This is a genomic window from Agrobacterium pusense (assembly GCF_900102105.1).
Taxonomy (GTDB): domain Bacteria; phylum Pseudomonadota; class Alphaproteobacteria; order Rhizobiales; family Rhizobiaceae; genus Agrobacterium; species Agrobacterium pusense.
On record NZ_FNBB01000013.1, the window covers coordinates 1 to 57,391 of the forward strand.

The 57,391-nt window shown below is 57.0% G+C and carries 50 protein-coding genes and 6 pseudogenes (1 of these 56 cut by a window edge); 16 read left to right on the top strand and 40 right to left on the bottom strand.

The window, feature by feature from the left end; genetic code table 11:
- The first annotated feature begins 332 nt into the window (after positions 1-332).
- A complete protein-coding gene (locus tag BLU28_RS22050) occupies positions 333-725 on the top strand; it encodes a hypothetical protein (RefSeq protein ID WP_034499187.1) in 393 nt (130 codons plus the stop codon).
- Positions 726-751: 26 nt separating this feature from the next.
- Here the strand turns inward: BLU28_RS22050 and BLU28_RS22055 are convergent, their stop codons facing one another.
- From BLU28_RS22055 to BLU28_RS22065, 3 genes are all read right to left on the bottom strand, one after another.
- Positions 752-2,125, bottom strand: coding sequence for an ISNCY family transposase (locus tag BLU28_RS22055; protein ID WP_077987660.1), 1,374 nt, complete (start codon positions 2,123-2,125; stop codon positions 752-754).
- A gap of 121 nt (positions 2,126-2,246) precedes the next feature.
- The gene (locus tag BLU28_RS22060; protein ID WP_077987661.1) at positions 2,247-3,257 is read right to left on the bottom strand and encodes an IS30 family transposase; all 1,011 of its coding nucleotides are present in this window, start codon (positions 3,255-3,257) and stop codon (positions 2,247-2,249) included.
- A 98-nt stretch (positions 3,258-3,355) separates the two neighbouring features.
- Complete coding sequence (locus tag BLU28_RS22065; protein ID WP_077987662.1) at positions 3,356-3,970, bottom strand: hypothetical protein; 615 nt, start codon at positions 3,968-3,970, stop codon at positions 3,356-3,358.
- Positions 3,971-4,900: 930 nt separating this feature from the next.
- Between BLU28_RS22065 and BLU28_RS22070 the strand changes: the two are divergent.
- The 3 genes and pseudogenes from BLU28_RS22070 (at position 4,901) to BLU28_RS22080 (ending at position 8,307) form a co-directional block, all read left to right on the top strand.
- Positions 4,901-7,437: pseudogene (locus tag BLU28_RS22070) on the top strand (PAS domain-containing sensor histidine kinase).
- 18 nt (positions 7,438-7,455) lie between these two features.
- A complete protein-coding gene (locus BLU28_RS22075; protein ID WP_077987663.1) occupies positions 7,456-7,821 on the top strand; it encodes a response regulator in 366 nt (121 codons plus the stop codon).
- A 189-nt stretch (positions 7,822-8,010) separates the two neighbouring features.
- Positions 8,011-8,307, top strand: a complete 297-nt coding sequence (locus BLU28_RS22080; RefSeq protein ID WP_077987664.1) for a hypothetical protein — start codon at positions 8,011-8,013, stop codon at positions 8,305-8,307.
- Between the two features lie 531 nt (positions 8,308-8,838).
- On the opposite strand, the gene BLU28_RS22090 is transcribed toward BLU28_RS22080, so the two are convergent.
- Both BLU28_RS22090 and BLU28_RS22095 read right to left on the bottom strand, forming a co-directional pair.
- Positions 8,839-9,057 (bottom strand): hypothetical protein, encoded by a 219-nt coding sequence (locus BLU28_RS22090; RefSeq protein ID WP_077987665.1) that lies wholly within the window; start codon positions 9,055-9,057, stop codon positions 8,839-8,841.
- A gap of 61 nt (positions 9,058-9,118) precedes the next feature.
- A complete protein-coding gene (locus BLU28_RS22095) occupies positions 9,119-9,943 on the bottom strand; it encodes a manganese catalase family protein (RefSeq protein ID WP_077987666.1) in 825 nt (274 codons plus the stop codon).
- Positions 9,944-10,112: 169 nt separating this feature from the next.
- Between BLU28_RS22095 and BLU28_RS22100 the strand changes: the two genes are divergently transcribed.
- From BLU28_RS22100 to BLU28_RS22110, 3 genes are all read left to right on the top strand, one after another.
- Positions 10,113-10,622, top strand: a complete 510-nt coding sequence (locus BLU28_RS22100) for a ferritin-like domain-containing protein (RefSeq protein WP_006699016.1) — start codon at positions 10,113-10,115, stop codon at positions 10,620-10,622.
- Between the two features lie 20 nt (positions 10,623-10,642).
- Positions 10,643-11,011, top strand: a complete 369-nt coding sequence (locus tag BLU28_RS22105; protein ID WP_234794425.1) for a hypothetical protein — start codon at positions 10,643-10,645, stop codon at positions 11,009-11,011.
- Positions 11,012-11,505: 494 nt separating this feature from the next.
- On the top strand, positions 11,506-12,552 hold the full coding sequence (locus BLU28_RS22110; RefSeq protein ID WP_077987668.1) for an alpha/beta hydrolase family protein: 1,047 nt from the start codon (positions 11,506-11,508) through the stop codon (positions 12,550-12,552).
- Positions 12,553-12,574: 22 nt separating this feature from the next.
- Here BLU28_RS22110 and BLU28_RS22115 read toward each other — a convergent pair whose 3' ends face one another.
- The 8 genes and pseudogenes from BLU28_RS22115 to BLU28_RS22145 form a co-directional block, all read right to left on the bottom strand.
- Positions 12,575-15,742, bottom strand: a complete 3,168-nt coding sequence (locus tag BLU28_RS22115) for a Mur ligase family protein (protein ID WP_234794426.1) — start codon at positions 15,740-15,742, stop codon at positions 12,575-12,577.
- A complete protein-coding gene (locus tag BLU28_RS22120) occupies positions 15,732-16,934 on the bottom strand; it encodes a beta-barrel domain-containing protein (RefSeq protein WP_077987669.1) in 1,203 nt (400 codons plus the stop codon). Before BLU28_RS22120 ends, BLU28_RS22115 begins: the two co-directional genes overlap by 11 nt.
- On the bottom strand, positions 16,935-19,187 hold the full coding sequence (locus BLU28_RS22125; protein ID WP_077987670.1) for a type I secretion system permease/ATPase: 2,253 nt from the start codon (positions 19,185-19,187) through the stop codon (positions 16,935-16,937).
- A 58-nt stretch (positions 19,188-19,245) separates the two neighbouring features.
- A complete protein-coding gene (locus tag BLU28_RS26400; protein ID WP_175477722.1) occupies positions 19,246-21,072 on the bottom strand; it encodes a BapA/Bap/LapF family large adhesin in 1,827 nt (608 codons plus the stop codon).
- Positions 21,069-22,343 carry a hypothetical protein gene (locus BLU28_RS26635; RefSeq protein ID WP_234794435.1) on the bottom strand — a complete coding sequence of 425 codons (1,275 nt, stop codon included), beginning with the start codon at positions 22,341-22,343 and terminating at the stop codon, positions 21,069-21,071. Before BLU28_RS26635 ends, BLU28_RS26400 begins: the two co-directional genes overlap by 4 nt.
- A gap of 142 nt (positions 22,344-22,485) precedes the next feature.
- A pseudogene (locus tag BLU28_RS26895) lies at positions 22,486-22,767 on the bottom strand (BapA/Bap/LapF family prefix-like domain-containing protein); the annotation flags it as partial.
- A 509-nt stretch (positions 22,768-23,276) separates the two neighbouring features.
- On the bottom strand, positions 23,277-24,695 hold the full coding sequence (locus BLU28_RS22140) for a TolC family outer membrane protein (protein WP_234794427.1): 1,419 nt from the start codon (positions 24,693-24,695) through the stop codon (positions 23,277-23,279).
- Positions 24,696-25,384: 689 nt separating this feature from the next.
- The gene (locus BLU28_RS22145) at positions 25,385-25,789 is read right to left on the bottom strand and encodes a VOC family protein (protein WP_077987672.1); all 405 of its coding nucleotides are present in this window, start codon (positions 25,787-25,789) and stop codon (positions 25,385-25,387) included.
- A gap of 1,006 nt (positions 25,790-26,795) precedes the next feature.
- On the opposite strand from BLU28_RS22145, the gene BLU28_RS22150 reads away from it, so the two are divergent.
- Both BLU28_RS22150 and BLU28_RS22155 read left to right on the top strand, forming a co-directional pair.
- Positions 26,796-27,086: a hypothetical protein gene (locus BLU28_RS22150; protein ID WP_077987673.1), complete on the top strand. Its 291-nt coding sequence runs from the start codon at positions 26,796-26,798 to the stop codon at positions 27,084-27,086.
- Between the two features lie 820 nt (positions 27,087-27,906).
- Positions 27,907-28,473, top strand: coding sequence for a DUF1003 domain-containing protein (locus BLU28_RS22155; protein ID WP_077987674.1), 567 nt, complete (start codon positions 27,907-27,909; stop codon positions 28,471-28,473).
- Positions 28,474-29,013: 540 nt separating this feature from the next.
- Here BLU28_RS22155 and BLU28_RS22160 read toward each other — a convergent pair.
- A complete protein-coding gene (locus tag BLU28_RS22160; RefSeq protein WP_234794428.1) occupies positions 29,014-29,808 on the bottom strand; it encodes a DMT family transporter in 795 nt (264 codons plus the stop codon).
- A 619-nt stretch (positions 29,809-30,427) separates the two neighbouring features.
- On the opposite strand from BLU28_RS22160, the gene rnk reads away from it, so the two are divergent.
- Positions 30,428-30,841, top strand: coding sequence for a nucleoside diphosphate kinase regulator (gene rnk, locus BLU28_RS22170; RefSeq protein WP_077987676.1), 414 nt, complete (start codon positions 30,428-30,430; stop codon positions 30,839-30,841).
- Positions 30,842-31,260: 419 nt separating this feature from the next.
- Positions 31,261-31,626, top strand: a complete 366-nt coding sequence (locus BLU28_RS22175) for a hypothetical protein (protein ID WP_234794429.1) — start codon at positions 31,261-31,263, stop codon at positions 31,624-31,626.
- Here BLU28_RS22175 and BLU28_RS22180 read toward each other — a convergent pair.
- The 3 genes from BLU28_RS22180 to BLU28_RS22190 all read right to left on the bottom strand — a co-directional run bounded on the left by BLU28_RS22180 (position 31,620) and on the right by BLU28_RS22190 (position 35,011).
- Complete coding sequence (locus BLU28_RS22180; RefSeq protein ID WP_210184479.1) at positions 31,620-31,892, bottom strand: hypothetical protein; 273 nt, start codon at positions 31,890-31,892, stop codon at positions 31,620-31,622. The genes BLU28_RS22175 and BLU28_RS22180 overlap by 7 nt on opposite strands.
- 573 nt (positions 31,893-32,465) lie before the next feature.
- Positions 32,466-33,572, bottom strand: coding sequence for a sensor histidine kinase (locus tag BLU28_RS22185; RefSeq protein ID WP_077987678.1), 1,107 nt, complete (start codon positions 33,570-33,572; stop codon positions 32,466-32,468).
- Positions 33,569-35,011 carry a DUF7125 family protein gene (locus BLU28_RS22190; protein ID WP_077987679.1) on the bottom strand — a complete coding sequence of 481 codons (1,443 nt, stop codon included), beginning with the start codon at positions 35,009-35,011 and terminating at the stop codon, positions 33,569-33,571. Before BLU28_RS22190 ends, BLU28_RS22185 begins: the two co-directional genes overlap by 4 nt.
- A 371-nt stretch (positions 35,012-35,382) precedes the next feature.
- Here BLU28_RS22190 and BLU28_RS22195 point away from each other — a divergent pair, with 371 nt between their 5' ends.
- Positions 35,383-35,640, top strand: coding sequence for a hypothetical protein (locus tag BLU28_RS22195; RefSeq protein ID WP_139190413.1), 258 nt, complete (start codon positions 35,383-35,385; stop codon positions 35,638-35,640).
- A 632-nt stretch (positions 35,641-36,272) separates the two neighbouring features.
- On the opposite strand, the gene BLU28_RS22200 is transcribed toward BLU28_RS22195, so the two are convergent.
- The 3 genes from BLU28_RS22200 to BLU28_RS22210 form a co-directional block, all read right to left on the bottom strand.
- The gene (locus BLU28_RS22200; protein WP_077987681.1) at positions 36,273-36,548 is read right to left on the bottom strand and encodes a hypothetical protein; all 276 of its coding nucleotides are present in this window, start codon (positions 36,546-36,548) and stop codon (positions 36,273-36,275) included.
- 96 nt (positions 36,549-36,644) lie between these two features.
- The gene (locus BLU28_RS22205) at positions 36,645-36,890 is read right to left on the bottom strand and encodes a hypothetical protein (protein ID WP_077987682.1); all 246 of its coding nucleotides are present in this window, start codon (positions 36,888-36,890) and stop codon (positions 36,645-36,647) included.
- Positions 36,891-37,009: 119 nt separating this feature from the next.
- Positions 37,010-37,219 carry a cold-shock protein gene (locus BLU28_RS22210; RefSeq protein ID WP_034806062.1) on the bottom strand — a complete coding sequence of 70 codons (210 nt, stop codon included), beginning with the start codon at positions 37,217-37,219 and terminating at the stop codon, positions 37,010-37,012.
- Positions 37,220-37,506: 287 nt separating this feature from the next.
- On the opposite strand from BLU28_RS22210, the pseudogene BLU28_RS22215 reads away from it, so the two are divergent.
- Positions 37,507-37,650, top strand: a pseudogene (locus BLU28_RS22215) (type 1 glutamine amidotransferase domain-containing protein); the annotation flags it as partial.
- A gap of 403 nt (positions 37,651-38,053) precedes the next feature.
- On the opposite strand, the gene BLU28_RS22220 reads toward BLU28_RS22215, so the two are convergent.
- Both BLU28_RS22220 and BLU28_RS22225 read right to left on the bottom strand, forming a co-directional pair.
- Positions 38,054-38,320, bottom strand: coding sequence for a DUF6894 family protein (locus tag BLU28_RS22220; RefSeq protein WP_411462989.1), 267 nt, complete (start codon positions 38,318-38,320; stop codon positions 38,054-38,056).
- A 500-nt stretch (positions 38,321-38,820) separates the two neighbouring features.
- Positions 38,821-39,432 (bottom strand): glutathione S-transferase family protein, encoded by a 612-nt coding sequence (locus BLU28_RS22225; RefSeq protein ID WP_077987684.1) that lies wholly within the window; start codon positions 39,430-39,432, stop codon positions 38,821-38,823.
- A 94-nt stretch (positions 39,433-39,526) separates the two neighbouring features.
- Between BLU28_RS22225 and BLU28_RS22230 the strand changes: the two genes are divergently transcribed.
- Positions 39,527-40,246: a helix-turn-helix transcriptional regulator gene (locus BLU28_RS22230; RefSeq protein WP_077987685.1), complete on the top strand. Its 720-nt coding sequence runs from the start codon at positions 39,527-39,529 to the stop codon at positions 40,244-40,246.
- A 184-nt stretch (positions 40,247-40,430) separates the two neighbouring features.
- On the opposite strand, the gene BLU28_RS22235 is transcribed toward BLU28_RS22230, so the two are convergent.
- The 12 genes and pseudogenes from BLU28_RS22235 to BLU28_RS22300 form a co-directional block, all read right to left on the bottom strand.
- Positions 40,431-41,681, bottom strand: a complete 1,251-nt coding sequence (locus BLU28_RS22235; protein WP_077987686.1) for an ATP-binding protein — start codon at positions 41,679-41,681, stop codon at positions 40,431-40,433.
- Positions 41,682-42,207: 526 nt separating this feature from the next.
- Positions 42,208-42,969 (bottom strand): glucose 1-dehydrogenase, encoded by a 762-nt coding sequence (locus BLU28_RS22245; protein ID WP_077987688.1) that lies wholly within the window; start codon positions 42,967-42,969, stop codon positions 42,208-42,210.
- 40 nt (positions 42,970-43,009) lie between these two features.
- Positions 43,010-44,083 carry a PQQ-dependent sugar dehydrogenase gene (locus BLU28_RS22250; protein ID WP_077987746.1) on the bottom strand — a complete coding sequence of 358 codons (1,074 nt, stop codon included), beginning with the start codon at positions 44,081-44,083 and terminating at the stop codon, positions 43,010-43,012.
- Between the two features lie 121 nt (positions 44,084-44,204).
- Entirely contained in the window at positions 44,205-45,287 is a 1,083-nt protein-coding gene (locus tag BLU28_RS22255; RefSeq protein WP_077987689.1) for an alpha/beta hydrolase, read from the bottom strand.
- 582 nt (positions 45,288-45,869) lie between these two features.
- A pseudogene (locus tag BLU28_RS26935) lies at positions 45,870-46,004 on the bottom strand (IS110 family transposase); the annotation flags it as partial.
- Positions 46,005-46,249: 245 nt separating this feature from the next.
- The gene (locus BLU28_RS22260) at positions 46,250-46,615 is read right to left on the bottom strand and encodes a response regulator (RefSeq protein WP_077987690.1); all 366 of its coding nucleotides are present in this window, start codon (positions 46,613-46,615) and stop codon (positions 46,250-46,252) included.
- A 152-nt stretch (positions 46,616-46,767) separates the two neighbouring features.
- Entirely contained in the window at positions 46,768-47,049 is a 282-nt protein-coding gene (locus tag BLU28_RS22265) for a hypothetical protein (RefSeq protein WP_022557154.1), read from the bottom strand.
- Between the two features lie 147 nt (positions 47,050-47,196).
- Positions 47,197-47,538, bottom strand: coding sequence for a hypothetical protein (locus tag BLU28_RS22270; RefSeq protein WP_003519959.1), 342 nt, complete (start codon positions 47,536-47,538; stop codon positions 47,197-47,199).
- A gap of 1,228 nt (positions 47,539-48,766) precedes the next feature.
- Positions 48,767-49,199: pseudogene (locus BLU28_RS22285) on the bottom strand (oxidoreductase); the annotation flags it as partial.
- A 127-nt stretch (positions 49,200-49,326) separates the two neighbouring features.
- Complete coding sequence (locus BLU28_RS22290) at positions 49,327-49,602, bottom strand: hypothetical protein (RefSeq protein WP_022557147.1); 276 nt, start codon at positions 49,600-49,602, stop codon at positions 49,327-49,329.
- A 192-nt stretch (positions 49,603-49,794) separates the two neighbouring features.
- Entirely contained in the window at positions 49,795-50,022 is a 228-nt protein-coding gene (locus tag BLU28_RS22295; RefSeq protein ID WP_034499643.1) for a hypothetical protein, read from the bottom strand.
- 127 nt (positions 50,023-50,149) lie between these two features.
- Complete coding sequence (locus tag BLU28_RS22300; protein ID WP_003519970.1) at positions 50,150-50,359, bottom strand: cold-shock protein; 210 nt, start codon at positions 50,357-50,359, stop codon at positions 50,150-50,152.
- 478 nt (positions 50,360-50,837) lie between these two features.
- On the opposite strand from BLU28_RS22300, the gene BLU28_RS26515 reads away from it, so the two are divergent.
- Positions 50,838-51,095, top strand: a complete 258-nt coding sequence (locus BLU28_RS26515) for a hypothetical protein (RefSeq protein ID WP_034499641.1) — start codon at positions 50,838-50,840, stop codon at positions 51,093-51,095.
- A 398-nt stretch (positions 51,096-51,493) separates the two neighbouring features.
- On the opposite strand, the pseudogene BLU28_RS22315 reads toward BLU28_RS26515, so the two are convergent.
- Positions 51,494-52,424 (bottom strand): annotated as a pseudogene (locus tag BLU28_RS22315) (Fic family protein); the annotation flags it as partial.
- Between the two features lie 160 nt (positions 52,425-52,584).
- Entirely contained in the window at positions 52,585-52,896 is a 312-nt protein-coding gene (locus BLU28_RS22320; RefSeq protein WP_234794430.1) for a hypothetical protein, read from the bottom strand.
- Positions 52,897-53,212: 316 nt separating this feature from the next.
- On the opposite strand from BLU28_RS22320, the gene ligD (BLU28_RS22325) reads away from it, so the two are divergent.
- A complete protein-coding gene (gene ligD / locus BLU28_RS22325; RefSeq protein WP_077987748.1) occupies positions 53,213-55,864 on the top strand; it encodes a DNA ligase D in 2,652 nt (883 codons plus the stop codon).
- 12 nt (positions 55,865-55,876) lie between these two features.
- Here the strand turns inward: ligD (BLU28_RS22325) and BLU28_RS22330 are convergent, their stop codons facing one another.
- The 4 genes from BLU28_RS22330 to ligD (BLU28_RS22345) all read right to left on the bottom strand — a co-directional run.
- A complete protein-coding gene (locus tag BLU28_RS22330) occupies positions 55,877-56,152 on the bottom strand; it encodes a hypothetical protein (RefSeq protein WP_037093005.1) in 276 nt (91 codons plus the stop codon).
- Positions 56,153-56,162: 10 nt separating this feature from the next.
- Positions 56,163-56,462: a DUF982 domain-containing protein gene (locus tag BLU28_RS22335; protein WP_077987693.1), complete on the bottom strand. Its 300-nt coding sequence runs from the start codon at positions 56,460-56,462 to the stop codon at positions 56,163-56,165.
- A gap of 68 nt (positions 56,463-56,530) precedes the next feature.
- On the bottom strand, positions 56,531-57,007 hold the full coding sequence (locus BLU28_RS22340) for an Hsp20 family protein (protein WP_037093008.1): 477 nt from the start codon (positions 57,005-57,007) through the stop codon (positions 56,531-56,533).
- Between the two features lie 169 nt (positions 57,008-57,176).
- Positions 57,177-57,391: the 3' portion of a non-homologous end-joining DNA ligase gene (gene ligD / locus BLU28_RS22345; RefSeq protein WP_077987694.1), read on the bottom strand. Its footprint extends 817 nt past the window's final position; the window shows 215 of its 1,032 coding nt (coding positions 818-1,032); its start codon lies beyond the right edge, outside the window — the gene reads right to left on this strand; its stop codon occupies positions 57,177-57,179.

Genomic DNA, 57,391 nt, shown 5'->3' on the forward strand with positions numbered 1-57,391 from the left:
CATGGTGATCAAAAAGGACATGACGACTCCGACCGCTCATGGTCTCGACCAGGCTGAAGATCGTCATCCTTGCTCCCAACGTTGGCTTTGACCAGCGTCGTCGTGCGAGGAGAGTGTCGCATTTCTATCCGGCCCAACTGTCGCATTACTAAATGGGCGCTACACATTTTGTGGCGGCAAGGTTGGAATGTCGCGCATTGCGCAAAGTTAAAATGTCGTCTGCTGCTCTCGCAGCCCGTTAGAAATGCGACACTGACCGCCTCCTTGCTCTGACGGTCAGCCCCCGACCGGACCGGCTGGGCCGGGTTGCAAGGTCAGGGAGGGGGCGGGTGATGATACTCCCCTTCGGCTTTAGCTTTCTCAGCATCACGGCTGCTTCGCGCCAACAGGAGACATTGACCAATTCGCGGAAATTTCTTTATTTTCCAGACGCCGTGACGTCCAGAACAGGAAGAAGGATGTTGGGCATGACACAATCGGTCCTGAGCGTCGAACTGTTCGAGATTCACGGTTTCGGAAGTCCAAGTGAGTATGAACGTTTCAGTAGCTGGCTGGATGCCGTCATCGCCAGCGGCGGCTGTATTGAGAAGCGGCAGAGCCTGACTGTCGATCAGTTGAAATACGGTTGCCGCGAAATTCAGTTTCAGAACGGCGAAACTTGGCGACTTGACCCACCCGATTTTCCGTTTCGAGGATCATGGCAGCCGATGCCATTTGAGGTCTAAAGTCCGCTTGGGGCCAATAGCGGCCCTTATTCAGCCGCGTCCATTCTGGCGAGAGCGTTTTGCCGTCTCGCTATGACTTCGGGATCGTTCATGAAATCCGTCCGTGGACCTGGCTTGCGACCTCTCGGCTTGTAGCCGATCTTCTCGCTGTTGGTCTTTGGCGCAGCTGCGTGGCATTGATCTTGCTGCTCTTTGATGTAGGCCAGTACCTCGCCGAGACGCTTGTTCTCGACCACAGCCGCATGGCTCACGCGCTGGTCCTTGTCGAAGATCTTGTAAGGCAACGAGTGACCTTTCCATCGAATATCCAGTCGACCATCAGCGTAAGCGTATGTCTCGACATACTTTCCGACTAAGCCGCGCGTGACGTCGTTATCTTCGAGTATGATGCGTTTACGTTCGTAAGAGAATGTCAGCTGCGCGCCGACATATCTCTCCTCACGCTTGCAGAGAACATCCTTCAACCTGCTTGCTGTCATGTCGACAGGTCGATGAAGGTTGTCGGAACGGGCAGGGGCCACCGCAAAACGATCATTATATTGGGAGATGAATGTCGGCAGGAAGGCATTCCCAGCTTCCATGCCGCTGATCTTGGCCAGCCGTAATTCTTTGACGAGTCGATCTTGAAGCGTTCGGTTCATGCGCTCGACACGGCCCTTGGCCTGGCTGGAATTGGCGCAGAGGATCTCGATGTGCAGCTCTGATAACGCTCGGCCGAACTGCGTCATGCCTTGGCCGCCCTTGGGGTCTTTCTTTGCCACCCGAAAGACCGAATGCTTGTCGGAATAGAAGGCAATCGGTGCGCCATGCTCTTTGAGGTAAAGCGCCAATGCCTCGAAATAGGTAAAGGCGCTCTCAGATCGAACAAACCGGAGCTGCATCAGCTTACCGGTAGCGTCGTCAACGAATACCAATAGAGAGCATGCCGGACCACGATCCTCGAACCAGCGATGCTCCGACCCGTCGATCTGCACCAACTCGCCATAGGCCTCACGCCGCAACCGCGGCTGATGAAACGTTCGCCGCTGCTTTCTCGAAAGCCATATGCCGGCATCCTGCATCCATTTACGCAGCGTCTCACGCGAGACTGTGACGCCATGCTCTTCCTGAAGCTTCTCGGCCGCGAACGTAGGTCCGAAATCAAGGTAGCGTTCACGCACCAGCATCAAAACGTAATCACGGACGCCGCTGGCTATTTTATTGTTGGACGGTCGACCGATCGCTTTATGTCTGATCGAGCCAGCGCCGGTATGCTCAATTCGATCGACCAACCTTTGGACGTGGCGCGTGCTGATCGCCAGTACATGGGCTGCTGCAACAATGCTCATGCGGCCATCCACGACTTTGGACAGCACCTCGATTCTTTGCAGGTCGCGCTCGCTCATCGTAATCAATCCCATCCGCAATCTCCCAGATGCTAATCAGACCCGGGGAGTGTGACATTCCAACTTTGCAGAAACAGGACACTTTAACTTTGCGGTGTGAGTTCACGCTGAACCGCGACTTCTGTTGCGTATCAAGCTAGCTGGCATGCCTGATCTGCGCGAGCAGTTTCTTGCGAAAGACTTCGGCCGGTGTCCTATAGCCGAGGCATTTTCTGGGTGTTGCGTTGAGGCGGTTGCAGATCTCGATTAGATCGGCATCTGTGACCGACAATGGATCGACCTCTCTCGAAAGCCATTTCCGGACGCGGCCGTTGGTATTCTCGACGGTGCCTTTCTGCCATGGCGATTGCGGGTCGCAGAACCAGGTTTGGGTGCCGATGCTCGCTTGCAGATACGGCCAGTCCGTGAACTCGGTGCCACGATCGAAGGTGATCGAGCGACGGGCGGGATGGGGTAGGGCCTTGAGGGCCTGTATCAGTCCGTCCATAACCGGACGTGACTGACGGTCGTTGTTACGCAGGAAGATCGCAAATCGACTCACGCGCTCGACGAGCGATGTGACATTGGCCTTCCCAAACTTCTTGCGGAACTGGATGAGATCACATTCCCAGTGCCCAAACTGTTTGCGTTCGCCGACAGTGTCGGGACGTCGCAGAATGTTCAGATCCGAGCTAAAGCGTTGACCGTGCTTGCGTCTGGCGTGTCTCGGCCTGCGCCTGGCACGACGTTCCGGCAGGTGTCGCCACAGCTTGATCGCCTGACCGTCGGCTGAGTATGCGAATTTATAGATCGTCTCGTGGCTCACCGAGATCGGATGATGCTCAAGTCGCATCCTTCCGGCAATCTGCTGCGGTGACCAGCCGTGTACGATCCGCTCGATAACCGATTGTCGGACATGCGAGAAGCGCGCGAGCTTGCGCAGCTTCAAGCGGCGATCACAGGCCATCTGATGCGCGGTCACGCAGTAGTAACCGCTAAGATCAGGGACTTCTTTGTCGATGAATATGTTGCGCCGGACTTCGCGAAAGATCGTCGAACGGTGCCTTCCGAGTTTTTCTGCGATGGCGTCGATACTGAGCCCAGCCAACCTCCAGCGGGCAATCTTACGGCGTTCGTCCAATGCAATCTGAGAGTAGGTGCGCTTCATTGCATCATCCTTGCGATTAATAACCCTTTGGGATCATTAGCAAGTCGCACTTCATTCTAGAACCCACCCGGCTACACATTTAGATCGCATAACATATATTATGGAACTAACTGCTGTTTCATTCCAGGTGAGACGCCGGCTTGCCGATATTTAGGCGGAAGTTCTGCGGTGGGCAGATCGTCGGCCTTGAACTGCTTACCAGTGGACCAGGGAAGCATGTTAAGTACCACACCAAGCCCCGCGATGATTGCAGCAACTACGGGCCTGGTTCCGAATTTGTTCAACCCAAAAAATTTGAAGCCAGAAACGAGAGCACCGAGCGGTTTAATGATCAAGAACGGTATGAACAAGAATGGCAGAGAGACAAGAAAGAGTACGCCAGGGATCGCCGCCTCCAGCATAGGGTCGCCGCCGTATCGGAGCCGAATATGCGGGTTACGAGCGATCGCAAAAAGAATAAGTTCTTCCATGAAGCGAACGTAATCGGCTGATTGATCAGTTCGTGTCTCTCCCTGCCAGTGCAGTGAGGATATCTCCCTCGATGAGAAGAGCATTCGCAAACGCGCGCTGTAGACGGGAAATCCAGTGGAGCCGACCCCGCTCGTTACGTGAACGTGTAGGAACCGAATAGCGGTCCACGGGATGAGACGGGAGGATCCTGCCCGCGTCACCAAAAGGCCTTTGGCGTCGATGACGTAAGCGGTTGTGATCATTGTGGATCCCACGCGAGGCATCACGACTTGCGTGGTAAAGCTGTAGGAAGGAGGTTCGTTCGCCTGCAATGGGGAGCTCTCGTGCGTTCTAGATTTCTTTGATCGTCAGAACGGCAATGAGCCGCGATGACCAATTAGCAAGATTGCCGATGGACCCGTGCGATTCAAGACTGACTGGATCATCTCCATCTACTCTGGAGAGATGGCTGCAAGGCTTGGATGGAAGACATATTGTCGTCCTCTCGTTGGGCTAGAGTAACCGATCCTCACCGAGCAGTGCCCTTGACACCGCTACTGACACTTTACAGTGCGCCGAATAGTCTAGACGCAAGCGATTACAGTTCTGGAAGAGCCCCAAGCGAAGCTCACCCCCCGGTCACTCTCCATCATTGAGCAGTGGCTGCATTCCAGGGCATGGAATTCCCTTGCTGATGAATCTCAAAACGCGCAGGCTAATTTCTTCGGTAGATTTCTAAAGGGCGTTATCGCTTCAAGGTGAAATTCCTCGGCCCCAACGAAAGGAGGACACGATGTCTTCCGCACAAGAACAAGGCCTGATTTCGTCTCGCGGTCTCAATATGCTGCAGTCCCTGTTGGCAGATGCCTTGAAAATCGGCGCGTGCCCGGATGACGACCGGTCATTCAACAGGACCTTTTGCAGAGTGATCGATCATTTCGGGCACTACACCTTGCTATCTCGGCGATGAGCAATGCCGAGGGCGGAAAACCCACAATTCTCCCGACGCAAGGGGAGCTTCGCGCCACGACACCGCACCATATCTTGGCGCCATCAAAAAAGGCACAGTAGCCACCGATACGGCTAACGAAAAAAATTGGGCGACGCTGGAACAACGCGACGCGTCGCGCGTTAGCGGACAGCCTTTTCGTCCGGGGGGATGCACAGACGCGAAACGGCGAATGGGAATCTCAATGTCGAATGCCGAAAATGATACAGATCTACAGCTGAGTGAATACGAGGCTATTACCGCGGTGGCGGAGCTCTTCTGGATGCAGTTCCCGTGGCGGCGTACGTGTGCGACAGGAACGGGCTCCTAATCTCATACAACGCTGAGGCCGCACGCCTTTGGGGTAGATATCCTCGAATACGAGATCCACGAGACCGCTTCTGCGGATCGCTCCACCTTTATCTGCTTGACGGGTCAAGCCTTCCCCATGACAGCTGCCCGGTTGCCGTAGCTGTCCGTTCAGGCAAGGAAACGCGTAACGGCGAAGTCGTCATGGAGCGGCCCGATGGCTCGCGTTTTGAAGCATCGGTAAATGTACGCGCACTGCGGGACCGGGATGGACGCATCGAAGGTGCAATAAACTGCTTTCAGGACATCTCTTCACAGAGGGCTCTTGAACGGCAAGCAAATCGACACGCCGCCGACCTTGAGGACTTTTTTGAAAACGCTGCCGTCGGGCTCCATATCGTCAGCAACGAAGGAATCATTCTGCGGGCAAACAAGGCCGAGCTTGAGTTGCTGGGTTACACTGCGGAGGAATATGTCGGCAAACATATCGCCTCCTTTCATGCGGACGCCCGGGCAATCGCCGATATACTGGACAAGCTGAGCTGCGGCAGAGACCTCGATAGGTACCCAGCCAGACTTCGCGCCAAGAACGGGCAGATCAAGCATGTGTTGATCACTTCGAACAGTCGCTTCGAGGACGGACGTTTTATAAATACGCGCTGCTTTACCACTGATGTCACTGATGTGCATCAGGCAGAACTCGCACGTCTCGAAAGCGAAGAACGTCTTGCGGCAACCTATCAGGCTGCGACGATCGGTATCGCAGAGGCAGATTCAGCTGGACGCCTTCTGCGGGTAAACGACGCGCTTTGTCGGATGCTCGGACGCTCTGAGGACGAACTCCTCGCGATGACATTTCTTGATTACACGCATGCCGAAGACAAAAAGCAAGACGCAGAGCGCTATGCGCAGCAAGTCGAGGGTAAAATCGACAGCTACGTATTGCGCAAGCAGGCGATCAAACCGGATGGCACGTCCGTGTATCTCGACGTTCATAGCTCGTCGGTACCCGACGCCAAAGGAGAGTTTCGTTATGGCGTGCGCGTCCTCATCGACGTCACCAAAGCCAAACGGATGGAAGACCGAATACGAGAGAACGAGAAGAACCTGCGTGACCTTCTCGAGGCGTTGCCGGCCGCGGTCTACACTACCGATGCAGACGGTCGCATCACGTTCTTCAACCGTGCGGCGGTAGAGATGGCCGGCCGCGTTCCGGCGTTGGGCGATGAGTGGTGCGTCCTGGCGGCTCTTCCGGACGGACGGGACCTTTCTGCCGCACGACCAGTGTCCGATGGCGGTCGCCATTAAAGAGGACCGGCCAATTCGCGGAGAAGAGGCGGTTGCTGAAAGGCCGGATGGGACGCGCGTTCCTTTTATCCCCTACCCCACCCCATTGCACGACAGCGAGGGTAGGCTGACGGGCGCCACAAACATGCTGGTCGACATTTCGGACCGCAAGAAAGCCGAAGAGTTTGCGGAGCGGTTGGCCGCGATCGTTACCTTCTCGGACGACGCGATCGTCAGCAAGAACACCCAAGGCATAATCCAGACGTGGAACAAGGGTGCCGAACGACTTTTCGGGTATGCGGCCGCGGACGTCGTCGGAAAACCAATTACGATCCTCATCCCCCCGAACGACAGGACGAGGAGCCGGAAATCCTTGCACGCATCTGCAGGGGCGAACATATCGAGCATTACGAAACCATGCGCATGAAAAAAGACGGAAGCCTGATCGACGTCTCGCTCACGGTTTCTCCATTGAAAGATGGCAAAGGGCAGATCATCGGAGCGTCGAAAATCGCACGCGATATAACAGAGAAGCGCCGGGAGGAGCGGCGCCACCTGCTGCTCATTAACGAGCTGAATCACAGGGTAAAAAACACCCTGGCCACGGTACAGTCCCTCGCCTCCCAGACGTTCCGCGGTGAACGTGACAGTCACGTTTTCCGGCAATTTGAAAATCGCCTCGTTGCGCTTGCCCGAGCCCATGACCTTCTCACGCAAGAAAGCTGGCAGGGTGCCGATTTGGCCGAAATTCTGAACAGGTCGTTTCAGGCCGTATGCCCCGATCCCGGAGCCCGGCTCAAGGTGTCGGGACCGCGCTGCCGGTTGAACCCAAAGCTCGCGCTCTCCCTGTCAATGGCCTTTCACGAACTTGCCACCAACACGACGAAACATGGTGCTCTGTCGGTCGATACCGGCAAAGTCGCAGTTGACTGGAATATTGAGGGGAGCGAGGAAGACAAAAGGCTCCATCTCACATGGAGAGAGCTAGATGGTCCAGGCGTTACGGCACCCGAAAAAAGAGGGTTTGGCAGCCGGCTACTCGAACGGTCCCTGGCTCGTGAACTGGACGCACAGGTTCTCCTGTCGTTTCCCGTGTCTGGCGTAATCTTCACTTTAAATGCGCCCCTGCTCGCCACACATCCCTGATGAATGGAATGACCACTGATGATGACTGTCCCTGGAAGGAAGCTCCGCATTTTCATTGTCGAGGATGAGGCACTTGTGGCGATGCTCATGGAAGATATCGTAACGGATCTTGGCCACGAGGTGAGTACTATTGCGTCACGCGTGCAGCAGGGTTGTGAAATCGCGCGTGGCGGAGACTTTGATGTCGCTATTCTTGATGTCAACCTCGATGGACAAACGAGTTATCCGATAGCGGAAATTTTGCGGGAACAACGCATTCCGTTCGCGTTCGCGTCGGGCTATGGTGCCAAGGGACTGGATCGTTCATATGCCGACGTGCCGACACTTTCAAAGCCGTACCTGACAGAGGACGTGGAGCGTCTGATAGCTGGGCTAATTCGTTAGCAATCTGTAAGACGACGAGCAGGTGTGGCGCCACCGGCTTCCTACAATTCCAATGCAAGTGGCACAGTGCGGTCGCCGCGATGTTGGTCGGGAGTGCCCCGCGCGTGGAAACAAACCTATAGTTCCTGCGTTTCGGCGAGGGACCATTGAATGACGGCGACGTTAAGGCCATTCAACCGGAGCGACCAAATGCCTTATCTTGTTGAGATCCTGCTTCCTGTCACTCCCGCTGTGTCTGACCGCGCGCTTGAAACGGTCCGTTTCGAACTGACAAACCGTTTCGGCGGTGTGACGGTTCATGATCCCGTCCCGGCCGACGGCTTATGGAAGGATGGCAGGAAGGTTGAACAGGACCGTATCCTTCTGCTCGAGGTCATGACCGACGAACTCGATCGGCACTGGTGGGCGCAGTATCGCCAAAGTCTTGAGATGCTGTTTTCCCAAGATGAAATCATCGTACGCGCATTGTCCATTGAAAGACTGTAGCAGACAGGAGCCAGGACATGATCATTGGATACCACGCATCTCACGAGCAATTCGCACCCGCCGAGTCGCCGTCAGACGTCAAACAAGCCGAGCGAGCGGGTTTCGATGCTGTCATGACCTCTGACCAAATTACTCCGTGGAGTGAGCGCCAACGCAACTCCGGCAACAACTGGACCTGGCTGGAGCTGCCATGGCGGTCACAACGCTAACCTTTGGCAGCCTCGCCATTCCCGGAGGCTTGCGCTATCACCCGGTTACGCTTGCGCACCTGATTGCTACTCTGTCGGAAATGTTTCCGCCTAGCTGCGCGGGATCCCAGTCGGAGGGGCGAAGCCGTAAACGAACAGGGCTGTTGGGACAAACACGAATGCGATTAGTGTCTGCAGGCGGGGCCGACTCTATGCGAGGTCTTTGAAAGGCAGTATCCCACGAATAGCCGCGGTTTTCAGTCGTCAAGGCGAAGCTCTTGTCGCTTCCTAAGTGGTGCTACACCGTCAGCAGGCACCGCGACTGAATCCGCTTCGGGCACCGTCAGTTCGACAGGGACTCCGTCAGGATGCCAACAATCATCACGAGCTCGAGGACGCCACCAGCCACGAACAGGGCAGACATCACAACCGAAGAATAACCACCGCTTGGCCTTGGCGGCGAATTGTAGCTGACGGCGTTCAACACACCGCCGAAGAGCCAGATTACCAAGCCGGCGACGCCCACCAGCACCCATGTTCCCGATAAAGCTTCCACTGCCATCACCTTTTTCCTCTGCGCGACACCCGCCTCCTGGGAGGCGGGCTTTTGGGCGGAAAGATGCTCACATCTGTTCCTTCTGCGCCCCGCCGCCCGGCTTGGCAGGTCCTAGCTCCGGTTTTTGCCCTAAGGGCTCGGAGATCTTTGTCGAAAACTCCCCTTTTCCATCAATGGAGGCTCCTGTGCTCCAGCGACCCTGGGCCGGCTCGCTTCCATCGTACTGGAAGCCCAGATAGGCGTAGCTGAACTCCTGCTGTTCCAGCTCTTGCGGAAAGCTGTTGGGAATGGGAAAGACACTTTTTGCCCCGCCCAGCTCCTCCAGCGCGGCAAGCCACTGGTTTTGATGCATCGTGTCTCTGGCAATGAGGAACGACAGCATGTCCTTCATGCCCGGGTCGTTGGTCATGTTGTACAGCCGCACAGCAAGCACCCGGCCTGTCGATTCCGCGGCAACATTGGCGGTCATGTCGGCAGCAATGTTTCCGCTGGCATAAATATGCGACATGTCAAAAGGCACGCCGTCTGAATCGACGGGCATGGCGGCGAGCCCGGACGATAGTATGTTCTTCAGATTGACGCCGTTCAGCACGGCTCCTCCCACCGCATCGCCAGAGATTTCCTCCCGCAGCTCAAGGGGCGCGCCTTCAAGATTGAAGGCAACGGCGGTGGCGAGCATTTCGATATGACCGAGTTCTTCCGTGGCCGTGTTCATGAGAAGGTCGCGAAATTTCGGATTCCCGCGCGCGCCGCACGCCTGGAAAAAATACTGCATGGCGACCCGGATTTCTCCTTCCACGCCACCAATCGCCTGCTGAAGCGCTCTTGCAAACAGCGGGTCTGGTGTCTCCACTCTCACTGGGTACTGCAGCTTGTTGTCGGTATAAAACATTTGATGTCTCCTCGTTTCATCGGCCGCCCAACCGGGCGCCGCGGAGATTGTTCCGGCCCATTACGCACAACGAGCACACCACAACACGCAACGAGCCCGCGTGCCCGGAGACCAGCGGGAACTTCCGTGGCGAACAAAGGTTGGGGGCGCTCAACAAGGAGGATGAAGAATGACAACCGACGTGCGCGAAATTTTTGTGACCGGACTGCGTAATGCCCACGCCATGGAAAACCAGGCTCTGTCGATCATGAAGCCGCAGATTTCAAGGATCGAGAATTATCCGGAGGTGAAGGCCCGACTGGAGCTTCACTATCGGGAGACAGAGGGACAGATCGCCCGCCTTGAGGAAATCCTCAATGGACTGTCGGAATCGGCCTCGACAATAAAGGACACGGCGCTTTCCATGACAGGCTCTCTCGCAAGCCTCGGGCATGCAGTTGCCGGAGATGAGATCATAAAGAACAGCCTCGCGAATTTTGCTTTCGAAAATTACGAAATTGCTGCCTACAAGTCTCTGCTGACCCTCAGCGACCATGGAGGCTATCAGGCAGCTCATTCCGCACTCCGAAGCAACCTCGAAGAGGAGGAGAACATGGCGCGGTGGCTGGAAGACAATCTGGAAAAAGTGACCCTGGAATTTGTGGCACTCAGTGAACAGGGACAGACCGCCAAGGTCTGACCTTCGCTTCGGACCAATCGATGAGTCACGCGGAATTAGATGATATCCGGCGGAGGGGCACGTTGCATTCTGACAACTTCGACAAAGGCGACATTTTGTGCAGCGTTTTTCTTCCTTTCGTAAACGAGGTACGCCGCGTGGCTCATCATTCCGGGCGGATCGAAACAAAACGCCGGCTTGCCGAAAAAGCGGTGGCTTATCTTGATCTGCTCGAACCGGCCTTCAGACAGCAAGGGGGCCTCGCCGTCAGGCAAAGGGAAGCGGTGCGCAAATTCCGCACCTCCCCGGACATAGTCGGCAAGACGGAAGCCGACATGGATGAGCTCCTGCGCGAGGCCACGCAGCAAATCGAAGCCATGGTTCTCTTGATGGATGTCAAATCTGGGTAACCTTGGGTAACACCTGTTGATAAAGCGGCGATGTTGCTCGCCTTGCGACCCTTCTTCGCGGAGGGACACACATGGGCGGCCGTCAGGCCGATCCTGAACAACAAATAGTGAGGTTACTCGGGGGCGGTTTGAAAACTTGCCAGCGCCGTCCCTGGCAGTCGGCTGGACAGTTGGCGACTTTCTCGACGTTATACCCGCGTTCTCTTCCGTCTTGAAGAAACGCGTCCTGCCGACGAGCTAAGTGTCCAGTGTCGACTCCAGACGGGGCCGGTTTCCGAGGCCAATTTCGCTGATCGGGCATACCACCAGCGCGAGCAGAAACGGGCGTCTCGGTCGCCTTGCACCTGGCGGGAAAATAAAGATGACGGAAGATGATGGCGACACTAATGGGGTGACGTACCCTTTCGTATTTGGCACAATAAGCCACGACAGGTGGGGAAGTTGGTTGGCTCCCGTTCCTCGTCAAAGGGTCAGATCACGAATGGAGTGACACCATGAACAAGGAGGAGCCGCGGCTCGCCTGGTGGATCGCGCGGTGGATTTTGCTTGTTCTTGCCATTCCCGGTGCGTCGCAATCGGCACTTGCCGATGCACCGCGGCTCGGTCCTTTCGAACTGCCGCAACCCCGCGAGCTGACCGTCTTCGACGGTGACCACGCGTTCAGCCCCTATGAGGCGCTGAACGGATCCTACACATCAAGGGCATCCTGCGCCTCCATTCCTTACGCGTTGTGGGTCGAGGTCGACGGCAAGGGCGACTGTATTCGTTATTATCCCGAGGGGCTCACCAATGGCGAGAACCGAACGGTGCTGGTCTATTTCGGCGGCGATGTGATGCTGCGAAATTCCAAAGGTGTCCGTTTCATAACTGAATCCTACATCCGTCGGTCGCCCGCGACGATCTCCTCAGAAATGGTTGCCTGGGCAAAGCAAGCGGGCCATCCCGTGATTTTCATGGCGCGCCCCGGCATTTATGGCTCCTCCGGCGATCACAACCGACGTCGGTTTCCCCGCGAAATCGAGCTAATGAACCATGCGCTCGATCTGATCAAGGACAAACACAATGTGTCGTCCTTTATCTTGACCGGTCATTCGGCAGGGGGGCAAATCGTCGCCGGTCTCATGAACCGGCGAAGAGACATTTCGGCGGCTGTTATTACGTCCGGTCTCGTTTCGGTAAAGCAGGTGTCGGCGTTCTGGGAGCGGCGTCGCCGGCTCCCCGGCAAGCTGCTCTACAACTCGGCGCAGTTTTACGATCCAATCGACGAGATTGACCGGATTCCGACCGATCACCGACCGGAAATTTACGTCTTGTCTGATCCGGAGGACCGCACCGTCCCGTTTTTCAGCCAGCTGTTTTATGTCAGGCGGCTGCGTACAGCCGGGTTCGAGCCGCACCATATCTACGTTCAGGCGGCCGATCGCCAACGTCATCTTCTTGCTTACCACGGACGGCTTGCTGCTGCACTGATCGCTCAGGGTCAGTCGCCGGTCGAAATCCGTCGCGCGGTCCGGGAAATGGAACTCGACCAATTCAGATAAACGTTTCGGTGCGCAACCGACCTCACACCGGCGCGCTTGAGTCTGCGTTTTTCTTCAGCCACGTTACCAGCTCGTGCATGCCGGTGCTGTGCGAACCTTTGAAAAGAACGACGTCCCCGTCCGACAGATCTTCGCGGAGAATTTCCTTCAACGCCTGCCGCGACGCGACATGGCGGCCGTGCAAGGATGGTGAGATCGACGCCCAGAAGCCAGCATAAAGCTCTCCTGCAACGTAGACTTTATCAATCGGAATGCCTCCGACGACCCCGGCTAGTTCGTTGTGATAAGCGGCCGCATCCGGGCCCAGCTCCGCCATTTCGCCGAGGACTGCGATCCGCCGCTTCCCGCCTTGATGATCACCCAGCCGGAGCAACGCGGCCCGCATCGAGCCGGGATTGGCATTATAGGCATCATCGATTACGGTCAGTTGCCGTCCGCCAAGTGCAAGATGTATTTCCTCGCCGCGGCCCGGTAGCGCTGCGAAACTTTCCAGTTGCGCGATCGCCGGTTCAAGAGGGTGGCCTAGCGCAGTAACGGCGGCAAGGACCGCGACCCCGTTCAACGCCATATGAAACCCCGCCGCACCGACCCGGAAGCTGATTTCTCGCTCACCAATCCGCGCGTGAGCCTGCTGGTTTCCGGGGTCGTAGTGCAGGAGCTGACATATGCATTCCTTCGAGGTGCCGTAGCTGATGACGTCAAGTTTCCGCCTTTGAGCCGCCTCATGCACCGTATCCCACTCCAGCATGTCGCGGTTGAGAACAGCTTTGTCACCAGGCGCCATGCCCAGGAATATCGCACTTTTGGTTCGGGCGATGTCGGCCACCGTGCTCTTCTCGCCAAGGTGGGCAGGCAATACGTTGGTAAACACCGCGACTCTCGGACGAGCCATACGCGCACTGACCGCCATTTTGCCGACAGCCAGCTCCAGCACCACATGCGGCGTCTCCCAGGGGATAGAGGCGAGGTTCCACGCCACGCCCGCAGGGAGGTTCGCATTATGTCGGCTTTTGGCGACATCTCCCCAGGGCGACAGTGCATGCGCGAGCATGGAGACGACCGTCGTCTTGCCCGCACTCCCTGTCACAGCCAGGACGTTTCCCGTCATCCGGGAGCGCGCATAATCTCCCATTGCAAGAATAGCCCGCGCGGCATCAGCCACCTGCAGCACCGGCTTATCGTGGGAGCTGACCAGTGCGGGATCGGTGGTCACGAAGCCTGCCGTTTTTTGATGATCTAACACGGTATCGGCCGGCACCCCGGTTGGGTCCCCCTTTTTGCGTAGGACGACCATGTCTCCGGGCTGCATCGCCGGGGCGTAGGTGCAAAGCCCTCGAGCGGTCCAGCCATCCGGCGGCTGGCGAAGCCAGGTGCCGCGGGTGGCGGCTTCGATATGGGTTGCATTCCACTCCTTGCCATCGGGACGAACCGCCGGCCTGGGTCCGCGGCGGCACGTGAGAGATGCCGTGTGTTGGCGGACGAGTTCACGAAACGATGCACGCTCCCTGAGATAGTTGCGATAGGCAACAAAACCGGACAGATAGTGTTCGACGTCGTCGATCCGTACACGAAAAGCATGGTGGCGAATGAAAAATGAACCAGCGATGCGGTCGGGGCTGCGATAATACATCGCCATCTCTGGCCAAAAGTAGCCGTTGAGCAGATGGTGGGCACGTTTTTCGAGCGCCCTCTCGAAACGGGCCAGATCAATGTCACCTAGAAGCGCGCGCATTGTCGGCGCGGCAGCAATGCGCGAGATCGTCTGTCTCGCAGCCATCATTAGTTCGAGCAATGTCGGAAAAGTGGTGATCCGGTTCTCGACGAAATCGAGATAGTCGGCGACATTTCGTATGGCAAAACGGAAGTACCGTTCTTCCGGTCTGTGGCGCGTCAGTTCGTTGACACAATATCCTAGCCAGTGGTCATGGTGTTTCCAGTATTCCTTCCTGATGAAATTACCGAATGCCTTCTCCACGGTTTCGAGCCATCTCTCGTCGCGGGTAAGATCGTAGAGGCGCATGAGCCCGAAGGCTGCCTCGCCCTCGTAATATATGGTGCGGTATCTCTGCTTGACCGAAAGATCAGGAAACCGGAGAACATGGACGAAAGCTCCGCTCTGAGGATCCTGCATATGGCGAATCCCAGCAGCGAGCCGCTCCGCAAGTCCTGTCCGGCCGGTCGTGCCGGTGACGCCCATATATTTTGTCAAAGCCAGGATCGCGACAGCGTTCCCGCCAAGCTTGATTTCTCCGTCCGCCTCAACGAGGAAGGCGGCTTGCTGACCATCAGGAAGGACGACGGGCCTGATCAACTGGGTCTCGAGACAGAGGAGCGCGCGTTCAATCGCCTGTCTTAGTTGTCTGTCGCGGGTGACCTCCCATGCCTCGATCATCGCATAGACTGTGCTGGCGTGCCGCAGTGTGTTGTAGGTTTCTATACGCCGGTCGAAACAGGCATGATAGCCATAGACAAACGAACCGTCGACATTGACTTGCCGGGCAAGATGCTCTGACGCGGCGCGAACCAGTGCCAATGCCACACCGCCATCCAGCCTGTCGATCGTGCGGCGCCCGGTGTCGAGGCCAGTACCTCCAAGCACGTGAAGTGCTCCAGTCTCATCGCAGAAAACGCCTTTTGTCGAAAAGAGAAAGATCGCCTCGTTATGGGAGAAATCGATAGTCGGCAGGTCTTCGTAGCGTGTGCGGGCATAGAGGTTGAAATTTTTCTCGTTGAGCACCGAGTTGGGAAGAGTATTGCCGCCGTAAAGCATCGCATTCGCATTGAGCTCCTGCTCTGTGAAGGCATGGCGAAAGGTGGAATCGAGCGCGATGCCGAACCGGAAATAATTCCGCTTGACCTTGCCAAGCAAAAGGCGCAATCGCGCCCATGTCGTCTGCTCGGCGATCTCAACCCAGTCGACGCGGATCCAGCGTCCTTCGATACGCTCCGCAGCCATGACCGCGAGGAGCCTGCTTACACCCTTCTGCCAGGCCGACTCGAGCGATGAACCTGACGCATTGATGACATGCGCGCGCCTGTCACCGTCGGAAACCGAAAAAAAAAGGACGACTTCCGGCAATGGCTCCGTCAGATGGCAGACCCGGCCCCGCAAAAAGATACGTATATCCGAAAGCCGCTTTTTGATGCCCGGGAGTTCGCTCGCCAGTGCAACTTTTGCCTCAACGTTCACGCAGTGCCTCCCGTGCTTTGTTGAAAGGCTTGATGAGATATTCCAGCACCGTCTTCTCACCTGTATGGATATCGACGTTCGCGACCATGCCGGGAACGATCGGGAACTCCCGTCCGGCAGCATTGACCAGTGCGTCCTTGTCGGTCTTGATGAATACCCGATAGTAATAGATCTCACGATCAACCTCATCCTGAATGGTGTCAGGCGATATTGTCGTGACTTTGCCTTCAAGACTGCCATAGACAGCGTAATCATAGGCGCTGATCTTCACGCTCGCGCGCTGACCAGGGTGGATATAGGCGATGTCCCGGGGTGAAATGCGCGCCTCTATCAGAAGTTCGTCACCGAGCGGGATGATGTCCATGAGCTTGCCATTGGGCGGGACCACACCGCCAATCGTCGACACCTCGATGTTTTTGACGATACCGCGGACCGGGGAGCGGTGAGTGAGGCGGGCGAGACTATCGGCCCGTCCGGTCACGACAGGGGAAAGAGAATTTACCTCCGCATTCGCCTTGGTCAGTTCCTCGCGCGCCTTCACAACATATTCCGATTTGATTTCCACCTTTTTGAGCTCGAGTTCCACTATTTGCCTGCGAAGGCGGATGACCTCGACATTACTCGCCGCTCCCACCGACCTCAGTTCCTCATTGAGTTTTAGTTCGCTATTGACGAGAGAGAGTGATTCCTGGATCCAGCGCAGCGATTCTTCGAGCGCCCGCCTACGCGCCGTATAAAGCTCCGTCTCCGATGCAACGAGAACCGGATAAGCGTCGAGGGTCGCGGGAAAGGTCAGGGGTGTACCATTGACTTCCGCTTCAAGTCGCGCAGCTGCGGCCAGCGCCGCGCGGTATTTAGCGGCGCTTTCCTCGACGTCGGATTCGCTTTTGGTCGGGTCAAGCTGCGCGAGAATCTGACCCGGCTCCACGACCTGGTCTTCGCGCACGTGAAGCGTCGCCACGATTCCGCCTTCGAGCGACTGGATGACCTGCTCGCGGCTGATTGGGATTACACGACCGTCACCGGTCGAGACTTCATCAAGGGTCGCAAAATATGACCAAACCAGCACAGCAAGCAAAAGAGCGACGAACAGTTGTACAACGCGTGCAGACCGTGTCAGGTTTCGGCTGTCATCATCGCCGAAGGCCCAGCCACCACGCCTGGAGAAATCACGTTCGCTGAATGCAGCCATTTATACCTCCTGCGTCGTCTTGAACGGGAAGCCCGCGACGGTCGCCACGGTCTTCTTTTCTGACAGTTTCCGACGGACCCCGTTTGGCGGAACGATCTTCTTCACCCCGCGCAGGGTGTTGAGAACCTCCTCCTTGCTACCATCGAGAACAATCTGCCCGTTCTCGACAACAATGATGCGCTCAACCAGTTCAAGGACGCGCATCCGATGTGTTGCGACGACGATTGTCCTGTCCTTACCCCAGGACTTGAAACGCGCGATAAACTGACGTTCGGTTGCCTCGTCCATCGCCGCAGTAGGTTCATCAAGGAGGACGACAGCCGGGTCACGAACAAGAAGGCGCGCCAAAAGCAGAGCCTGCTTTTGCCCCCCTGAAAGACCGCGTCCGCCTTCGAGAATCGGGTGATCGAGACCACGGGGAAGCTTGCGCACGAAATCGTCTGCTCCTGTCATCGAGAGCGCTTCGAGCAGTAATGGCTCAGGGGCGTGTAACGCGCCCAGAGTGACGTTTTCGCGAATTGTGCCGTGAAAGAGTCGTGAGTCCTGTGTCAACAGGCCAACGTTGCGTCGCAGGTCGGCTGGATCGACCTGTGATAGCGCAAGGTCATCAATCAGAAGTTCCCCGGCGACCGGCTCGACCATGCCTGCCATGGCGAGCAAAAGGGTCGACTTTCCAGCTCCGTTCTTGCCCAGAACTGCGATCTTTTCTCCTGCAGCAATGGACAGTTCGCCAACCGCCAGCGCAGGCCTGCCTGCTCCTTCGCCATAGTGAAAGGCTGCTCCCCTGATTTTGTACGCGCCGCGAAGTGTGGGAACGCTGACACGCGTCTCGTCATCCGGGTGATCGGAGGGCATGCGCAAAATGGCATCGATGCTTTTAAGTCCGACCTTGGCCTGTTGAAACCGGCCGAGAATTTGCGTCAACTGTGCCATTGGCGCCATCATGCGAGAGCCTAGGATGGAGCAGGCGACAAGAGAGCCCGTCGTCATGTCGCCTTCCATCACGATCGGTGCCCCAATGAAGACGACTACCGCGAAGGTTCCGGTTTGCACGGTGTGACTCCAGGCCGCAAGACCATTGGTAATGGCACGAAGTCGAAGCTGTCCGTCCGCCGAAACGGCGTTGTAATGGTTCCAACGCTGCTGGAAGTGGTCCTCGGCCTGAAGCGTCTTGATATCTTCTATTCCCTGAACGGCTTCCACGAGCATTGCGTTACGCAATGAGGCTTCACGCATTGCCTCACTCGCGGCAGCCCTCAGGCTGCGCTGTACGACAATACCCGGCAGGACCAGAAGCAGGAGCGCCGCAACCGGGATCAGCACGAGTGGCCCTCCGACAAGCCAGAAGATGACGAGGAACAGAATGAAAAAGGGAAGGTCAGCAACGGCAGCCAAAGTGGTGGAGGTCAAAAGCTCGCGCACTTGTTCCAGGTCTCGCAACTGGGCAATGAACGTGCCGGTTGATGTCGGGCGCTCCTGATTTTTCACGCGCAGTGCATGTCCGAAAACGAGGTCGGAGATGCGCATGTCGGTGCGTTTGCCCACGATATCGATAATGCGGGTACGCAAGCGGCGCATGATAAAGTCGAAGACCAGCGCCAGGACGACACCAACGAACAAAACATAGAGGGTGTTGAACGATTTCGCCGGCACCACCCTGTCATAAACCTGCATCGAGAACATCACGCCCGCCAGCGCCAGAAGGTTTGCGACCAGGGACGCGAGCATGACGTGGCCATAAGCCCCGATGTCGCGAAACGCGATTGCCCGGAACCAATGTTCCCGATACGGCGCAATATAGCCGTCGACGCGCTCGTCAACTGTTGCACGTTGGGGGCGCGCCAAGACGATAAAATCAGTTTGTACCAGCAGCGCGTCGAGCGGCAGGATCGTAGCCACGCCGCCTTCACCGCTTAAGACTACGGACGCGTCCTGTCTGGTTGAAAGCCCCGTCACCACACCAACGGAACCGTCCGAGAGCCTCACGATCGCCGGTAACCGCCAACTGGTGAGAAGGCCTGGTGCGGGAGCCGCACGCTTTATCTGCAGCCCCAATTTGTTGGCAAGCCGGCCAAGGCAATCGTCGGTCTCGATTGCCTTCAGTGCCTGTGCGAGTTGTCGTACCCCGCCCGGTGAGATTGGCACACCATAATGACGTGCCACATATTGGAAGGCCTCGCTCCACCTATCAAATTTCTCGCCGTCCGCATCAGGATCAGGCCATTGTTCCGTCGTCATGTCGGAAATGGGCATTGATTTTCCTCTGTGACGACTCGGGGGAATTGAGTCCGCCAAGCCGTCTTTGGGTCATTCAGATTACAGCCGAAGGTGCGGGGTTCAGTTCATCCTCCGTCACCAGATGCCCGAAGGGGTCTACAGGTAGTTCCACCGGTTCCGGCATTTCGACCAGCTCGATACCTTCCTCTGTGGGAGACAGATCGGCATCCCCCTCATCGGGCTCGTCAAGCGCGGCCAGGCCGTCCAGAGGCACTGTCAGTTCCTCAACGTCCTCTTCAATCAGCCCCGCCAGGTCAGTGTCGCTATCGTGATCCGAGGCCAGCGGATCATCACTCATCGCAACATCGATCCCGTCCAGACCGGAAATGTCGTCGGCAACGAACATCGAAGCCTGATCAGGCACGCCCGCACCCGACGGATCAACGGTTACAACCAGGGATGACTGCTCCACCGCCCCGCTTGGATGGGTGAGCTGATATTCGAACATATCGGTCTGCGGCTCGGTAAAATGAGTCAGATCCGAATTTGGTGTGTAGCTGTAACTGCCGTCGGGATTGATGGTCAGGGTACCGTATTCGCCTTCAATCGTTCTGGTTTCGGTTACATCCACGAACGTTGTTCCGTCAAAAATCTGGAACGATGTAAACGTAGAGCCTAGATCATCGTTGGCAAGCAGGTTTCCGCTGTCCCCCGTCAGGGTGCCAATCTCATATTGGTCCGTGTAGGTGACATCGATATCACTGGTTATCGTCGCAGACACGTTCACCAGCGTGCCGCTCAATGTCGACCGAACCCGATATGTGCCTGCAGCGAGATCGAGACCGGCAAGGTCGATCGACGCGACCGTGCCGAGGCCGCCAACGATAATATTGAAGGAATCGCTCGCCACTTGCTGCCAGTTGCCGGGTGTTGTTTCCCTTTCGAGATAAACGACGCCGTTTGACAAAGCCGCCAGCAAGACGGATACACTGATGCTGCCGGAAACATCCATGTTGTCGGTGATGACGAAGCTGCCACTGGTATAGGTGCTCGTCTGCCCCAGGCCACCCGAAAGTACTGTGGTGCCGCTGGCTGTGAAGAAGTCATCATCCGATATGTTGGTCCAGACGACAGAAGCGTCTGCGCTGTCGCCCGTCGCGGCGAACTCGAGTGCTGCAGGAAGACCGGGATCCGTGTCGCTCCAGGTCATCGTCACATTGTCGCTGCCGATCTGGACGTAGAGCGTTGCAGTCCCGGTATTGCCGTTGGCGTCTGCTACGACGTATTCGAACTGGTCTACCTTACCGATCCCTGCTCCGTTCGCAAAAGGTGTATATGTGTAGGAACCATCAGGGCGAATCAGGAGCTCACCAAAATCGCCCTGGATGACAGTCCCATCCGGCTCCACAGTCTGTCCGTCGACACTCTGAACCGTGGTGCCGCTCGGCACATCGTCATTTCCGAGGACGTTGCCGCTTGCCTCGACAGGTTCATAGCCGCCGATTTCGGTAAAGTTGTAGTCAGTGCCTTCAAGGGTCAGGGTGCCGCCCACCCCCACACCGACGAGCCCGTTGAATCCCATGAATGCGCGGTATTCTCCAGGCTCCAGGCCCGGCACCGTACCACTGGTTCCGCCAAAGAGTGACAGGGACAGGATTGTGGCCGGTCCTCCTCCCTCGATGCTCGTCCATTGCTGTGTGGCAGGGTCCCATTTTTGAACAACAAGACTGTAGTTTCCGAGGACATCCGCCCCGATGAGTCCGCTGAAATCGAAGTTCAGATCCTGTGTGTGGCCGGTCTCAACGTCGAACTCGATTGCATCGGCGAACAGCTGCAGGTCGAGACCGGCGAGACTCACGACAGCCAGATAGGTATCGCTCCCGAGGGGAGCGTCCTCTGTCACGGTAGGTAGAAGATTCACTTCCGCCCCGGCCACATCATCCGTGGGTTCGAGATCCGCATCGGCATCCGCGTCAGCATCCGCGTCGGCATCCGCGTCGGCATCGGCATCAGCATCCGCGTCTGCGTCAGCATCTGCATCGGCGTCAGCGTCGGCATCAGCGTCGGCATCGGCATCGGCATCTGCATCCGCGTCGGCATCGGCATCCGCGTCGGCATCGGCGTCGGCATCAGCATCAGCATCAGCATCTGCGTCCGCATCCGCGTCTGCGTCTGCGTCAGCATCGGCGTCCGCATCTGCGTCCGCGTCAGCATCGGCGTCGGCATCCGCGTCGGCATCTGCATCGGCGTCCGCATCAGCGTCAGCATCTGCATCTGCATCTGCATCGGCGTCAGCGTCGGCATCTGCGTCGGCATCTGCGTCAGCATCTGCATCTGCGTCTGCGTCAGCATCTGCGTCAGCGTCGGCATCTGCGTCAGCATCTGCATCTGCGTCAGCATCCGCGTCAGCATCAGCATCAGCATCAGCATCCGCGTCCGCATCTGCGTCAGCGTCAGCATCTGCGTCGGCATCCGCGTCTGCGTCGGCATCTGCGTCAGCATCTGCATCTGCGTCTGCGTCTGCGTCAGCATCTGCGTCAGCGTCGGCATCTGCGTCAGCATCTGCGTCTGCGTCTGCGTCAGCATCTGCGTCAGCGTCGGCATCTGCGTCAGCATCTGCATCTGCATCTGCGTCAGCATCCGCGTCGGCATCAGCATCTGCATCCGCATCCGCATCCGCGTCAGCATCAGCATCAGCATCAGCATCAGCGTCCGCATCTGCGTCAGCGTCAGCATCTGCGTCGGCATCCGCATCTGCATCTGCATCAGCATCTGCGTCGGCATCTGCATCAGCATCGGCATCTGCATCTGCATCTGCATCTGCATCTGCGTCAGCATCTGCATCTGCATCAGCATCTGCGTCGGCATCCGCGTCTGCATCAGCATCGGCGTCTGCATCAGCATCCGCGTCGGCGTCAGCATCCGCGTCGGCGTCTGCGTCGGCATCCGCATCGGCGTCAGCATCCGCGTCGGCGTCTGCGTCGGCATCCGCATCGGCGTCGGCGTCCGCATCCGCGTCAGCATCTGCATCTGCGTCGGCGTCGGCGTCGGCGTCAGCATCCGCGTCGGCGTCTGCGTCGGCATCCGCATCGGCGTCAGCATCCGCGTCGGCGTCTGCGTCGGCATCCGCATCGGCGTCGGCGTCCGCATCCGCGTCAGCATCAGCATCAGCATCCGCGTCAGCATCTGCATCGCTGTCGTCGCTGGATGATCCCCCGAGCGCGATAGCTCCCCCGCCCGCCAGCAAGCCCAAAGCCGCAAGTCCGAGAACGGAACCGTCACTGGCTGAGGCGCCGACCAATTCGTCTACACCCTCGATTTGAGAGAAACGAAAATCCGCCAAGCCGTCGCTGTGCTCGCCGAGCCAGAGATTTCCATCTTCGTCCTCGAGGACGAGCTCGCTGTGCTCACCCTCAAGCTCGCGGTAGAAGTGTCCGATCCGGATCGTTTCGCCAGACCGCATTCGGAGGAGGAGATCATCGCCATCGCGCACGAAGTCGGAGACCTCGTTGCGGGCTGCACGTATCTGGACGATGCCGGGCTTGTCCATGTCCAGGCCGTCAAGCGATACAGTCCGGGAATTTCCTGAGACTTTGTCGGTTACTATTGCAACCATGAAACTGTCCTCCTGCAACACAGAACATCGGCGACAGAAATCCGCTGCCGCCTGGAACACCAAGCAACATTCAAGAAATTTGATTTTGCGAACGGTTAACCGCTGCGAAGTACGGAGCCTGAGATAAATCGGCTCCGGTCTCTTGCATAAAAGGGGATTTTCCTCTCAAAGGCCCCTCTCCCATCGCTATAATTGCAGAAAATTCAAATGCCGCAAGAAAAAACAACCGAGGGGCGCATACCAAAAATGACGGGTAAGAGGCTCCGAGCTTCGAACATTATCTCAACGCAAATGCTAAACGCGGCTCGGCTGGAAACCGGCAAGCCTTCTGTTCCTTTGCTTGGAAGTTGCTCGAGACGAAGTGGCACGACGGGCTCTCATTGAAAAAGAAGATCTCACCGATTGGTAAATCGTGCCAGAAGCAAAATTTGCCTGTTATGATGCCGACCAAGTATAAAAGTATGAAAAATCATATCTTTGGGCGCGGTGTGACCGGCGACGAGCAGTTGTTAAAGCGCTAGGCCCTGAACTGTCTGGCCCTCGATTCCGAAGGCTTCGCGCATCCGTCCGGCACTGTAGGTGCAGTCGATGTTCAACCTGTGCAGGTCGTACTGGATGTTGCTGATATCGAATCTTGCGGCATGTAGTTCCTGATCGGCGTTGAGCAGGTCGAGGAGGGTGCGCGTACCCAGTTCAACATATTGTGTTCGGTAAAGATCGCGTGTCTGCCTCATCGTTGACTGGCGTGTCGAGAGCGAGCGACGAAGACTTTCCTTGCTCGATATCTGGCTGCTGGCTTCGGTCAGGTTGCGCAGAATATCGACCCGCGCGCGCGCTTCCGCAGCCTGTGATGCGCCGAGAGCCTGAACCGCCATATTCCGTCTGGCGCTTGTCGCTCCCCCGTTATAGAGGCTGCCCGAAACTTTTAATCCGACCGTGTAGTCGGGATCGAAAGAGCTGAATTCCGTCACGTCGACACCGATCCCCGCGTCGAGGGACAGCGTCGGTAGCCCTTCGGCTTTGGCAAGTTCGATTTGCGCGGCGGCGGCTTTGCGGTCTGCTTCCGCCTGCATCACAGCGGGCACGCGGGACCAGTCGAAATCTGTTGCACTGCAGGCCCTGGAAAGCCATCCCGGTACCGCGTCAGTGACATGGACCCCTCCGTTAATCCCGCTCAGGTTCGAAAGGACCGCTTCCCAGCGGGAAAGTTGACCTTCGATCTCCAGGCGCGTCGCCTCCGCAGCCTGAACGCGGGCCTCTGCCTGCAACAGATCGGAACGCGTGCTGGCGCCCTTGTCAGTGCGTGACCTGACCAGTTCCAGAATTGCATTCACATCCTCGATCTGGTCATTCGCAACGGCTCTCAGAGCGCGGTTACGCTGGATTTCGATAACCGCGTATGCCGCTTCGCGTGCGAGATCATCGACCGCCATCAGCACTTGGGACTTGCGGCCCGCAATTCCTGCGGTCGCAATCTTGACCCGGTTGTCGACCTTGCCGAAATCATAAAGCATCTGCGAAACACTAAGGTTGAGGTCGGGGCTGTACCGATCCGATCTGTCGTAGGAGGAATCCAGTCCCCAACTGAGGCTCGGTAAATAACCGGCGCGGGCTTCGTTAACGGATTCGGTCTGCTGTCGTAGCCGCCCGATCGTTTCTGTCACTGCAGGATGCCAGTTGACAACCTTCCTGACGGCCGTCTCAAGTGACAGCGGACCTTTGTGTTCACTTTTTTCGCGCACGGGGGAACGTATTTGATCAGTTGTTCCGGTTACGCCCGGAAGACTCCCGTTCACCGTTCCTGTCTTATTATGCGAAGCGGCCGCATTGGGCGGCTGACTACTTGCGACCGGACGGTTGGCGCAGCCGGTGCTCGACATCCCCGCAGCAACGATGCAGATCAACGCAGGAAGCCAATGAAAACGCATTTAGTGTTCCACCTTCTGACGAGAAGAATGAGCAACCTGCCAGTACGAGGAACAAGATCGTGGCCTTTGATTTGCCGATATTTTGTGCAAATCAGAACTACGGAGACGTGGTTAACAATGAATTAATCAAGACTAACGAATGTTAACCATGGATATTGCCGGCCACTGTCTTGAACATGTCATGCGTCCCCACGGCGACGCCCTCGTCAGAGGCGGCAACGCGCGCCGGTCGTGTCACGCTGACCCGTGTTTCGGGGGCAGGAGATGAGGTTTTCGTCTCCAGTGATCTATATTAAGCCACATAGAATCCTGCGCGAATCTATGGGTGAGTTCGGATACCGGAGAGGCGATATAACTTGGGTCCCTGCACTTGCCACTGCGTCGTCTTCACTATCACGGCCGTCGCCGGTGTCACCAAAGGCATGAACGAGAGCGCAGAAGCTTAAACTCCCGCTACCCGGTCGCGGCACTGCGATTTTCGGACCGTCGAGCATAAAGGCAGAAAGGGCGGTGACGGGACGGCTTGTCGCACCGTGGCTTCGCTATAGAGGTATTCGTGAGGCCGGTGATGCTGCGCAGGCGGCCCCAGCCGGTGATCTGATGCTAAAACGGCACTGTGCCGAACTGTGCGGCTGTGGTTCATCCGCGTGGCAGGTGATCGCCGAACCCTGGACTGGACGCTGTACGGCCTACAGTGCGAGATTGTCGGCGTGGACAAAGCATAGCTTGTTGCCTTCCGGATCGCGGCAATAGGCGGCGTAGAAGTCCGCGGCGTAGCGTGGCCGTATGCCGGGAGAGCCTTCACTGATACCACCCATACGGATTGCTGCGTCCCAGGCGTCGTTGACAGCAGATCGCGAAGGCGCAGCGAAGCTGATCTGGACTCCGTTTCCCCAAGTTGCCGGAAGTCCACTGATCGGTTTGCGAAGGGCAAACTGCGGCCACCTCCTGTCACCGCTTTTCCAGATGACGCCTGCGTCCACGCCGGTTTCGGTCTGGAAATCACGTTGCAATGCCAGGGGTGCCAGGACGCAGTCGTAGAAGTCGACCATTTTTTCGAGGTCCCTCGCGCCTAGCATAATATGACTGAACATTCTTTCTCCTCGCTGACCAACATCACGCCTGCCCTTCCCGCGCAAGACATCGTATGCGCTACCTATGTTCATTCGTCTGGTATCGATCGTCGCGCCAAGCGCCGCGCATCGAATGATAAGGTTCCGCTATTAGATGCGACGCGCCGCGCGTCCATTGCACCGGTCGATTAGGCTTCCAGGCCGAAATCGCGCTCCTTGACCTCCGCAAGTGCCGCGTCAATGCGCGATCCATCAGAGATTGCGGCTGCGTTTCCCTCGCATCTGGCGGTTCAGCGCCACGAACTACGCCCGCGACACCTGCGTTGAGAAGTACTTAGACCGTCAAGTCTTCGCTGTTCAGTCCTAACCCTGAAGCTCGAATGGACGTTCCGGCCAGAATGTTGGATGGTACGGCAGTTCCCATGCTCGCAATCGCTCTCCGAAAATTTTTTGCCGCAAGCGCCTAGACTCAATTGACCGCGGCGAGGTTAGTTTCCGGCAGTGAGCCCTTGCTGGATGGTTTATCCAATCGTTGCTGACGCCAATCGGAGCTACATCGAGTGGCTGGCATTTTGCGTCGGCGTCTATTGCCTCCGGGCGATGGACGCAATCTGCCACCGCGAACATGTCGTGATGGAAGTTGCTTCTCGGATAAAAAGAGGCCCGCAGTGGGCTGGGGTAAACTGCGGGCCGCTGTCAGGCCGCCTGACGCGACCGTACATAGGGTGGCTCGTGATGAATGAACGCCAGATGAACAAACGCGCGCTGGAGAGGGCGAGAACCAACCCGCAAAAAACAGGATCAGTAGCCGAGCACAAGGCTTGCTGCGCCGACTGACGCCGGTCGTATATGTCGCGTGGCCGGACCGCAGCGTCTGGCGGTGAGTCTGCGTGCGCAGGCCGTATAATTTCTACTCCTCAAATCTCAGAGTGGACTCCCTCAAAGATTGCACTAGTGTCTGGCCAATGCATCCGCGCGGTCGCGTCTCGTTCCGAAGCTCGTATACGTCCAGCGCCAGGAGGATAGCATGAAACGACCTGCACAAATCGAAGGCTGCTTGCTGCAGCGAACTCTCGGAAAATGGGCTGCGTGTTTCACGCCCCACCACGCCTTGCAAGTGAAGCTCGTAGAAGACACAATCACCGAGACGTTGAAAACACTGTCTTCACGAGGTGACGAGGCTGCAATTGATACAGAACTTTTTTTGACGATGCGGCGTCTGGCGTTACGCGCTTTTGGCTCGGCTTATGCGCGGCCGGAAAACTATCCACTGCGCAACAGTTTTCCTCCTGACGAAAACATCTCAGCCAAGCGTTGATGATGGACAGGGGCGTCAATGAGTGCCCGGGTCTCAAGCTTCCTCCCGCCACGCAAGGACCAGCCGCTCCCCGCGGGCGAACTTGTTTGCACCATCGAGGCTAACCGCCTCTCGTGCCTGCGATCCCTCTCCAGTGTGGCACAGCGCCGATAATCGGCACTCCGACAGCACCCGTGTGCGCGCGACACGGCAAGGATCGAGAGCGCTCCGTCACCTTCAGCTTTGCCGCTCAACCCATTTAGTTCCCCGAATCTTTTGGGGTTGCTGTATCGCAAGATGACCGGGCAGCCGCATGTATCTTGCAAGAGCCAGGCTACTGGCGTGTTACGATGCGGTGACCGAAGTCATTTTTGATGATGGCCGGCTCACTGAACCAGCCAGAGCAGGTAGCCTAACCCACCCAGAAAGGTGGCGCAGCCGACGAAGAGGAACGCGATACCGAGATACAATAGTGCCAGATGTCTTATGCTCATGTTCGCTGACAGCGGGGTTGGGTAGCCGCCAGGATCGGTGTGGCGCAACTACTGGCCAGCCAAGGCCGTCATATCCATTATCAAGCAGTGCAAATTCGTCAAGAAATCCCGGCACCACGCCGCGCAGCACTCAAGATGCGGAACGCCGGATTCCCCAGTGATGTGGGGATCGAAATCAGAGGTGCCTGGTTTCGGAACTGCGCTCGGACCCTCGCGACAACGATGACGATGGTGCCCGCGCCCCGGGCGGCCCAGGCCGGCAATTGGGCTCGCACGTCCGGTACCGCGGAAGGGAGCCGAGCCGGAACCGGATTCCATCAAGTTGGTTTGGTCGAGCGGAGGGTGAAATGTCAAAGCCCGTCGTAAAGCAGCAGACCATTTCCAGCCGGCTTGACCGTAACATCGCAGCCCTGCTCGAGCGGCGGCGGCAGGAGGCAGCGACGGCTTCGCTTCAGGAGAAGGCGGCGGCAGCCATCACCCGTTTCGCTGGCTCGATGATATTTGTCTACATTCATGCCTTGGTGTTTGGAGGGTGGATCGCGATTAATGTTGGTTTGCTTCCCATCCTTCCGGCGTTCGATCCATCGATGGTTGTCCTGGCCATGGTCGCTTCCGTAGAAGCTATTTTCATCTCGACATTCGTTATGATCAGTCAGAACAGGATGGCGGAGGCCGACGACAAGCGCGCGGACCTCAATCTCCAGATATCGCTTCTTGCAGAGCACGAGACCACGCAACTTCTATCGATCGTGACCGCGATAGCGGAAAAACTCGATCTCGACCTTGCTCAGAAGCAGGAAATTGCAGAACTGCAAGAGGACGTCACGCCGGAGGGCGTTCTGGACACCATTGAAAAGATATCGGGTGGAGAGGACGGCCGGTCGGAGGGAAGAGGACCGCTCGGCAATGTTTAGACGTACCGATCGCATTTTGCTGCTGATGGTTGGTCCACATGTTGATGCGCATTGATCGTCCGCTGACTCAGGCCTCTGGCCGATAACCATTACCCGGCGGTTCACCGCGACATGGCGGATACGACCGCCAAACCGAGCCGCCTCACGGTGCAAAATTGCAAACAGTTACTGGCGGAACAGCAGATCTGGTTTAAGCGCGGCAGTCGTGCATCCGTTCGTCGCCGCAACGGGATGTCGCGCCCGGATTGCGAGTGATTTTTGACCGGCTGTGCCATTTGACTTGCCCCCTGTCAGATTGGGCGCAGCCGGCCTTTGACAACCACGATCCGCCAGAAACACGTCCTCCTCCGACGCCACCGATTCACATCTGCATCCCTCTCACCACAGGCCGCCAGCCGGCTCGCCGCAGGCAATGCCGGATGTCGTGGCTCGTCATGCATTTGGTGTCTGTGACCTCATGCGTTCGGACATCATTGCCTGGAAATTTGACATCAGAATTATGCATCCGCCGATAACAACCCAGACGTCTATACCTTCTCCTTAAGCGTAGAACCCGACGAGTGCAGCCATGGGCACGCGCAGAAAGTCGACGGGCATGATGACAGAGGCATCGAGGCGCTTCAACGCCTGTGCCTGGCAGTAGTGTGCACTCAACGCACCAACGCCGGCAACCATCATCCATGGAACATCGGACAGGCCGACGTCCCTCCAGTCTGTCAAAGCGGCGACCAGCCCCAGAGGCAACTGAATGAGGATCATCCAGACCACGATGACTGCAGGTGAGAATTCCCTGGTAAGCTGCTTGACGAGGATCAAGGAAAGCCCGTAGCCTGCGGCCGCCAGCAGTACAAATCCGGCGGCGGGATCAATGACGCCGTGCCCAGGGCGCACGACAACCAGAACACCAATGAACCCGCCAAGGGTTGCGAGAAGCCGCGCCCCTGTCAGCTTCTCCTTGAGCAATAACCAGGCGAACAGCGCGACCCAGATGGGCATGGTAAACTCAAGGGCAAAGACGGACGCCAGCGGCAGAGAGACCACGCCTATTGTCCAAAAATACTGGGCGGTGAAGTGAACGACGTTCCGTGCCAGATGTCTGGGAAACAGTTTCATCTGGCGGATCTGCGGCAGGAGTGATCGTCCCACCAGCAAAATTACGATGAGACCGACCAGAGCGCGGAAAAACAGCACCTGCCTGATTGACAAGGTCGATGCCAACTCGCGAGATCCTACCGCCATACTTATGAAGGACACCATGCTCAGAGCCATCCAGCCCAGTCCCCGCATAAAGTCTGCCCGCCCTCGCTTTCTATCGAAACGTTTGTCTTTTTCCATCAGTGCTCCGGACAGATAAATTGTGTAGCCGCTATAAGAGGGCGCTTCGGTCTGCTTTTATCGGCCAGATATCGCATCTTGCGAAGCAGATTTTGGTGGTTTCACGGGCCGCAGAGTCTGCCAACGTAAACGCGGACATAGATCCTGCATCCCGTCCCCCAGTCGATATCATCCTGATCCTGGGGCTGCTGAAGCTTTCGTAGGTCCTGTCTTTCACCGAGAGAACGGTCACCAGCATTGGATCCATCGCGATATTCCTCGCCTCGCTGCCCGTTGTGAGGCCCAGGGCCGCCGCCCCAACAGGCGTCATAAAGGACGGCTGGCGCCCGTACGCCTGCATTTAACGACGAAGAACGCGATCATAAGCGCAGGGCAGTGCGTTAGGGAGCGCTTCTTGACTTCCTCCTCAAGAATGCGATGATTGCGCTACCATGTTGAAGAACAGCAATTTCCATAGATTTTGCCTCAGCCGAGAGTATCCCGTCGAAGGGTATTAACCCGGGACGTAGACTGCTGTCGCGCGTCTGTGCCCGGGCTTTGATCCTGCGGGATTGCGCGACCTAATCCACAAGCAGTCTTTTTATTGCGCAGCCCTTGGGCTGCAACAGAGGCATATGACATGAATACCACCAATTGCGGAAAGCCGTCCATCGTCGTCAGGCAGACTGACCACGCTCGTCTGACCTCTCTTGCACTGGCAGCACCGGGACGCGACCTCGATGTTGCCGAGGAATTGCTTATCGAACTTGATCGAGCTGATGTCGTAGAGGATGACCAGTTCCCGCCGGATGCCGTAGCGCTCGGATCGACCGTGTCCTACAGGACGGAGGGCGGCGCCAGAAGGTCGGTCACTCTTTGTTATCCCGGTCTCGCCGACATCGAACGCTCAATGGTCAGCGTGCTGACGCCGATTGGCGCTGCACTTCTGGGTCTTTCTCCGGGGCAGCAGATCGAGTGGAGCGGCCGCGACGGGCAGTCACACATGTTGACCGTCCTTGACGTGACCGCCGGGGTCCCTTCCACGGCGGCCTGAAGGGCTCAATTTCAGAGGATACGAGAACCTCGCCATTTATCGGCGAGGATTTCTGGCGTGCCTGGCCGTGTGAACGCCAAACAGATAAAAGTAACGACACCAACGTGCCACGCGACGCGGGCAGGTCAGGCTGCCTAGCCCAATTAGGCATAGGCGGAATGTTCACCGTTCATGTTGTTCTTCATCGATTGGACGAGCTTGCGGGACGATCGCGGATCGAGTAGACGACGACCGCGTGCGCCGTCTTGCGGAGCGTAGTACCTGCTGCTGCAACCACATAACCTTCTGTTCTCTTTCCGGGTTCGTTCCAGGCGAACACCGGGAAATGTCCGCAATCGGCGATGTTCGGGAACGGCCTGCAAGACGGAACCGTCAATCGCCGCGATTGTTCGGGGCGGTACGACCGGAAGGAAGTCCCCGTGCTGCGTGTCCTTAGAGGCAAAAAACTCATCATTATTGAGCAACGACCAATGCTGACGGAGGCATGCCGTGAGCGGATGACTGCGGCCGGGGCCACTGTCGGCCTTCCTCTTCGATCTGCAAGAGACGTTCTTGATGCGATGATGGAGGGAGACGTAGATGCGGCAATCATTGACATCGGGATCGATGATGACACGCTGCTGTCCGTATCCATCATTCTGGAGAGCGCAAACGTGCCATTCCTTTTCGCTTCCCGCGCAAAAGGAAATTCTGGCGGCTACGACGTGAGCGGCGATATCGTAGATCTTCGAAAAATTGCAGACGCACTCTTCGGTCCACCGGGAACCTCATCGACTCTTCATTGATCGTCGATCGGAGTGGGCAGTTCGTCAGGCGGACTTTCCGTCGCTGACCGCAAGTGAAAATCTCTCAGCAGCACCCGCCGCATCGTTGCAAGAAGCACGACATCGATCGGCGAAGCGTCGTCCGCAGTTGGAAACTCCAGGAGCATTTCGCTGATGGTCTTCTCTACGAGATGAGCCTGAATCCGCTCATCTGACGTGAAACGCGCAGCCCAGTGCGAAAGCACACGGCGCAGCAGGGAATCAATGTGATTTGATGGTTGGGGCACGCGGCCGTCCTCCACACGAATAGGCGGGAGCACGTAGTAACCCTCAAGTGCCACCGCCTATGAATTCGGTTGGTGGCAATGCAGACATAATAACACATCCGATCGAGGAGTCGACCAATACTTGTCAATTGAACACCCCTGCCCCTTGCCAGTCTCATCTCAATACTCGCAGGACGGTGTCTATGGAAAACCGCTCGGCCAAGGCATGCGGGACTGCTTGATGTTGACGATGACGGCTGAACCCCATTCCCCGCTGGTTACAGGCCTTTCCGCGTCAGCTAAGTTTCGCCCCCTCGTTGAATAGTGTCGTCTTGGCACATTCGCTCTGGAGCATTCCGTTACGGCCGGCTGCCGGTCAACACGACGACGCGACAGTTGAAGAACCCTTCACCGGGGCGCAGTGAAAATGGCGGGGCCGTTCGGCCGCTCGGCGTCCTTTGGTGCGTACCAGACCAGCAGGGTTCACAATCCTGATCCAGCCCAAGCGCCAGGACGGGGTCCTCAGACCCTCGCATCAATCGTCGGGCTCAACATTTCGAATATGTTGAACCGGGGCGCCGGAGGAGGACCGGCTCATGACGTCGCGACCGGCGCAATAGGTCCGCCTCGTCGGAAAAAAGGTCGCGTCCAGTCCGGCAGTTTTGCAGGTTTTAACTGTGAAACTGGTCCGGCAATGCAACAGCGAAATCCCTCCGTGCCAAACTGCAGTTCAGGCGCTGTACCGAATAATGAGCCTAAAGCCGAACGAATATAGCGCGTCCCGTATCCTTGACGACTGGGGGCGACCGCGGGCGGGCCGCCTCGTTCAACCCAATTCATGCTGAACATTGGGTCATTTCCCTCGGTGATTTCCCAAACCACTTCCACGCTACCCTCAGGAACAGAAAGCGCGCCGTATTTAATGGCATTGGTCGTCAGTTCATGAATACAAAGCGCGATGGTCGTCCCCGCATCCCGACCGACAACAATATCTGGACCGGAAACCGCGATTCGGGTCCAGCCATCACCGTTATAGGGAGCTATTGTCGTAGCCACGACCAAAGAGAGGTCAACCTCCTCCCCGCCCGCCTCGAAGACTGCCGAATGAACGCCCGAAAGGGCCTGTAGCCGAGCGCCAAAATCACCCACCAGTTCGTCCACGGTCGTAGCGCGTTTTCGCGTCATCTGGAAAATGGAGGTGACAGTGGCAAGGATGTTCTTCACGCGATGGTTCAGTTCCAAACGCAGTTCTCTCTCCCGTTCGATTGAATTGCGAACTTGCCGCTGCCGTAACCGCACCAGAAGGTTCAACTGAACAGCGTTGACCAGTTCTAACGGCGCGATCGGACGCACATGGAACAGAAGACGGGATTTCGGCCATGCTGCCTGCAATCGATCCCGGATGCCTTGCACCGATGCGGCCTTCTCAAGAAGGACGATGATCGGTATCTCCGACCAATCGGGTTGAGCGTTCAAGTGGTCGCAAATCTTCGTCAAGACAGAGGGAGTGAGCGCCTCGTGCGTGACGATGATGATGTCCGGCGACGAACAAAGAAGACCTTCAAGGTCGCCATCGACCTTGGCCGGGACCACCCCCACCTTTTGGTCTTGCAAAAGAGCAGCAATGTATTCGGCGTCTTTTCGGAACGGAGCAAGGACCAAGACCCAGTCCGGCCCATTTTCCTTCGGCAGCCCGTTCATTTTGGATCGGGTAGTGGGTTGTAGGCCACTACGCTGACGTTACCGCTTTCGATAATCAGTTCCCGCACGTCAAGATCGTGCGGACCGTGGCGCTTCTTTACGACGGTGATATTCCGACGGAGGCGCCCTTCATGTTCCATGATCCGCAACAGCAGAACCGTGTCGCCGAGGAAGCTCACATCGACGTCGATTCCGACATTCTGCCCGAGGAGGCCGTGCTGGGCGACGATAAGCATGGTCAACACGCCGGAGCGCGCCAGATACTTTAACAGGGACTGGATGTCGCGCACCGCCTTGTCCCGGTGCGGCAAGGAGTTGAGGTAGCCGGTCAGACTGTCAATGACGACGACTTTCGACTTGTTCTGCGTCACGGCATCCTGAACGATCTGGCCGAATTCGCCCGGCGAGATTTCGTTAGGATTGAAGTCGCGAAGGATCAGCCTGCCGTCCTTATGAAACTGCCTGAGTTGCATGCCCAGGCCTTCTGACCGGCGAAAGAAGGTTTCCAGTCGCTCCTCAAATAGGAAGAGGGCTACGTTTTCGCCTCGTTCAAGCGCCGCGGTTGCATAGAGCGACGACATCGTCGATTTTCCGGTCCCGGCCTGACCAATGACCAGGGTCGTGGTTCCGGCTTCCTGGCCTCCGCCGAACATGTCGTCGAGTTCGGCAACCCCGGACTTGATCAGTTGTGGCTTTCCCGCATCCGATGCGGCGCTTGGCATTATCCGGGGGAATATCACCACGCCCTCGCCCTCCCGGATCGCCATGTCGTGATAGCCATCGGCGATTGGCACGCTGCGCATCTTGGATATCTCCACACGGCGGCGCACGCCGCCGTACTCCTCCAGCGACTTGTCAAGCCGGATTACCCCGTGGGCCAGTCCCTCCACCTCTTCTCCGCTTCGGTCAAATCCTGGCGACTGAGTGTCAAGCAGCAACGCGACGACATCCTGTTTTGCCAGGAACGCCTTGAACGCGATCAGCTCCCGGCGAAACCGGGGAGAATCGCCGGTGATCAACCGGATTTCGAGAAGGGAATCATAGACAAGCCGGCGCGGTTTATGTTCCTCGATCGCTGCCTCAACCGCCTTGCGTGTCTCGTCAAGCCGCAGGTCGGACGTCATGAATATGCTTTGATCATCTGCCTCGTTTACGGAGCCGGATGTCGCCAGTTCCTCGACACGGATACCGTCGAGTGTCCAGCCGTGCGACACCGCAATCGCCTTCAGCTCGGCAGCTGTCTGCGAGAGTGTCACGTAAATGCAGCTTTCGCCGGCAGCGACCCCGGCTAGCAAGAACTGTAGGGCGGCGGTGGTTTTGCCCGATCCCGGAGCGCCCTGCAGAATGTAGAGATTGGATGCGGGAAGACCTCCGCGAAGAATTTCGTCAAGTCCCGCGATTCCGGTGCTGACGACAGAGGGCATTTTCGGTCTCGGCATTTTTACCTTCCGCTGGCCACGCGCATTGGCATCGAGGGAACGTCACTGAGATTACACTCATATCTATATTCGTCTTTCTGGAAACATCAAATCGTTCCTTCCCTGTGAAGACCAAGGGAGTTATGTTCGATCAAGACCGCAAAGCCGCAGAGCGTTCGGGAATCCGCAGTCGCGGGGTCTATAAGGCGCGCCGTCCGGGCGATGACTCCGTGGAAGACGCCGTAAACGGCCTCCGAACAACAGTCGACGGTAGCATATCAGTTCCAATCGAGCACGCCGCGTCCCTCGCCCACTGAAATGTTGTCAGCAGTAGGACCCCGTAGAGGTCAAAAGCCACGTCGGGTGGGTCACCGGCCTTCATGCGGGCGCAATTGACCCTGATGAATCATTACCGGCAGTCAATGGAACGGGCGCTGTCGTTAGGCAGTCAGTATAACCTAGCCCCAGTCAGCAAGGCCGACGCAATGTCTTCCATTTCTACCCAGTATATTCGTGAGTTCAACCGGCTCAATGCTATGCTTGAGAGCGCTGGAATGCGTAGTTTCGACGATCAAGAACAGCAAACGGCCAGGGGCGTGGCTGCAAAAGTGCTGATCGATCAATTTCTCGAAAACGCCAAGCGCGGATAGACGCGCAGAACTAGTCTTCGACCGCGATTCATTGTTTTTTCGAATCCCACATCCTTCATTGATCAACGCCACATCGAGCCCTGAACAATCCGTTCGTTCCCCCGGGCCGAGGACCGTTCAAGGTCCTGCCCGGCTTAATGACGCCGAAATGGCGGTTGACGTGTGGTAGCCTGAGCGGAACGCCTCGAACCATCTATCAGGAATAGGCGGCCCCAATGCGATCTGCTCGCCTACATGGTCAGAAGGGCCGCGTCGGGCCTGCGCCAGGACCCCGGATGGGGGAATTCGAGCATGCGAACGTGCACAAGAATACCTGTCAGGACTTCATTGGTTTTGCTGATCAGCGCCTGCATCAAGAAGCTCTATTAGCGCCGCCTGCTCGGGGCCATACGGCCTCAGAAGCAGAAACTCCTCGACACGTAACTCCGTCTCGTATCCGCCTGACGCTGGATTGCCTTTGTGACGTACGACAGATGTCCCATCCTCTCGCGTCCCCAGGGACCAGTTATCACCATTCGAACTTGCAGCGAATTGTTTGAATTCCGTCATGATCGTTGCCCTCTCGTCATTTTCTGAAAGACGCGTGCGCGGCCGAGTGCAGGCTATGCCCACACCACACTGGAGCAGTGTGATTATGCCCGGTCGAAGGTAAAGGAGGTCAACAAGGTTGTGACGAAATTGCTGGCCTTCTCCTTGACCACAAGCTCCGTCCACTCGTCGGTTCCCCGAAACCTCAGATCCGTGTGGATGCTGTCAACGGCGGCGGCCTCGATGCGCTTGATATGCTCTTTAAACTGCGCCTCGCCCTCCCCACGGTAAAGATCGCGAATCACCATCCGCAAAATCTCCTGGATAGCGATCTGCCATGCGGTGTTTATCGCGTTCAGCTCATTTGTCGTCGCTGACATGAAATTCGCCTTTTTGAGTTGATGTTCTCAAGTCATCACTGGCAATGCGCCCGTATGGTTCGCAAGAGCACGGGGAAAGCGCGATTGTGGAACCGCTTAACCCGCCGAACGGGTGGTCGACACGTTGGCGGCACGCTTGGCGATCAATGCGGATGTTGCAGATTTCCGATCCGCGAGTTCTTTTGCGAGGCGTGCAGTCCTCAGCCTTGCCGTTTTTTCATTATGTGCCTCAACGGCAGCTTGCCCCTTTTCCTCGGGACGATCCTTCGCAAGGGAGGGAGCCTGAAGCTTGCGAAACGCGATTTCTGCCTGCTGACGCAGTTTGCTTTGTTGTTGTGTCATGAAGTCCCTGCCTCTCCGGCCTGTGGCCAAACGAAAAAGGCCAGGCGAAACGCCTGGCCTCGATGAAATTGCTCCCGGCAGTGCCAGTACATCCGTGGTCAAAGGGGAGCGGATCTCACTTATGCAGACTGCAGATTGGTTGCAGACATCTTGCCAGACTTGTTGTCCCGCTCAAGTTCGAAACCAATCTTCTGGCCCTCTACGAGTTCACGCATTCCTGCGCGCTCGACAGCCGAAATGTGAACGAACGCGTCAGCGCCGCCATTGTCAGGCTGAATGAAGCCGAAGCCTTTTGTGGAGTTAAACCATTTTACTGTGCCAGTGGTCATGATGGACCCTTTCCAAGCATAGAGTGACATACCGCGCAACGGATGAGACGCGGGCATAAACCGACTATTTTTGAAAGAGAAGTTCGCTTAGGGCGCGGTGCCAATCGCACGGTAGACAAGCTTGGCAAGCAAAAGATCGATGGTGGATATATAAGGCACCTGCGAAGGCAAGTCAACGATTAGTTTTTGGCGAAGCGTCTCTTCACCTAGTGGTTGTATGTCGCTGCTGCGCGTCGTCCAGGCCGCCCGGGATGAGGAACGTCCCCCTGGAGGAGAGGCGGCCAGCCGCAGCGGAAGCCGCCGGAGGCGTCTATGTGAGTAATGACACGCCGTGGTCACCCAAGGTCGTGACCGATCGGGAACTGATTACGGGCCAGAACCCCGGCTCGGCCAGCGCTGTAGCGGCTGAATTGCTTCAGCGTCTGAAATGACCATCTTGGCGGGTCGCCAGCGCCGCCTCCTGTGCGAATCGGCGCTTGTGGCTTCCTTGGTGTTGAGGGCCCTGCCGCATTTCCGGCCGAGCCACTTGGCCGATGAGAGCAGACTTTCTGGTCGGGCAGTGAACGTCACACCGCGACGCTTTTCCCGGCTTCCGTAGAGCCTGATCGATGTCACATTAGGGGCATTGGCCCGGGATACCGTGATGTCAGAGCCAAAAACGTCGCATTGAAGTTAAAACACCATGATGGCGGCCCCGCATGCGCATAACTCCCTAAGGCCGGTCTCAACATTCAAGATATCCCTCTTGAGATCGGAAACGCCTGCTGCACGGCCCGCTTCAACGCTCTCCAACAAAATCGCGCGGAAACACACCGTCACCACCCGGCACCCCGGTTATTCAAATCGTACAACGGATTTCAGCGGAATTTTAGCCACCAGCACGCCATCGCTCCTGACCACTTCAAACTCTGCGCCGTCCACAACCTCATTCTTCAGGATTTTCTCTGCCAGCATTTCCCTCGCGGCCTGTACGGCCTCAACACAGGCACCCTCGTCGCTGGACAGCACCGCGCCTTCCGTATCCAAAGAGAGACCGTCAGCGTCCCGGACGTGGAAAAAATACCTTGGCATCGTATAATCCTGTTTTCCTCCGATAACCAACTGCCTCTCATCGTATTGGTTCCGTTGGCCGATTCCGCGTTGGAGAATAGCGCGGAACCGACGACTTGGCTGGAGCTCGCGAACCGGCGGGGACAGAGGAACAAATCAGGCGCGCCGGCGAAATCCAGCGCGAACGTTCGGATTTCGCTTCGATTACGTCTCGCCGTTCCCATTGAGTAATGAGACCAACAAGGATGCCGGCTCTTCGCTCGTTTGAAGATGTTAAACCATCAGCACTTGGCCGCCGCATCATCGGCGGTACCCACGTTCATTCATCGCGACGGCCAGTCAGGCTGTAGATGAGGAACAGGATCACGGCGATTGCCTCAATCCGGCGGCAGCAAGACCGATCGCCTGGATGGAACGACTCGCAAGGATCTCGGAGCCGAGTGCAATGCCCACGCCGAAGCCAGCATACATAGCGCTTAGCATAAGGGGCAACGAGCGCGAGCAATCTCCCACGGAAGTGGCCGCACGCCCGGAGCGGCCAGTGCCAATAATCAGGCCGCGACCACGGCGCGGGCATCATAGTCGGCGGTCCATTGCAGCGATGGTCGCTCGCCGCAGCGCTCAATCCAGGCCTTGACCACGTCGCTCTCCGGCGTCGCTGCAGGGTACCAGGCAAAGGGTGAATGCAGCAGCAGATCGACAGCTGTGTATCGCTCTCCCATCAGGTAAGGGTTGTCCTTGAGCGCGTTTTCGAGGCGTGCCGCAAGCTCCGCCGGGGTGCGGAAGGTGAAATCCACAAAAGGATGCGAAATCCCGGCAGCCTGCATGATCAGCACAGGTTCGACCACGCCGGCGTACCAGGCAAGCCAGCTGAGATACCTACCGCGCTGGGGATCGCCGGCAACAGGCGCCATCTTCTTTTCCGGGAAAAGATCCGTCAGGTACTGAATGATCGCTATGCTCTCCCAGATGACGACGCCGTCGTGGTCGAGCAGCGGCACCTTGCCTTCTGCATGCGGGTTCTTTGGATCTTTGCGACCGCTACCGTCGCCGCGGGTGATATCGACGATCTTGATCGCGACCTTTTCGATGGCGTCTAGTTCGCGAAGCAGAGTGACGATACGTGTCGAGCGCGAGCGGGGGGCGTGAAAGAGCGTTAGCATGGTCTGGATCCTCGGTTGCGTTTTGCGATGCGGATCTTGTACAGTCCGCCAACTGCCAGTTTCCGTCAGTAGGCTTCACCTATCCTCTAAAGTCATGGCTCGTAGTGATCGTCTGTTCCGCCTGCTCCAGGCGCTTCGCACTCTCCCCTCCCCGGTGACGGCCGCGCGCCTTGCCGAGGAGACTGACGTGTCGTTGCGTTCGCTCTATAGGGACATCGAGAGCCTGCGCGCCGCAGGTGCCGTCATCGATGGCGAGCGCGGTTTCGGCTACAGGCTGACGGAAGACATCGCCTTGCCCCCGCAGACGTTCACACGGCTTGAAATCGAAGCCTTGGTGCTGGGCCTTGCCGAGGTGCGGCATATGGGTGAACCTGCTCTCGCGGCGGCCGCCGGCGCCGTGCTTTCGAAGGTCACAGCTACGCTGCCCGACAGATTACAACGCCAGACATTGCATGCCGCCTCCCAGGTTTATCGCTTCGAACGCCGCGACCCGCCGCTCGCCAACGTCGGCCTTCTGCGCGAGGCCTGCTGGCAAGAACGCGCCGTGGTGATAAGCTATGTGGACGCGGAGCAGCAACGGACCGACCGGCAAGTGCTGCCGCTGGCGATCGTCTATCTGGAAAGAACGCTGGTGTTGCTTGCCTGGTGTTGTCTGCGTCAGGATTTCCGCAAGTTTCGCGTCGACCGCATCGCCGACATCGAGATGACGGAGGAGAGCTTCCGACCGCGCCGGGTTCAGTTGCTCAGGGACTTCGTTGCCATTCTGAACGCCGGTGCGCCCGAAACATCAAAGATGAGCTTGGCCGGCCAGTAACCAAACCGACGATACCCCGGCATGACCACGTACCGCGGTCGGACTGCTGTTCGAAGATGCAGCAGATCCGAATGGCCGCACTGAGGCGCGATGCTGTCACGCGAGTGGGCTGCATGAATGCGAGCAAAACGCCCTGCCCCCATCTTGGCCTTGAAGGGAATCGAACTTAAATCCTGCCCTTACTTTAATCGCCCCAGAGACAAGATAGCGGTATCGCCGCAAGATTATCACCAAATGGCAGGATCTTGTCGCCGTCGTACAGCACCCAGCCTGCCTTAAAGGTGCGTCCGGTGGCCACGGCTACTTTGCGTAAGCCTTTGAAATCTGCTGCGGTCACCGTTGCCGCGGCCTTGACTTCAAGTCCAACCATATTGCCAGCTTCGTCTTCGAGAAGGATATCTACTTCGTCCTGATCCTTATCCCGATAGTGATGGCAGGTTGATTGGACTTCGCTCCAGGTCGAAAGCCGGAGGATTTCGCCAGCGACAAACGTTTCCAGCAATGAACCAAATAGTCCTCGGTCAGTTGAAATTCGATCGATCGTCATTCCGACAAAGGAAGCTAAGAGCCCGCTATCGAGAAACAGGAGCTTTGGTGTCTTAACAAGACGCTTCAAAGGGTTTCGAAACCAGGGCTCGATGCGACGAACTAGGAACAGCTGTTCGAAGAGTCCGATATATCGCCGGGCGGTCTTGTCATCGATGCCGACCTGGCCGGCCAATTGGGTGAAATTGAGCAACTGTCCCGAATGATGCGCGAGCGCCCGCAGAAGCTGCGGCATTTGGTCCAGGCGTTCGACGTCGGCAATTTCGCGCACATCTCGTTCAACGATGGCTCGTATGTATTCTCTAGCCCATGCGGATCGACGGCGGGGATCGCCACGACCGACCATCTCAGGATATCCGCCGATGAGCACTCGCTCCATCAGGTCGTTTCCGACCGTTGGATTGCGAGGCGCTATGACCGTTCCGGCAAAAGCGGAATCGAGGAAGTTCGACTGGTTGCGTCGAATTTCGGACTGAGCTAGGGGCAACAAGGTAACGACTTCCATCCGCCCGGCCAAACTATCGGAAACCGTCGGGAGTGCGAGAATGTTTGCTGAGCCGGTTAACAAAAATCGCCCAGGCCGCCGATCGTTGTCTACAGCCTGTTTTATGGCACGCAGCAACTCCGGTGCACGCTGCACCTCGTCTATGATGGCGGTATCAATCTGACGAACGAAGCCGACTGGATCGGTCTTTGCTGATAGTAAGGTCGTTTCGTCATCTAACGTGAAATACGGACGATCTGTCTGGAGCAGGGTTCGAGCCAACGTCGTCTTGCCACACTGCCGCGGTCCGTTCACAAGTACGACTGGCGTATCTTTGAGCGCGACCCTAATTCGCTCGGCTGCGCCTCTCGGATAAAGGAGGTCAGAAGGACTTTCCCCTTTCAATCTATTTTTCCTCCTGATCGCTACCAAATTCTAGGATTGCCGATGCGTTCAGGTCGGAGTTTACATGCGTCCAATTCGGATTGCAACTTCGTCCAATCCGGAACTTACTGCCGTCCGTTTCGGAAACTTGATGGGGACGAGCCAGCTATCGAGAAGAGTGAGCGGAGGCGTGTTGGAGTGAGGATTCAAATCGTATTGCTCTTGATCGCAATCGAACCCTCGTTCAATCCGAGGTAACTCACTGATTTAGCGTAACAAGGTAATTGTTTAAGCGCATGTCTCGATCAACCCGTCTCACTAATCGACGGCCCTATGGCTGTTGGCGTCAATGGCGGCGCTAGGAGCAGCGCTCGCCTCATTGCAAAATATCGAGCCCAACGCTAGGACGCCTGCCAGTGCCAACCCCACACATACTCGAAAGCTGGAGAAGAAACTCATCAGTTCCACCTTTTGTATAAAGCGAAAAAGAGCCTGAAGCTCCCTCCGCGCTTGGACAGGGAATGGCTCGTCCACAACCCGCTCGTGGCTACTGGACGGTATAACCGCCATCGACGGGAAGAGCGTGTCCGACGACATAGCTGGACGCGTCGCTGCACAGCCACAGGACCGCGTCGGCGATTTCTTCAGCTTTGCCGAGCCTGCTCATGGGGACAACCTGCATCAGAGCATACATAGCGTCCGGTTGTGTCTCCAGCATTCCGGTCACCATCGGGGTTTCGATAATGCCTGGGCAGATCGCATTGATCCGGATTCCCTTAGGCGCGTATTCGAGGCCGGCACTCTTGGTCAGTCCGACAACGCCGTGCTTCGAGGCATGGTAGATGCCGCGTTCAGCGATCCCGACCAAACCACCGAGGGAGGAGTTATTGACGATCGCGCCGGAACCCTGCTTGCGCATCTGCAGAAGTTCATACTTCATGCAATTCCAGACACCCCTCAGGTTGACCCCCATGACGAAATCGTAGTCCTTGGGGTCCGCGTCAGCAGTCTCGGCGACGGGACTCTGTACACCGGCATTGTTGAAAGCCGTGCCTAGACGCCCGAACTCTGCGACCGTCTGATCCACCATGGCCGCGACCTGCTCCATGACGGCGACGTCGCACTGGATGGCGATCGCCCGGTAACCGGAAGGGGTCAGAGCTTCAGCCGCAGCACGCACTGCCTCTTCATTGACGTCGGCGAGAGCAACCGCCGCTCCGGCCTCGGCGAAGGCTTTTGCTGCGGCAAGGCCCATGCCGGAGGCTGCACCAGTGACCAGGGCTACCTTGTTTTCGAAAGAGATATTCATAGCATTTACCTGTTGTTCTGAAGGGGTGATGCGTCGTCCGTCAGTGTTTGGGCGACAGCTTGATGAGGCGATCGTCTGACGGCCCCTCGCCTCTTGGTGATCGGTTTGTCGTGATGGCGTAGATGTCATTGCCGGTGGAAAGCACATCCCTGTATCGATCTTCCGACTTGTAAATTGGCTCCAGTTCGTTCGCCTGCGGGCCGAGAACGTAAATTCCACGTCCGACGAGTGTTGCTACCAGAAGCTCCGTTCTTCGGAAGGAGATCCCCGAAGGTGCCCAGGTTTCGTTGCCGGAGTGAAGGTAGGCGGCCTGCATTCCCTGGCGTTTCCTGTCGCCGTCTGTGAGCGGCCACCCAAAGTTCAGACCTGGCTTGATGTGGTTGATCTCGTCGTGGGCAGATTGGCCGTGCTCGGCGACGAACAGTTCCCCGGCTGGATCCCATGCCAAGCCTTGTGGATTGCGATGGCCGAGCGAATAGACGTACGACCCGGCGATCGGATTGTCGGAGGGCATCTTGCCATCCAGCGTCATTCGCAACACTTTTCCGGCTAGGTTGGTGATGTCTTGCGGAGCATCGCGGTTCTCCGTCCAACCCGTCGTGACGTAGAGATTGCCGTTGGGGCCGATTGCGAGGCGACCGCCATTATAGAGCCTGTGTCCCGGGATATCTGCGAGCAGGGTGCGGGTCTCCCGCCATGAGGTGCCGTCGAAGACAGCTTCAATGACCTTGTTTCGTAGGGAGCCGTCGAAGCGGTAGGTATGATAGAAATAGGCTCGCCCCGAGTTTTCGAAATCCTTGGCAAGCGCCATTCCCAACAGACCGCCGCCGCCTTCGCGGGCGATATCGGCCGTGGTCTGCAAGACATATCTGCGCATTTGGCCATTCTGGACGAAGACAATATTTCCAGCGGCCTCCGTTACGAAGACCCTGTCGCCTCTGACCTCGATGTCCCAAGGATAGTCTAGATTCTCGACGACGGTCTCGACGTTCCAGTCGCCGGTCGACATGCCGACGACGGAGCTGTGCGCAAGGCTCTCTGCTCGAACGGCAGAGATTGCCGCTGCGTCGAACATGCACGTTAGCGCGATCGCCGATATCCGGAGCTTCCTCATGATGATCACCGTTGTGAGATTAATTACGAGCTTAGCCAACTGTTAGGGCAGTCAGCGGAAGGCCTGATCGTTACAGATCATGCCCTCCGCCGGAGATCCGAGCAGCCCCACGGGCCCCTGGTCAGGCCGACAGATGGTGGTCGAAGAATGCCTCGAGCTTATCCCATGGGATCAGATCGACCTTGTCATAAAGATCCACGTGGCCAGCGCCGGGAACGATGAACAATTCCTTGGGATCGGCAGCCTTCGCAATTGCCTGTTCGCTAAAGAACCGCGAATGGGCATTCTCGCCAGCAATCAGCAGGACGGGCCGTGGCGAGATCATATCGACGTGGTCGAACGGACGGAAATGCAGGTAAGACGGGTCACCGGACACATTCATGGCGGTCGTCGCGCGGGGATGAGCACCACGTGGCGTGCGATAGTAGTCGAAGAACTCGCGCGTGATCGCGTCCGTCTCTGATGTCAGAGCATGCGGGAGCTCGCCATACTGCTTCTTTCCACCGGAGGCTTCTGCCCAACGTTGCTCGCCGATTTTGGTGAGCATGTCGATCCGAACATCGTCCTTCATTTCCTCGCCGCCCCAGGCCCACTTCGCGCCGCCCATGTCGTACATGCTGACGGTCGCCACGGCCCTCAGGCGCGGGTCGATCTGCGCTGCGGCAAGGGCAAAACCGCCGCTGGCGCAAACACCGATGACACCGATCCGGTTGCGGTCGACGCGCGGGTCGAGCCCTAAGAAATCAACACCAGCACTGAAATCTTCGATGGTGGCTTCCGGGGACGAGATGAAGTGCGGCTGGCCGCCGCTTTCGCCATTGTAAGAGGCGTCGTGTGCGATCGTGATAAAGCCACGTTCAGCCATGGTCTGGGCATAGAGGCCGGACGTCTGCTCCTTGACGCCACCGTAGGGATGACCGACGATCAACGCGGGATGCCGGACCGAAGCATCGAGGTCCTTCGGAACGTACATGTCGGCAACAAGATTGATACCCAGTCGGTTGACATACGATACTTTGCGATGCTCCACGCGGTTGCTTTGCTTGAATCTCTTGTCCCAACTTCCGGAGTACTGAGCCAGTGCAGGATTTGCAGCGAGCGACATAACCGCGGCAGCTCCCGCTCCTGTTAGCTTGAGGATGTCGCGCCGGCCGAAGCCACCCCTTGCCTGCTGCTCATTGGTTTGTTCGTGTTTCGTGTCCATCGCCATTCTCCCGTACCGTTTGTGGTTGCAGGACGAATGTAAATTGAATGACCCCAATTGATTATCCGCTGCAAACTGCAAGCGCTTATGCATGCCGCACATCAATCCGCATCCGCCAAATCAGTTACCGCTTATCTCAGAACGCCTTGTATCGAGCTTCGATGATCCATGACGTCGTTATTTGCCTGGCAGAGATGACGGATAATTATCTACTCGAGCATGCGGACCGAACAAAACTTGGCGCCGGCACTAATTTACTCTTGAAGGGAGTCGAACCGCCGACCCGCAGTTTAGTGGGTTTTATTGGCAGCATCTTGCCGATCCGGGCAACAGTTGCTTGCCGGAGTGGCCGGTTTGAGGGGGAGCGGACTGTCCGGTGGTGGACGCATTTATCGGATAGTTGTCGTTCAGTTACCAGACCTCCAAATAGACGTCTGATGCCGCTCGTTTAAGCATGCAGAGGGGCCGCCATTGTAACATGGCGGCAATTTAGCCATGCTCAGAGGTTTTCCGTGTAGAAAGGGATCAGTTTCGCCAACGCTTTTTCGACCGGCTCCGGTTTGTCATAGAGGTCATAGTGCGATCCACAGCATCGTTCTTCTCGCGCTTTACGAATGGACACACATACTGTGGTGTTATCAGCCGTACTTCATGGCCGAGTTTCGTCAGTTCGCGTGACCAGTAATGAGCCATCCCGCAAGCCTCCATTACGACTATCGAAACGCCCTGCCCGGCTACAAATCTAGGAAATGCTGCCGGGATAGCTTCCGCCGAAACTTGACCTCTCCGGAAAGCGAAGCTCCATGAATCTTGGAAAACGTCCTCGCGAAATCGCTCCCACTCATAGTGTTGGATGTCATGCCGCCGTCCTTTCACCCGTTGGGTTTAATCCGGCCATCCTCTGACAAGAACGTGCGGGGTGCGTGTACCATCAATCACACCATCTATTCAACGGGACCACGTTAATGGAGGGTTGACGCCGGTCCAGGCGAGCCAAAAAGAACGTCAGCTATCTTGCGGAGATGCTTCCTATCACCGCTAAAAGCGTAGCCTTCCGAGTTCACATCGATGAAAGATCCGAAAACGAACGGCGTCGCCATTGATTCCAGTAGCATGGCTAAGCGTAACATCATTTCTACGTCAACTTTGACGTCAATAATTGCCCCGTCGACATCGCCGGCTTCCAACAGGTTCAAGACTTGCTCGACAGAAGAAACAGGGCCTGCAACGGTGGCTCCGGCGGCAGTAAGTTGCGCATGGCACGCCGCCGTCAACGACGGGCGCCGCTCTACCACTATCAGCCTTTTGCCTCTGAAGGCGCGCAACACAGGAATATCCTTCTTACTCGTTCTGCGCTCGCCCGCGCTACGTCGGAGATAAATCTCTGCCGGAGAAAACTAAGCAGCGTGAAAGTAGCGTTGTATTACCGCTTGCGCACAAACTGACCAGCGCACTCGCCGGCCAACTTGTGAAACGTTGATCACTGGTCGGAGTCGCCGCATTGCGATTCGGTATCTTTTTGCAGCGCCACTTCTATTTCCTCCGCGGACACCTGCAAAAACTGGCGCTTCACTAATTGGGAGGAGATAGCGGGTATCTCAAGGTGTGTTGCGACGGGTTGATACGAAGGAAAACTGAGACCTTCAATAAGTTGTTCATCAACGACCAGACGATATGTTCCAGCTTCCAAAGGTGCTACTAATCCATCCAATACGAACGGATTCGCGAAGGTGATTTCTTTGTATGTCGTTCTTTCTTTCATACCCTTACACTCTTTCCTGACACGTCATTCACACCGCGCCGCAACGTTTATCCTTGACCTTCATCGCTCTCCACTAAGTGGATTTCGACCCCTGAGAAGGATTAACAAAGAGATTGCCTATAGCGCGCCGGCTTCGTTCTTCCAGGGCTATTCATTAGCCCCAATCGATCGACCACTTGCCTTCCTGAAAAAGCTGAGGACGTATATCGTGTTGCGCGGGACACTTCTGATGGTCTCAAGGACAGGCCGTGATTGGTAGGATTGATTGAGTGAGTCCGCATTCCCAAGACGGCGTTTCAATTGTGCTGCGAGAGCATCGGCAGATGTTTCTCCCGCAAGAAACAGTCTCATTACAAGAAACGCGGCCGTGTTGAATTGTCGCTGGTCATTGCCCAGCAATGTGGCGTTATAGCCCGCACTCTTCAAAACTGACTGGATCATCTCCATCTCTTTGGGGGAGATGGCTGCAAAACTGGGGTGGGAAGACATAATGTCCTCCTCTCGTTGGGGCTAGGGTAACCGACCCTCGACCAGTAGTGCCCGTGACATCGCTACCGACGCCTTACAGTGCGCCTGAATAGCTTAAGACGCAAGCGAATACGGGTTTGGAAAGCTCCAGAGAAGTTTACCAGCCATTCGCTGGTCATTATTGAGCGGCGGCTGCGTTCTAGCACATTGGAATTCCCTTGCTAATGAACCTCAAAACGCGCAGGCTCGTTCCTTCGGTAGCTTTTTAAAGGGCGTTACCGCTTCAAGGTGAAATCCCTTGGCCCCAACGAAAGGAGGACACGGTGTCTTCCACACAAGAATACGGCCCGATTTCGTCTCACGATCTGAATATGTTGCGATCCCTGTTGTCAGATGCCGGCTTTGAAATCGACACGCGCTCGGATGACGACCGGTCATTCAACAAGGCCACCCGCAAGATAATCGATCTTTTTCAGGGTGGAATGACCGACCCTTCCAAACTCAAAGGAGAAATGCTGTTCCTGTTCGGGGTACAGAAACGGGAACGTGTGCCCTCCCGCAGACCACTCCCGAGGTATGCAATCCAAGGTCTTCCGGGGTTCGGCAGATAGCGGGGAAACACCTGTGCGCGCATATGTTCTTGGAAGCATGATGCTTTGGTCCGCTTTCTTTCTGATCTGGTATTTGTTGACGCTTTATACCGCCAGCAAAGACCTTGAAGAAATACGATCCGGTCCGGCCGGAGGAGTAGTTATGTCTGCGTCCCGATGCGGTGTAGAACTGGCGACTCTTCTCGCGATGGGCGACAAGCTCTTGAAAGCCGGCGGACCAGAAGTGCCGGCGGATTTACGCGCACATATTGAATATTGCATCTCCTCTGATACAGCGAGTCGAGATAGGCTTAGGAAGACACAGCTCATAAGATTTTTCCCCGACGAAAGATAGCCTGCGGACTCCGCCCTTGATTTCATCAACCCCATCATAAAACTTGATGCTCTCTGTTTTCACTCTGTGCTACGGATCTTGCGTGCGGACAGGTGTCTTTTGAGGCGACGGTGGCCAGAGATTTTTTGATATGGCGCGGCATCCGGCTACGCAGCCTTGGGAATTATCGGAGATTGATGATGATCGATATCGCAGGAGCCCCCCCGAAGTACGCCCCCTGATGACTCACGGCCGGAAGTCCCGATGAAGCGGGATAATCGATATAACCCGCAGCGCCGCCGCCATACAGCGTGACCCGATCTCAGCCGGGGTCGCTTTGCAGTCGTTCGACGAGATTCGGATTGGCGACGAACGGGCGTCCGAAGGCGATCAGATCTGCCTTGCCATCGACCAGATGCGGCGTTGCAAGGTCGAGGTCACAGCCATTATTGGCGATATATGTCCTGCTGAAGCGGCGGCGGAGCGATCCGTATTCGAAGGGTGCGACCTCGCGCGGGCGACCCGTCGCGCCTTCAACGACGTGAATGCAGGTGATGCCGAGAACATCAAGTCGATCGATGATATACTTGTATTGCGTCTGGGGACCGCTACAGGAAATGCTATTTGTAGGCGAAACTGGCGAAATCCGGCACACCCGTGCGCTCGCTGCCGATTTCCTGCGCCACCGTGGCCGTGACCTCGAGTATCAGACGCGCGCGGTTTTCCATCTTGCCGCCATAGGCGTCCGTTCGGACATTAGGGCTGTGAGCCTCCCATATAGTTCCTGAAAGCAGACGCTCGCCAGCGACTTGCCGCGCGCAAAGCCGAACTTATCAAAATGCTCATACGAAACAGCAGCGATGCGGCTCACGGCCCGATCTTCCACTAGATTCGATCATATGTGAACGATGTCAGCAGCGTGGTTACAAAGTTACTCGCATTATCCTTGACAAGCGCTTCCGTCCATTCATTCGTCCCGCGTAGCCGCAGGTCTGCATAAATGCTGTCGACGGCGGCCTCTTCGATCCGCTTGATGTTCGCCAGAAAGACTTCCTCTCCGGCCGCATGATACATGTCTCGGATCACCATCCGCAGGATTTCCTGGATTGCGATCTGCCATGCCGTGTTGAGTGCCTGAAGTTCGCCGATACTGTCTGCCATAGGTATCCCCTTCGGTTGCGGAGTGCAACGGTTTGAAAGAAACTGCGGACAGAGTTTGATTGATGATCTCACGTGACCAAGCCATTTGCTATAACCGCCTTGCCTTGCGATTGGCGTACCGCCGATCGTGCTCGGCCTTGCGGGCGGCCTCGTCGTGTTTTATCCGTCCGCGCCCCACTCTTCCTGGGCAGATCAGACCGTCTTGGCCCGTCGTTTCGTGAGAAGAGAGGCGGTCGTCGCCTCACGGTCCTTCAATTCTTTCGCAAGTCGCGCTTCACGAAGCCGCCTCGTCTTTTCCTCGCGGGCCAGAACGAGGGAATCGAGTTCCTCGACGGCGCTGTTACGCGCGAAGAATTGCGATTGAGTATTGGCGAAGGCAATCTCCGCCTTCTGCCGGGATTTGCTGTGTGTCTGTGACATGGCTTTTCCAGATTGAACGCCGCCGTGGCAACAAAAAAAGGTCAGGCAATCTGCCTGACCTTGCTGGTATCATGCTCTCGCCAGTGCCAGTACATCCGTGGTCAACGGAGAGCGGATACCGGGATGATTAAGCGGCCTGGAGGTTGCAAGCCGACATCTTGCCCGACTTGTTATCGCGCTCAAGGTCGTAGCCGATCTTCTGACCTTCAATGAGTTCGCGCATTCCGGCGCGCTCGACGGCCGAGATATGCACGAACGCGTCGGTGCCGCCATTGTCAGGCTGGATGAAGCCAAAGCCCTTCGTGGAATTGAACCATTTAACTGTGCCAGTGGTCATGATGAACCCTTTCATAGCAATAAGAGGACCACAACGCCTGCGGCGCTGCAGATGCGATAGCGATTTTTGAGAGAAAAGGCTCGTTCAGGGCACGGTGCCAGACGCGCGATAACCAAAGCTAAGCAAGCAAATATCGACAATCAACATATAGGTCGCTCATATGCGATTGTCAACTTTTAGTTTTTTTCTCGCCAATATTCTCAGCATTTAGTTGTAATTTCCGAGGCCGTTTCACAGCCTAGACTGCGGAAACGGAGCTGGGAGCGTAACCCGACACTAGGTTCACCTATGGAATCACGGTCGTCCGAAAGCAGAAATGGACTCCGGTCCCGACGGAAAACCACCGTCTCGCTGGCGTATAACTCCGGACATGAACCGGAGCAACACAGTGCGCGATTGACTTGAAAGCGCTCCTGACAGCGGTTTCATCCTCGCCGTTACATATCCGGCCTTATGAAGCATCTGGTTGAGAATTCGATTGCTGCCGGGATCGAAATCGACGGCGTGGACGCTGGAAGACATGGTGTCCTCCTTTCAGATTGCGGGCGCGGCATTAAAGCCCCCGGCGGCAGCGCCCGGTGTAATTGCTGCCGAGGTCATGATGATGAGGCCCGCTCGTCTGTTTAGCAATCCTTCAATTAAGGTCATTTGGGGGCGGGATAGCTTTGAAGCCAACCCGCACAGATATTTGCCGTTCTGTAAAACCGTTAATATCAAAGAACGAGGGCTAATTTGACCCTCCATCGATACACGCGATGCTCACTCCTGAGGAGCGGCAGGAATGAAGGAGTGGCGATGTAAAGTGCACTGCCGCCCAAAGCTCGCTGGCTCGGTGGGATGCAGCTTTCCCGCCGCCGTCGTCCGAAACCTGCCCGTCAATTTCCCATCCCTTAACATCGTTGAAGGCCTGATAAGCGAAAAGACTGCTTTAGGGACCGTGTAATTGCTATGCTTACGTCCGGAATGAAGGGGCAAAGCAGCTTTATCCGTGGATAACGAACAACGACTGCTTCGAAGGCGCAAAGCCGTCGTTGCGAATGAACCACAGTTAGCTCGAGCAAGATGCCTTGCGAGCGTCTTCGCTCTTGAGCGGAATCGAACAGCCGTTCACCTAGTGCATTGCCTAGCAGAAATTTATTTCTGCAGTGACAGCGAATACCGTGTATGCCGGCGTTCACCCGTACGCGTCAGTGCACCCATCTCCACGAGCTGCTGAAGGTCGCGTGTTGCTGTAGCGCGCGATGTGTCTGTGATCGAAATGTAGTTTTCGGCGCTTAGTCCCCCTTGAAGCCTGCCGTGCCTTCCTTGAAGATGCGCGCAACTACCTTTTTCTGCCGGTCGTTGCCTCGAAAACGATCATAGAACTTTGCTTTCTGAATGAAGAAATCGATGCGCTCAAGCGTCGCTCGTTGAGCATCCAGGATAGTTTCCGAAAAGAAAATGATCCAGTCGTTGATATCAAGCGTGCGCTGGTGCCGCTCAAGCTCGGAGTAGTAGGCCTTCCGGCTCTTCTCGATTGTGAAGGCGAGAGAATGAGACTTGGCTGCCCTATGTTTTGCGCCAGGGATTTCTCAGTGAGCGCGCGCCCAATTCGGCCGTTGCCATCCTCAAATGGATGTATGCTTTCAAAGTAAAGATGGCCTACGGCTGCGCGCGTCAAAGCTTGAAGCGACGTTTGACCATTTGGCCCGGATTGATTGAACCATGCGATGAAAGTCTCCATCTCATCGGTAACCTGGCGAGACGGGGGAGCCTCAAAGTGGATTGTCGGCTTATCCAATCGACCTGACACGATCTGCATTGCGTCTTCATGCGTGCGGTAAGCGCCAACCGTTTCGATATATCGGTTTCCGGCCATCAGCATTGAATGCCAGTGGAACAGGCCCTCGTGACGCAGCGGCCTATACCAACTTCGATAGACATCCGCCATCATCTCGGCGATCCCCCGCTCTTGGGGGCGGATCTGTCTGTCATCAGTGTTTAGCCCGAACTGTCGGCGGAGTGACGACTGGACACTCACGCGGTCCAGATATTCGCCCTCAATCTCTGAGGTCTTGTGTGGCTCCCGTCTTGGCCCATGATTATAAAGGTATTTTATCCGGATCTCCAATCATGTGCGACCAGATGCGAAATTCGTTCCCATTCATCAGCGGTCGCCTCGCCTTGATCCAGAGGTTGGCTCAAGCCTTCCCACCTTCATGCGTGGTTGTTAATCGAACGGCCTCTCACCTCCACGGTGGCTTGGGAGAGTTATTGGCCTCTGAAGACATTCGCCAATGCTGAATTATGTCCTCTTCGATGGCGGAACAGACTGTTTCATACTCCCGCACGCGGGCGCGGTCTTCCTCTTTCCGGAACCTTTCAAGCGCGCTGGCAGCCATTTCGTAGGCTTCGAAGAGTTCATTGAGATCGGTGGTCTGTGCTGCGATGATCTGAAGCTGGCCTCGTAATGCGGGCAACTTCAGCATCAGTCGCCACAGTCCTCTCCGCGCGGAATCTCTCGTTGTTCCAGCCACCCCGTTTTTCCTGCCCATCATCGCAAAAGCCTCCGCGAGCTGATCGCGTAACGCTAGATATCATCGTGGCGCTTGGAAAGTACGTTACCGTAAACGCGGGAGGCGCTACGGCCTGAGAACGCGTTTGCGCAGCGATTGAGCCGGTCGGACGATGCACCGGGGACGGGCCTCCCTCCTCCCCTCGGAACAAAACCTGGAATTATTGATTTTGCTTGTTGAGATAGTGTGCAGTGCTCCCGGCTCTCAGCGGGCCGCAGTCGAGCGCCTCTCTCTGTCCCGCCCGCGCCTCATCCCATTCCATGGGAGACGGCAGGCTGATTATTTACCGGGGATGCTCATGGCCAGCGATAAGCTCTCAACCTACAAGCAAAAACGCGATTTCCAGAAGACGCGGGAGCCGAGCGGCAAAGCGAAGCTGAAAGCTTCAAACCGCAGGCGCTTTGTTATACAGAAACATGACGCCACGCGGCTCCATTATGACCTGCGCCTCGAACTCGATGGCGTCTTCAAGTCCTGGGCTGTCACCAAGGGACCGTCTCTCGATCCCCAGGACAAGCGCCTGGCCGTGGAGGTCGAAGACCATCCACTGGACTATGGTGACTTCGAAGGCACGATACCAAAAGGTCAGTATGGCGGCGGCACGGTCATGCTCTGGGACCGTGGCTACTGGGAGCCGGAAGGCAACAGGACGCCCGAACAAGCTCTCGCCAAGGGCGACTTCAAATTTTCCCTTGAAGGGGAGCGACTGCATGGCAGCTTCGTTCTGGTGCGGATGCGCAATGACCGTGACGGTGGCAAACGGACGAACTGGCTGCTGATCAAGCATCGCGACGACTTCTCGGTCGAAGAAAACGGTGCCGCCGTCCTTGACGAAAACGACACGTCGGTTGCCTCGGGCAGAACCATGGACGCCATCGCCGCCGGTAAAGGAAAGAAACCGAAACCGTTCATGGTACAAAGCGGCGATGTGCAGGCCGACGCCGTCTGGGACAGCAATCATGGACTGGCGGCAGACAAACGTGCGGCGGATACGAAGAAAAGGCGCCCGGCAGCGCGGAAAGCAGCGAAGTCCGCGATGCCCGACTTCATACCTCCGCAGCTTTGCGAAACGCTCGAACGCCCGCCCTCGGCCGATGGCTGGATCCACGAGATCAAGTTCGACGGATACCGCATTCAGGCGCGCATTGAAAACGGCGAAGTCACGCTGAAGACGCGCAAGGGGCTGGACTGGACGGCTAAGTATCCGGCGATTGCGACATCGGCGGCAAGCTTGCCTGATGCCATCATCGACGGTGAGATCTGTGCACTCGATGAAAACGGTGCCCCGGACTTCGCCGCACTTCAGGCGGCGCTGTCAGAAGGAAAAACAGATGCGCTCGTCTATTTTGCTTTTGACCTGCTGTTCGAGGGGAGTGAAGATCTAAGGCAACTGCCGCTTACGGAACGCAAGAAAAGGCTCGAAGCGCTTCTGAGCGAGTCGGGAGAAGATCCGCGCCTACGGTTCGTCGAACACTTTGAGACCGGCGGCGATGCAGTATTGAAATCGGCCTGCAAGCTCTCGCTGGAGGGCATTGTCTCGAAGCAGGCGGATGCCCCGTATCAGTCGGGGCGCACCGATACCTGGGCGAAATCCAAATGCCGCGCCGGACATGAGGTTGTCATTGGCGCCTACGCCAAAACCGACGGCAAGTTTCGTTCACTTCTTGTCGGCGTCTTCAGGGACAATCACTTCGTCTATGTCGGGCGGGTCGGGACCGGCTATGGTGCCAAAACGGTGGATACAATCCTGCCGAAGCTCCGGGAACTGGAAACCTCAAAATCGCCCTTTACCGGAATAGGCGCTCCGAAAAAGGAACCCAACATCGTCTGGGTCAAGCCCGAACTGGTGGCCGAGATCCAGTTCGCCGGCTGGACCGCGGACGGACTGGTCCGTCAGGCAGCCTTCAAGGGTTTGCGCGAAGACAAGCCGGCGAAGGAGGTCGAGGCCGAAACGCCGGCATCGCCCGGGAAAACTGAAACGCCAACGCCGGCCCGGCCAAAGCCGTCGCGACCGGCACGCGGCAAGAACACCAAGGCCGAAGTTATGGGCGTGATGATCTCCAGCCCTGACAAGCCGCTCTGGCCCGATGCAAATGACGGTGAGCCGGTCACCAAGGAGGATCTCGCGCACTATCATGAGGCCGTTGGTCCATGGCTGATCGACCATATCAAGGGACGGCCATGCTCTATCATCCGGACACCTGACGGCATCGGTGGTGAGCAGTTCTTCCAGAGACACGCGATGCCGGGAACGTCGAACCTTCTCGAACTGGTCAAGGTGTTCGGCGACAAGAAACCCTATCTGCAGATTGATCGCGTTGAGGGCCTTGCCGCCATCGCCCAGATCGGCGGCGTCGAACTGCATCCCTGGAATTGCGAGCCCAACGAACCGGAGGTGCCCGGTCGTCTTGTCTTCGACCTTGATCCGGGTCCGGACGTACCCTTCTCCACCGTGGTCGAAGCCGCGCGGGAAATGCGCGACCGGCTGGAGGAACTTGGCCTCGTCAGCTTCTGCAAGACCACCGGCGGCAAGGGCCTTCACGTCGTCACCCCGCTTGCGGTACCGAAGGGAAAGAAGCTGAGCTGGCCGGAGGCGAAAGGCTTCGCACACGATGTCTGCCTGCAGATGGCACGTGACAACCCTGACCTTTACCTGATCAAGATGGCGAAGAACCAGCGCAACGGCCGGATCTTCCTCGACTACCTGCGCAATGACCGAATGGCGACTGCTGTTGCGCCGCTGTCACCGCGCGCCCGGCCAGGCGCACCAGTATCGATGCCACTGACCTGGAAACAGGTAAAAGCGGATCTTGATCCGAAACGCTTCACCATTCGCACCGTACCGGCGCTTTTGTCGAAGACAACCGCCTGGGAGGATTACTGCGACGGGCAGCGTTCGCTGGAGCAGGCCATCAAGCGGCTGACGAAGTCGATGAAACAGGTCGCCTGAGACCGGCCTGGATCAAGACCCGTAACGCTGGTCAAGGTCGCTCAGCGCAGCCTGAACCTCATCGATTGAGACAGGCTCCGGTGTTCCAGGCATATGGCGGTACGCCGGCCTTGAGTCGATCGTGTAGAGGTCTGAAGCCCAGGCGGCCAAAATGGTCCGTTTTTCGTCGACCTTGAGCGCGGTTGCGTCCACCACATCGATCGGCCGCGCAATTTCCATACCCTCGAGCAGGATCGTCGGACCCATCAGTGCGATATCGCTTGCGGCTAGCTGCGGGTTCTCGTGCATGTCGGCTTCCTCAACGAACGTGCGGATCCTTGTCGTGCGGGTGACGGGACACGGAGATGACATCAACGTCCGGGGCCAGCAGATCGTGTTTGGCGGCAAAGGCTGCAAACAGACCCCGGGCGGTGTCCGCTTCGATCTCACCGCGCAATGCCGCGCTGCAGGCCTTCAGCGCCATTGAATGCGCCGTATCGCGCATCGATGCCGGCCATTCCGCCAGATGCCGGTAAGCGTCGATGACGCTGCGAACCTCGGTCGGAAATCCAAGGCCGATAAGGATGGTAACGGGCTCTTTGAACATATCGGGTTTCATCGCGATCTCCTTCCTACCCCCGATGTTGACGGGCGCCGCTGCAACGGCGCCCGTTTTTTAAAAATCGATCAGGCCGCCTTTTGCGCTTCGATCTGCGCCGGGGCAACCTTATGGTGAAGGGCCGGGCTGGTCTGGATATCGATCTTGCGCGGTTTCAAGGCCTCAGGAATCTCACGAACGAGATCGATCGACAGAAGACCGTTGCGGAGATCGGCGCCATTCACCCTGACATGGTCGGCAAGTTCGAAACGGTGTTCAAAAGGCCGGCCGGCTATACCGCGATGAAGGTATTCATCGGCGGAAGCGTCCTGCTTCTTGCCGGTAACGGTGAGAAGGTTGGACTGAAAGGTGATGTCGAGCTCGTCCTCGGCAAACCCTGCGACCGCGACCGAAATCCGGTAGCTGTCATCGCCGGTCTTGACGATGTCATAGGGCGGCCAGTCGCTGATCGAGCGGGCGCGCTGGGCATTTTCAAGAAGATTGAAGATCCGGTCGAAGCCGACGGTCGAGCGGAACAGGGGTGCGTAGTCATAAGATGTTGCCATAGCCATATCCTCCTTGAAGCAACATGGGTACAGAAGCGCCGAAACGCGGTGCTTCCAGCAAGTCCAGCCCTGTCTCAGCAACTGGCGACAATCGATTTGGTTTTCTGGAATTTGCGATTCAAGGGCGCCGTCAGAAAAAAATGACATCCAGGCGCCGGCCAGGACCAACTCATTTGAGTTCATGGACTGCGGCATTGTCCTGTACCTCGCGCAGCCCTTTATAAGAGGCATGACGCAGGTTGCCATCGTCGGTCCAGCCACGGAACTCGATTTCGGCGATGAGCGTCGGCTGCGCGAAGACGTAATTCCTGCCCTTGAGCGGAACGACCGGTGTCTTCGTCTTAAGACTATCCAGGCTCTTCTTAAGATACGCCGCATCTTTCT

What these genes read in the sequence shown, in the direction of transcription:
- BLU28_RS22200 (WP_077987681.1), bottom strand. Translation starts at nt 36,548, where the DNA reads ATGTCAGCGACGACAAATGAGCTGAACGCGATAAACACCGCATGGCAG.
- BLU28_RS22150 (WP_077987673.1), top strand. Translation starts at nt 26,796, where the DNA reads ATGAAACGACCTGCACAAATCGAAGGCTGCTTGCTGCAGCGAACTCTC.
- BLU28_RS22255 (WP_077987689.1), bottom strand. Translation starts at nt 45,287, where the DNA reads ATGGACACGAAACACGAACAAACCAATGAGCAGCAGGCAAGGGGTGGC.
- BLU28_RS22320 (WP_234794430.1), bottom strand. Translation starts at nt 52,896, where the DNA reads ATGATGGGCAGGAAAAACGGGGTGGCTGGAACAACGAGAGATTCCGCG.
- BLU28_RS22290 (WP_022557147.1), bottom strand. Translation starts at nt 49,602, where the DNA reads ATGGCAGACAGTATCGGCGAACTTCAGGCACTCAACACGGCATGGCAG.
- BLU28_RS22090 (WP_077987665.1), bottom strand. Translation starts at nt 9,057, where the DNA reads ATGGCAGTGGAAGCTTTATCGGGAACATGGGTGCTGGTGGGCGTCGCC.
- BLU28_RS22210 (WP_034806062.1), bottom strand. Translation starts at nt 37,219, where the DNA reads ATGACCACTGGCACAGTAAAATGGTTTAACTCCACAAAAGGCTTCGGC.
- BLU28_RS22105 (WP_234794425.1), top strand. Translation starts at nt 10,643, where the DNA reads ATGAGTCACGCGGAATTAGATGATATCCGGCGGAGGGGCACGTTGCAT.
- BLU28_RS22080 (WP_077987664.1), top strand. Translation starts at nt 8,011, where the DNA reads ATGCCTTATCTTGTTGAGATCCTGCTTCCTGTCACTCCCGCTGTGTCT.
- BLU28_RS22145 (WP_077987672.1), bottom strand. Translation starts at nt 25,789, where the DNA reads ATGTTCAGTCATATTATGCTAGGCGCGAGGGACCTCGAAAAAATGGTC.
- BLU28_RS22120 (WP_077987669.1), bottom strand. Translation starts at nt 16,934, where the DNA reads ATGGCTGCATTCAGCGAACGTGATTTCTCCAGGCGTGGTGGCTGGGCC.
- BLU28_RS22300 (WP_003519970.1), bottom strand. Translation starts at nt 50,359, where the DNA reads ATGACCACTGGCACAGTTAAATGGTTCAATTCCACGAAGGGCTTTGGC.
- BLU28_RS22230 (WP_077987685.1), top strand. Translation starts at nt 39,527, where the DNA reads ATGGCTCGTAGTGATCGTCTGTTCCGCCTGCTCCAGGCGCTTCGCACT.
- BLU28_RS22225 (WP_077987684.1), bottom strand. Translation starts at nt 39,432, where the DNA reads ATGCTAACGCTCTTTCACGCCCCCCGCTCGCGCTCGACACGTATCGTC.
- BLU28_RS22050 (WP_034499187.1), top strand. Translation starts at nt 333, where the DNA reads ATGATACTCCCCTTCGGCTTTAGCTTTCTCAGCATCACGGCTGCTTCG.
- BLU28_RS22125 (WP_077987670.1), bottom strand. Translation starts at nt 19,187, where the DNA reads ATGCCCATTTCCGACATGACGACGGAACAATGGCCTGATCCTGATGCG.
- BLU28_RS22060 (WP_077987661.1), bottom strand. Translation starts at nt 3,257, where the DNA reads ATGAAGCGCACCTACTCTCAGATTGCATTGGACGAACGCCGTAAGATT.
- BLU28_RS22190 (WP_077987679.1), bottom strand. Translation starts at nt 35,011, where the DNA reads ATGCCGAGACCGAAAATGCCCTCTGTCGTCAGCACCGGAATCGCGGGA.
- BLU28_RS22295 (WP_034499643.1), bottom strand. Translation starts at nt 50,022, where the DNA reads ATGTCACAGACACACAGCAAATCCCGGCAGAAGGCGGAGATTGCCTTC.
- rnk (WP_077987676.1), top strand. Translation starts at nt 30,428, where the DNA reads ATGAATACCACCAATTGCGGAAAGCCGTCCATCGTCGTCAGGCAGACT.
- BLU28_RS22095 (WP_077987666.1), bottom strand. Translation starts at nt 9,943, where the DNA reads ATGTTTTATACCGACAACAAGCTGCAGTACCCAGTGAGAGTGGAGACA.
- BLU28_RS26635 (WP_234794435.1), bottom strand. Translation starts at nt 22,343, where the DNA reads ATGCAGATGCTGACGCGGATGCTGATGCTGATGCTGACGCGGATGCGG.
- BLU28_RS22100 (WP_006699016.1), top strand. Translation starts at nt 10,113, where the DNA reads ATGACAACCGACGTGCGCGAAATTTTTGTGACCGGACTGCGTAATGCC.
- BLU28_RS22110 (WP_077987668.1), top strand. Translation starts at nt 11,506, where the DNA reads ATGAACAAGGAGGAGCCGCGGCTCGCCTGGTGGATCGCGCGGTGGATT.
- BLU28_RS22205 (WP_077987682.1), bottom strand. Translation starts at nt 36,890, where the DNA reads ATGACACAACAACAAAGCAAACTGCGTCAGCAGGCAGAAATCGCGTTT.
- BLU28_RS22160 (WP_234794428.1), bottom strand. Translation starts at nt 29,808, where the DNA reads ATGGAAAAAGACAAACGTTTCGATAGAAAGCGAGGGCGGGCAGACTTT.
- BLU28_RS22140 (WP_234794427.1), bottom strand. Translation starts at nt 24,695, where the DNA reads ATGCGTTTTCATTGGCTTCCTGCGTTGATCTGCATCGTTGCTGCGGGG.
- BLU28_RS22055 (WP_077987660.1), bottom strand. Translation starts at nt 2,125, where the DNA reads ATGGGATTGATTACGATGAGCGAGCGCGACCTGCAAAGAATCGAGGTG.
- BLU28_RS22270 (WP_003519959.1), bottom strand. Translation starts at nt 47,538, where the DNA reads ATGTCTTCCCACCCCAGTTTTGCAGCCATCTCCCCCAAAGAGATGGAG.
- BLU28_RS22155 (WP_077987674.1), top strand. Translation starts at nt 27,907, where the DNA reads ATGTCAAAGCCCGTCGTAAAGCAGCAGACCATTTCCAGCCGGCTTGAC.
- BLU28_RS22250 (WP_077987746.1), bottom strand. Translation starts at nt 44,083, where the DNA reads ATGAGGAAGCTCCGGATATCGGCGATCGCGCTAACGTGCATGTTCGAC.
- BLU28_RS22340 (WP_037093008.1), bottom strand. Translation starts at nt 57,007, where the DNA reads ATGGCAACATCTTATGACTACGCACCCCTGTTCCGCTCGACCGTCGGC.
- BLU28_RS22185 (WP_077987678.1), bottom strand. Translation starts at nt 33,572, where the DNA reads ATGAACGGGCTGCCGAAGGAAAATGGGCCGGACTGGGTCTTGGTCCTT.
- BLU28_RS22335 (WP_077987693.1), bottom strand. Translation starts at nt 56,462, where the DNA reads ATGAAACCCGATATGTTCAAAGAGCCCGTTACCATCCTTATCGGCCTT.
- BLU28_RS22265 (WP_022557154.1), bottom strand. Translation starts at nt 47,049, where the DNA reads ATGAAAGAAAGAACGACATACAAAGAAATCACCTTCGCGAATCCGTTC.
- ligD (WP_077987748.1), top strand. Translation starts at nt 53,213, where the DNA reads ATGGCCAGCGATAAGCTCTCAACCTACAAGCAAAAACGCGATTTCCAG.
- BLU28_RS22075 (WP_077987663.1), top strand. Translation starts at nt 7,456, where the DNA reads ATGATGACTGTCCCTGGAAGGAAGCTCCGCATTTTCATTGTCGAGGAT.
- BLU28_RS22330 (WP_037093005.1), bottom strand. Translation starts at nt 56,152, where the DNA reads ATGCACGAGAACCCGCAGCTAGCCGCAAGCGATATCGCACTGATGGGT.
- BLU28_RS22065 (WP_077987662.1), bottom strand. Translation starts at nt 3,970, where the DNA reads ATGATCACAACCGCTTACGTCATCGACGCCAAAGGCCTTTTGGTGACG.
- BLU28_RS22245 (WP_077987688.1), bottom strand. Translation starts at nt 42,969, where the DNA reads ATGAATATCTCTTTCGAAAACAAGGTAGCCCTGGTCACTGGTGCAGCC.